The sequence below is a fragment of the Bacillus sp. JS genome (assembly GCF_000259365.1).
GTDB classification, from domain to species: domain Bacteria; phylum Bacillota; class Bacilli; order Bacillales; family Bacillaceae; genus Bacillus; species Bacillus stercoris.
On the sequence record NC_017743.1, the window covers coordinates 1,810,957 to 1,868,627 of the forward strand.

Sequence of the window (57,671 nt, forward strand, 5' to 3'; positions counted from 1 at the left end):
ATGAGCCTGGACATGTGTTTATCGGTATTTCCGCAAATGGGAAAGAAGAGGTTCATGAGTTTCACTTTGCGGGCTCCAGAACGGGAATCAGAAAACGCGGCGCCAAATATGGCTGCCATTTAATCTTAAAGCTTTTAGAACAAAAATAATATTATCAGCACATTATCCTCCTAAGAAAACATGATTTCTCTGATACATTATGATATTTTGATAGGAATCACGCCAAGAAAAAATCCGAATATGCGTTCGCTTTTTTCTTGGCAAATCCCTTCAAACAGGGTATAGTATATGTAGTGGTAACATAAAGGAGGAAAAAATAGAATGAGTGATCGTCAGGCAGCCTTAGATATGGCTCTTAAACAAATAGAAAAACAGTTCGGCAAAGGTTCCATTATGAAACTGGGAGAAAAGACAGATACAAGAATTTCTACTGTCCCAAGTGGCTCCCTCGCTCTTGATACGGCATTGGGAATTGGCGGATATCCGCGCGGACGGATTATTGAAGTATACGGTCCTGAAAGCTCAGGTAAAACAACTGTGGCGCTTCATGCAATTGCTGAAGTACAGCAGCAGGGCGGACAAGCCGCGTTTATCGATGCGGAGCATGCGTTAGATCCGGTATACGCGCAAAAGCTTGGTGTTAACATTGAAGAGCTTTTACTGTCTCAGCCTGACACAGGCGAGCAGGCGCTTGAAATTGCGGAAGCATTGGTTCGAAGCGGAGCAGTTGACATTGTTGTTGTCGACTCTGTAGCTGCTCTCGTTCCGAAAGCGGAAATTGAAGGGGACATGGGGGATTCGCATGTCGGTCTACAAGCACGCTTAATGTCTCAAGCGCTTCGTAAGCTTTCAGGGGCCATTAACAAATCGAAGACAATCGCGATTTTCATTAACCAAATTCGTGAAAAAGTCGGCGTTATGTTCGGGAACCCGGAAACAACTCCTGGCGGCCGTGCACTGAAATTTTATTCTTCCGTGCGTCTAGAAGTGCGCCGTGCTGAACAGCTGAAACAAGGCAATGACGTAATGGGGAACAAAACGAAAATCAAAGTCGTGAAAAACAAGGTGGCTCCGCCGTTCCGTACAGCCGAGGTTGACATTATGTACGGAGAAGGCATTTCAAAAGAAGGAGAAATCATTGATCTAGGAACTGAACTTGATATCGTGCAAAAAAGCGGTTCATGGTACTCTTATGAAGAAGAGCGTCTTGGCCAAGGCCGTGAAAATGCAAAACAATTCCTGAAAGAAAATAAAGATATCATGCTGATGATCCAGGAGCAGATTCGCGAACATTACGGCTTGGATAATAACGGAGTAGTGCAGCAGCAAGTTGAAGAGACACAAGAAGAACTCGAATTTGAAGAATAAAAATAAAATAAGTTTCAAATGATACAAAAGGCTGAGTGAAAAACTCAGCCTTTTTTGTATTTTGCAAAAAAATGATAAAAATATTGCTTTTCTTGACAACTTTTTTAGGGCTTTATTCGTCTAACAAAACGTGTGCAAAATGGAATTTATTTCGGGAGGAAAAAATGAATGACGAGCCCAACCCGCAGAAGAACTGCGAAACGCAGACGGAGAAAACTAAATAAAAGAGGAAAACTTTTGCTTGGTCTTTTAGCAGTGATGGTTTGCATTACGATTTGGAATGCGCTTCATCGAAATAGTGAAGAAAACGAGCCATCTCAAGAAACTGCAGCGGTTTCAAATACCGATCAGAAAAAAGAGGTTAAAAAGAAAACTGCCAAAAAATCAGAGGAACAAATCAAAACAGTAGACCGAAATCAAAACATCAGCAATTATTTAAAAGAGATCGGTTTCAGCGGAACCGCTATGATTGTCAGAAATGGAGAAATCGTAACAAATAAAGGTTTTGGCTATGCAGACCGTGAACATCACATTCAAAATAATCCATTGACGTCTTTTTACGTCGGTTCGTCACAAAAAGCGCTGATTGCAACCGCTATTTTGCAGCTTGAGGAAAAGGGGAAACTTCAGACAAGTGATCCGGTAAGTACATATTTACCTCATTTTCCTAACGGACAAACGATTACTTTGAAGAATCTGCTTACACATACATCGGGGATAAACGGACATATTGAAGGAAACGGCGCCATTACCCCGGACGATTTAATAAAAGACATAGAACTTCAGGGAATCAAACGTCAGCCGGGCGTATGGGACTACAAGGATTCCAACTATTCTGTTCTCGCTTATATCATTGCTGAAGTAAGCGGTGAGCCGTATGAACAGTACATAAAAAAACACATTTTTAAACCGGCGGGAATGACGCATGCAGGCTTTTACAAAACATATGAAAAAGAACCTTATCCTGCCGTCGGGTATAAGATGAAGGGCAGCAAAACGGTTACACCGTATATACCTGATCTATCTCAGCTTTATGGAGCCGGCGATATTTATATGAGCGCTATAGATATGTACAAATTTGACCAAGCGCTCATAGACGGAAAACTGTATTCACAAAAAAGCTATGAAAAGATGTTTACGCCAGGAAGCAGCTCCACATACGGCATGGGATTTTATGTTGCTCCCGGAAGCTATTCAAACCATGGTGTTATGCCGGGCTTCAACATCTTGAACAGCTTTAGTAAATCTGGGCAAACCATTGTTATTTTGTTCTCTAACATTCAAAATAACGCTAAATTGGGCCAAGTGAACAATAAAATATATCAGCTTCTGAATCAAGAATGATCCGTGATCTTCTTTTGGATAAATTGCATTCGGCACGGGAAAAGACGTCGGGTCTGCAAACGTTAAGATGGCAAGCTTGACAAGTATTTCCGACACATTTACAATGAAGTTGTAACATTTGTTTTTTTAACATGATTGTTAAACCATTTAAACTTGACAAGGGCGATGAACATACTCATTCCCTGTGAAGGTTCTGTATGTTGAGAAAACTAGACAATGTACATGCCGACACTTATTTAAGCAACAACCAAGTTCATAGCAAGAGGAGGTGAAAGTATGACCCCAATTATGATGGTTCTCATCTCCATTTTGCTGATTCTACTCGGTTTAGTTGTTGGCTACTTTGTTCGTAAAACCATTGCCGAAGCGAAAATTGCGGGCGCACGCGGTGCAGCCGAGCAAATTCTTGAAGATGCAAAGCGTGATGCTGAAGCACTGAAAAAAGAAGCTCTGCTTGAAGCAAAGGATGAAATCCACAAACTTCGAATAGATGCTGAACAGGAAGTTCGTGAAAGACGAAATGAGCTTCAAAAACAAGAAAACCGTTTACTCCAAAAGGAGGAAAACCTTGATCGCAAACATGAGGGAATTGATAAACGGGAAGCGATGTTGGAGAAGAAAGATCATTCTCTGAATGAACGACAACAACATATTGAAGAGATGGAAAGCAAAGTGGATGAGATGATTCGTATGCAGCAGTCAGAGTTGGAACGAATTTCGAGTCTGACTCGTGATGAAGCAAAGCAAATCATTCTTGAGCGGGTTGAAAACGAGCTTTCACATGACATCGCCATCATGACAAAAGAAACTGAAAACCGTGCGAAAGAAGAGGCGGATAAGAAAGCGAAAAACATTCTTTCACTCGCCTTACAGCGCTGCGCAGCGGACCACGTTGCCGAAACAACGGTATCAGTTGTCAATCTTCCAAATGATGAGATGAAAGGACGTATCATCGGACGGGAAGGGCGTAACATTCGTACGCTTGAAACGCTGACAGGAATTGACCTGATTATTGATGATACACCTGAAGCTGTCATTCTTTCCGGATTTGATCCGATCAGACGTGAGACAGCCAGAATTGCTCTTGATAAACTCGTTCAGGATGGCCGAATTCATCCGGCACGGATTGAAGAAATGGTTGAAAAATCTCGTCGCGAGGTCGATGACTATATTCGTGAGATGGGTGAACAGACGACATTTGAGGTTGGCGTTCACGGCCTCCACCCAGATCTCATCAAGATCCTCGGCCGCTTAAAGTTCCGTACAAGCTACGGTCAAAATGTGCTTAAGCATTCCATGGAAGTCGCATTCTTGGCCGGTCTAATGGCATCGGAGCTTGGTGAAGACGCAAAGCTTGCCAAACGTGCGGGTCTTCTTCACGACATCGGGAAAGCAATTGACCATGAAGTAGAAGGAAGCCACGTTGAAATCGGGGTAGAGCTTGCGACCAAATATAAAGAGCACCCAGTCGTGATTAACAGTATTGCATCACACCACGGGGATGAGGAGCCGACTTCCATTATCGCTGTGCTGGTCGCTGCAGCAGATGCGCTTTCCGCTGCAAGGCCTGGTGCGAGAAGTGAGACGCTCGAGAATTATATTCGAAGACTTGAAAAACTCGAAGAAATTTCTGAGTCCTACGAAGGTGTTGAAAAATCATTTGCCATTCAGGCTGGACGCGAAGTGCGCATTATGGTGAAGCCGGATTCAATTAATGATCTTGAAGCTCATCGACTGGCGCGAGATATCCGCAAGCGAATTGAGGACGAGCTCGATTATCCAGGTCATATTAAGGTGACTGTAATCAGAGAAACTCGTGCCGTAGAGTATGCAAAATAAAGTGATGCGCTAAGCATCACTTTATTTTTTTGACGGCTAAGGAATTTTCAAGAAGAAAGGATTTACAAAATGAGAATTTTATTTATCGGAGATGTTGTCGGTTCACCGGGCCGTGACATGGTCAAAGAATATGTACCAAAGTTAAAAACAAAATATAAGCCTCACTTTACCATTATTAATGGTGAAAACGCCGCACACGGAAAAGGCCTGACGGAAAAAATTTATCACAGCTTAATCCAGTCCGGTGCAGATGCAATCACAATGGGGAACCACACATGGGACAAAAAAGAAATTTTTGATTTTATAGATGACGTTCCGAATTTGGTTCGCCCGGCAAACTTTCCTGAAGGAACACCGGGGAAAGGGATCACATATGTGAAAGCAAACGGCAAAGAACTTGCGGTTATTAATTTGCAGGGACGTACGTTTTTACCGCCTCTTGATGACCCGTTTTTAAAAGCGGATGAATTGATTGCTGAAGCTGCGAAAAGAACACCGTACATTTTTATCGACTTTCATGCCGAAGCGACAAGTGAAAAGCTCGCGCTTGGCTGGTACACGGATGGACGGGCATCAGCTGTTGTAGGAACTCATACACACGTGCAAACAGCGGATAACCGCATTTTGCCGAAGGGAACGGCATATATTACTGATGTAGGAATGACTGGCCCATATGACGGTATACTGGGAATGGACAGAGAGACGATTATTAAACGATTCAAAACGAACCTTCCAGTCCGGTTTACTGTCGCTGAAGGGAAAACAACGCTCAGCGGAGTTATCATTGACATAGATGATCAAACGAAAAAAGCCGTGAAAATCGAGCGTGTTTTAATCAATGATGATCACATGTTCTTTGAATAATTGAACATAGGTTATTTTATAAAAATATTAAAAAGAAAAGCAGGAATATAGCAACTCCTTAGTGAATATAGTAAAAATGGAAGGTAGCCCGCTATTTTTGAAAAGCATTGTGGGGATGGCTTTTTGGATAGCAACATCTAATAATGATTGTTCTAATGAACACTCACTTATCCATTGTAAAACTAAGGGGGAGCAGAAATGGAAATCTTAAAAGTTTCAGCAAAATCGAGTCCAAATTCAGTGGCAGGTGCGCTTGCAGGCGTGTTGAGAGAGCGAGGAGCCGCCGAGATTCAAGCGATCGGAGCGGGTGCATTAAACCAGGCTGTAAAAGCTGTGGCGATTGCCAGGGGATTTGTGGCGCCAAGCGGCGTTGATTTGATTTGTATTCCGGCTTTTACAGATATTCAAATCGATGGGGAAGAAAGAACAGCGATTAAATTAATCGTGGAGCCTCGCTAAAAACAAATAAAGCATTCTCAACCTGTTTGCGTAATGCAAACAGGTTGTTTTTCATTTATTGTGATATTTTCTCCCGATAGTATTTTTAGCACATAAATGAGCGAATATACAAAATCAGAAATGAGCTAAAACGTTTCAAAAAAAATTTCCGCCCATTTTTCAAGACAGATACTTTTGTCCTTCTGGAAAAGACAGTGCTGTTTACGCTTATTCCATATCATGGTACAATCCGAATATAACAAGAATTTTTCAAGGAGGATTGTACATGCAGAGTGGAAAGATGAAAGCTCTAATGAAAAAGGACGGGGCGTTCGGTGCTGTGCTGACTGAAGTTCCCATTCCTGAGATTGATAAACATGAAGTCCTCATAAAAGTGAAAGCCGCTTCCATATGCGGCACGGATGTCCACATTTATAATTGGGATCAATGGGCACGTCAGAGAATCAAAACACCCTATGTTTTCGGCCATGAGTTCAGCGGCATCGTAGAGGACGTGGGAGAGAATGTCAGCAGTGTAAAAGTGGGAGAGTATGTGTCTGCGGAAACACACATTGTTTGTGGTGAATGTGTCCCTTGCCTAACAGGAAAATCTCATGTGTGTACCAATACTGCTATAATCGGAGTGGACACGGCAGGCTGTTTTGCGGAGTATGTAAAAGTTCCAGCTGATAACATTTGGAGAAATCCCGCTGATATGGACCCGTCAATTGCTTCCATTCAAGAGCCTTTAGGAAATGCAGTTCATACCGTACTTGAGAGCCAGCCTGCAGGAGGAACGACTGCAGTCATTGGATGCGGGCCGATTGGTCTTATGGCTGTTGCGGTTGCAAAAGCAGCAGGAGCTTCTCAGGTGATAGCGATTGATAAGAATGAATACAGGCTGAGGCTTGCAAAACAAATGGGAGCGACTTGTACTGTTTCTATTGAAAAAGAAGACCCGCTCAAAATTGTAAGCGCTTTAACGAGTGGGGAAGGAGCAGATCTTGTTTGTGAGATGTCGGGCCATCCCTCAGCGATTGCCCAAGGTCTTGCGATGGCTGCGAATGGCGGAAGGTTTCATATTCTCAGCTTGCCGGAACATCCGGTGACAATTGATTTGACGAATAAAGTGGTATTTAAAGGGCTTACCATCCAAGGAATCACAGGAAGAAAAATGTTTTCAACATGGCGCCAGGTGTCTCAGTTGATCAGTTCAAACGTGATCGATCTTGCACCTGTTATTACCCATCAGTTTCCGTTAGAGGAGTTTGAAAAAGGTTTCGAACTGATGAGAAGCGGGCAGTGCGGAAAAGTAATTTTAATTCCATAAAGGGGGATAAACATGACGAAGGAATTTGAGTTTTTAAAAGCAGAGCTTGATAGTATGAAAGAAAACCATACATGGCAAGACATAAAACAGCTTGAATCTATGCAGGGCCCATCTGTCACAGTGAATCACCAAAAAGTCATTCAGCTATCTTCTAATAATTACCTCGGATTCACTTCACATCCTAGACTCATCAACGCCGCACAGGAGGCCGTTCAGCAGTATGGAGCCGGCACCGGATCAGTGAGAACGATTGCGGGTACATTTACCATGCATCAAGAGCTTGAGAAAAAGCTGGCAGCCTTTAAAAAAACGGAGGCGGCACTTGTATTCCAATCAGGCTTCACAACAAACCAAGGCGTACTTTCAAGTATTCTATCAAAAGAGGACATTGTCATCTCAGATGAATTGAACCATGCCTCTATTATTGACGGAATTCGACTGACAAAGGCGGATAAAAAGGTGTATCAGCACGTCAATATGAGTGATTTAGAGCGGGTGCTGAGAAAGTCAATGAATTATCGGATGCGTCTGATTGTGACAGACGGCGTATTTTCCATGGATGGCAACATAGCTCCTCTGCCTGATATTGTAGAGCTCGCTGAGAAATATGACGCATTTGTGATGGTGGATGACGCCCATGCATCCGGAGTACTTGGCGAAAACGGCAGGGGAACGGTGAATCACTTCGGTCTTGACGGCAGAGTTCATATTCAGGTCGGAACATTAAGCAAGGCAATCGGAGTGCTCGGCGGCTACGCTGCAGGTTCAAAGGTGCTGATCGATTATTTGCGCCATAAAGGCCGTCCATTTTTATTCAGCACATCTCATCCGCCGGCTGTCACTGCAGCTTGTATGGAAGCGATTGATGTCTTGCTTGAAGAGCCGGAGCATATGGAGCGCTTGTGGGAGAATACTGCCTATTTTAAAGCAATGCTTGTGAAAATGGGCCTGACTCTCACGAAGAGTGAAACGCCGATTCTTCCTATTTTAATAGGTGATGAAGGTGTGGCAAAGCAATTTTCAGATCAGCTCCTTTCTCACGGTGTTTTTGCTCAAAGTATCGTTTTCCCGACTGTAGCAAAGGGAAAAGCCAGAATTCGCACGATTATAACAGCAGAGCACACTAAAGATGAACTGGATCAGGCGCTTGATGTCATCGAAAAGACGGCAAAGGAGCTCCAGCTATTGTAACAAGAGGAAGAGTTTACTCTTTTGATTCCTTATTGATTATTATTCTCAATGAGTGTACAATGATAGGTTGCCAGTTGTGCAGAGCTTCAATAACCTTTATACTGAAGGGTGGAAGTTTGGTTTGAAAGGAGAAAATATGACATGAATGAAAAACAAAAATTAGAGAGCGGACAAGTTAATCCATCGGACAAAAAATCCGAGAAGGATTACAGCAAGTACTTTGAAGCTGTTTACATTCCGCCTTCTTTAAAAGACGCGAAAAAACGAGGCAAGGAAGCCGTTACTTATCATAATGACTTTAAAATTTCTGAACAATTTAAAGGATTGGGAGACGGAAGAAAGTTCTATATCCGTACGTACGGCTGCCAAATGAATGAACACGATACAGAGGTTATGGCAGGGATCTTTATGGCGCTCGGTTACGAAGCGACAAACTCTGTTGACGATGCCAATGTCATTTTGTTAAATACATGTGCAATCCGTGAAAATGCTGAAAACAAGGTGTTTGGTGAGCTCGGGCACTTAAAAGCACTGAAAAAAAACAATCCCGATCTGATTTTAGGCGTGTGCGGCTGTATGTCCCAAGAGGAATCAGTCGTGAACCGTATTTTGAAAAAACATCCGTTTGTCGATATGATTTTCGGAACGCATAACATTCATCGCCTGCCGGAGCTTTTGTCAGAAGCATACCTTTCAAAAGAAATGGTTGTAGAAGTTTGGTCTAAGGAAGGGGACGTTATTGAAAACCTTCCAAAAGTCCGAAATGGAAAAATTAAGGGCTGGGTCAATATCATGTACGGCTGTGACAAATTCTGTACGTATTGCATTGTGCCTTACACACGCGGAAAAGAAAGAAGCCGCCGCCCTGAGGATATCATTCAGGAAGTGAGAAGGCTCGCAAGTGAAGGCTATAAGGAAATTACTCTGTTAGGCCAAAACGTAAACGCGTATGGAAAAGACTTTGAAGATATGACGTACGGACTTGGTGATTTGATGGATGAACTGAGAAAAATCGATATTCCGAGAATCCGCTTTACAACAAGTCATCCGCGCGACTTTGACGATCGCCTCATTGAAGTGCTGGCGAAAGGCGGAAATCTGCTTGATCACATTCATCTTCCGGTTCAATCAGGAAGCTCAGAAGTTCTGAAGCTGATGGCCCGCAAATATGACAGAGAGCGTTACATGGAGCTGGTTCGAAAAATTAAAGAAGCAATGCCGAACGCTTCTTTGACAACGGACATTATCGTCGGATTTCCGAACGAAACGGACGAACAGTTTGAAGAAACGCTTTCTCTATATCGTGAGGTGGAGTTTGACAGCGCCTATACGTTCATTTACTCTCCGCGTGAGGGCACTCCGGCTGCTAAGATGAAAGATAATGTACCGATGCGTGTGAAAAAAGAGCGCCTGCAGCGTCTAAACGCACTGGTGAATGAAATTTCTGCTAAAAAAATGAAGGAATACGAAGGCAAGGTTGTCGAAGTATTAGTTGAGGGTGAAAGCAAAAATAACCCTGATATTCTTGCCGGCTATACTGAAAAAAGCAAGCTTGTCAATTTCAAAGGGCCGAAGGAAGCCATCGGCAAAATCGTCCGCGTGAAAATCCAGCAAGCGAAAACATGGTCGCTTGATGGAGAAATGGTAGGAGAAGCAATCGAGGTGAAATAAGATGACGCTCTACTCAAAAAAAGACATTGTGCAGCAGGCACGGAACCTTGCAAAAATGATCTCTGAAACAGAAGAGGTTGATTTTTTCAAACGAGCTGAAGCGCAAATCAATGAGAATGACAAAGTGTCTGCAATCGTTAATCAGATTAAAGCCTTGCAAAAGCAGGCTGTCAATCTGAAGCATTATGAAAAGCATGAAGCGCTCAAACAAGTAGAAGCAAAAATTGACGCGCTGCAAGAAGAGCTTGAAGGGATTCCTGTTATCCAGGAATTCAGAGACTCGCAGATGGAGGTAAATGACCTACTGCAGCTCGTTGCACACACCATTTCCAACCAAGTCACAAATGAAATCATCACGTCAACCGGAGGCGACCTGCTGAAAGGGGAAACCGGTTCAAAGGTGAAGCATTCAAATAACAGCTGTTCTCTCTAAACACGGTGCCTTTACAGGCCCGTGTTTTTTTATCATTTATTTGGTATAAATGAACTAAATAATCTATGTACTAAATATTCAATTAGTTTTTCTATGCTCAGTCGCGAGTAAACTTTATCGCACTTATAAGTAAAGTTTCTAGGCACACCTGCATACAATGGAACAGAAACTTTGTATTTTTATATTTTATTTATAAAAATGCACACTAGACAAATGCCCAGCATAAGATAACACGAAGAAGAACAAGGAGGCATGCCGGAATGTCTGAATACAGGGAAATTATTACGAAGGCAGTAGTAGCGAAAGGCCGAAAATTCACCCAATGCACCAACACCATCTCCCCTGAGAAAAAACCTAGCAGCATTTTGGGTGGTTGGATTATTAACCACAAGTATGATGCGGAAAAAATTGGAAAAACGGTAGAAATTGAAGGGTATTATGATATAAACGTATGGTACTCTTACGCGGACAATACAAAGACAGAGGTTGTCACAGAACGGGTAAAATACGTAGATGTCATTAAACTCAGATACAGAGACAATAATTACTTAGATGATGAGCATGAAGTAATTGCCAAAGTGCTTCAGCAGCCAAACTGCCTTGAAGTGACTATTTCGCCGAATGGAAATAAAATCGTTGTGCAGGCAGAAAGAGAATTTTTGGCGGAAGTGGTAGGAGAAACAAAGGTAGTTGTTGAGGTCAATCCTGACTGGGAAGAGGAAGACGAGGAAGATTGGGAAGATGAGCTTGATGAAGAGCTTGAAGACATCAACCCGGAATTTTTAGTGGGAGATCCTGAAGAATAAAAAAGGGACTAGGGGAGACAGTACCCCCAAGTCTCTTTTTTATATTGATATATCATTCTTTTATCACTTTTTGTTTATGTTATAATGAAGGTTGGAAAATAGATACGTTGATACATAGTGAGGGATTAAACAATGGCCGGATATACGCCTATGATACAGCAATATTTAAAAATTAAGGCAGAGCACCAGGATGCCTTTTTATTTTTTCGACTGGGTGATTTTTACGAAATGTTTTTTGAGGACGCTAAAAAAGCGTCACAAGAGCTGGAAATTACGTTAACGAGCAGAGACGGCGGTGGGGCAGAAAAAATACCGATGTGCGGTGTGCCGTATCATTCTGCTTCCGCGTATATTGAACAGCTTATTAAAAAAGGATACAAAGTGGCGATCTGTGAACAGACGGAAGATCCGAAGGCCGCAAAGGGTGTTGTAAAAAGAGAAGTGGTTCAGCTTATTACGCCCGGAACTGTAATGGACGGAAAAGGCATCCATGAATCGGAAAATAACTTTATCGCATCTGTTTCATTCTGCTCGAATGGATACGGGCTTGCGCTTTCCGATTTAACAACGGGAGAAAATTTGACTGTTTTGATTGAACGGCTTGAAGACGTCATATCAGAAATTTATTCCGTCGGCGCCCGGGAGATCGTGGTTTCAGGAAGCCTGGATGCCGATACAGTCGGACAGCTAAAAGAGCGGTGCGGTGCAACAATTTCAATTGAAGACGGAGAAATAGACGAACACGTCACGATCATTGAGCACTTAAATAATGAAGATGTAACAAAAACATTTATGCGCTTATATGCGTATCTGAAAAGAACCCAAAAGCGCAGCCTTGATCATCTTCAGCCCGTGCAGGTGTATGAGCTTGAGGAAGCGATGAAAATCGACTTGTACTCAAAGCGTAACCTAGAGCTGACCGAAACGATCCGTTCGAAAAATAAAAAAGGCTCCCTTTTGTGGCTGCTGGATGAAACAAAAACGGCAATGGGAGGCCGGCTTCTTAAACAATGGATTGACCGGCCGCTTATCAGAGTCAATCAAATCGAAGAGCGCCAAGAAATGGTGGAAACATTGATGTCCCATTTCTTTGAACGGGAAGATCTGCGTGAACGGTTAAAAGAAGTATATGATTTAGAACGTCTTGCCGGCCGCGTGGCATTCGGAAATGTCAATGCCCGGGATTTGATTCAGCTTAAGGAATCGTTAAAGCAAGTGCCTGGCATCAAACAGCTGGTTTCTTCACTTGCTCATGACAAGGCCAAGGAACGTGCAGAGCGTATTGACCCTTGTGGAGATGTACTTGAACTGCTGGAAGAAGCGCTGTACGAAAATCCTCCTTTATCGTTAAAAGAAGGGAACCTGATAAAAGACGGTTACAATCAAAAGCTTGATGAATACCGTGATGCAAGCAGAAACGGAAAAGACTGGATTGCCCGCCTGGAACAGCAGGAGCGCGAATACACAGGCATTCGCTCTTTAAAGGTCGGCTTTAATAAGGTTTTCGGTTATTACATTGAGGTGACAAAAGCAAATTTGCATTTGCTTGAGGAAGGGCGTTATGAGCGGAAGCAGACGTTAACGAATGCAGAGCGCTACATTACACCAGAATTAAAAGAAAAAGAAGCGCTCATTTTAGAAGCGGAAAATAACATCTGTGAGCTGGAGTACGAGCTGTTTACCGAGCTGCGCGAGAAAGTGAAGCAGTATATTCCGCGGCTTCAGCAGCTTGCAAAACAGATGAGCGAGCTGGACGCGCTGCAATGCTTTGCGACAATCAGTGAAAATCGTCACTACACGAAGCCGGAGTTCTCTAAAGATGAAGTCGAAGTGATTGAAGGCAGACACCCGGTTGTTGAAAAAGTCATGGACAGCCAGGAATATGTCCCGAACAACTGTATGATGGGCGATAACAGACAAATGCTTCTCATTACAGGTCCAAACATGTCAGGGAAAAGCACGTATATGAGACAAATCGCGCTCATTTCCATAATGGCGCAAATCGGCTGCTTTGTACCCGCGAAAAAAGCGGTGCTTCCGATCTTTGATCAAATTTTTACGCGAATCGGCGCTGCAGATGATTTGATTTCCGGACAAAGTACATTTATGGTAGAAATGCTTGAAGCGAAAAATGCGATTGTCAATGCGACGAAAAACAGCCTCATTCTGTTTGATGAAATTGGGCGGGGCACGTCCACTTATGACGGCATGGCGCTGGCACAGGCGATTATTGAGTATGTTCACGATCATATCGGCGCCAAGACGCTGTTCAGCACACACTATCACGAGCTGACCGTTCTGGAGGACAAGCTGCCTCAGCTGAAAAACGTTCATGTTCGCGCTGAAGAATATAACGGAACGGTTGTCTTTCTTCATCAAATTAAAGAAGGTGCCGCTGATAAAAGCTATGGTATCCATGTAGCTCAGCTTGCTGAGCTGCCTGAAGATCTGATTGCGCGGGCTCAAGATATTTTAAAAGAGCTGGAGCAGTCAGGAAACAAACCAGAGGTGCCCGTGCAGAAACCTCAGGTGGAGAAACCCCAAGTAAAAGAAGAACCGGCACAGCTGTCCTTTTTTGACGAAGCGGAAAAGCCGGCTGAAACACCAAAGCTTTCAAAAAAAGAAAAGCAGGTGCTCGATGCCTTCAAATCACTTAATATACTGGATATGACACCGCTTGAAGCGATGAATGAAATGTACAAGCTGCAAAAGAAATTACATTAAAACGGGGTGATGAATGTGGCAAAAGTCATCCAGCTGTCAGATGAGCTTTCAAATAAAATAGCGGCGGGCGAGGTTGTGGAACGGCCCGCCTCAGTCGTCAAGGAATTGGTGGAAAATGCGATCGACGCTGACAGCACAGTCATTGAAATCGATATTGAGGAAGCAGGACTTGCATCCATTCGGGTTTTGGATAACGGCGAAGGAATGGAGAATGAAGATTGCAAGCGTGCTTTCCGCCGCCACGCAACAAGTAAAATAAAAGATGAAAATGATTTATTCAGGGTAAGAACGCTTGGTTTTAGGGGAGAAGCCCTGCCGAGTATCGCGTCAGTCTCTCATCTGGAGATTACGACAAGCACTGGTGAAGGAGCTGGGACGAAGCTCGTCCTTCAAGGAGGAAACATCATTTCCGAATCGCGGTCCTCAAGCAGGAAGGGAACTGAAATTGTCGTTTCCAACTTGTTTTTTAACACACCGGCCCGTTTGAAGTATATGAAAACCGTTCATACAGAGCTTGGAAACATTACAGACGTGGTTAATCGTATTGCTCTGGCGCATCCAGAGGTATCGATCCGCCTGCGCCATCATGGGAAAAACCTGCTTCAAACGAATGGAAACGGAGATGTACGCCATGTCCTGGCAGCGATTTACGGCACTGCTGTCGCCAAAAAAATGCTTCCGCTGCATGTAAGCTCTTTGGATTTTGAAGTGAAGGGATATATCGCTCTCCCAGAGATTACACGGGCGTCGAGAAACTATATGTCGTCTGTGGTCAATGGTCGTTACATTAAAAATTTTCCGCTCGTCAAAGCGGTTCATGAAGGATATCATACGCTTTTGCCGATCGGACGCCATCCCATTACCTTTATAGAAATTACGATGGACCCGATTTTAGTCGATGTCAACGTGCATCCATCGAAGCTTGAGGTCCGGCTCAGCAAGGAAACAGAGCTTCATGACTTAATACGTGACGGAATTAAAGATGTATTTAAACAGCAGCAGCTGATTCCGAGTGCCCAGCTCCCGAAAAAATCAGCACCTGCCATCAAAAATGAGCAGCAGTTTATAACCTTTGATGAAAAACCTGCGGAAAAAAAAGTTCCTGAAAAATCGACTGCGCCATCTTATTCACCAATGAAGCTCAGCTCAGTCGTGAAAGAGCCGGCTGATGCGGAGGAAGAATTGCCTCCTCTCCATATTGATGCTCCACCTATCGATGATGAGGAACAAACCCTTGAGGTGTCCAGTGTTTCAGAAGAACAGCCTGAAACATATGAGCAGGAATACCATGAGGAACAGCCGCCGCCAACGTCTGAGCGGGTTCCGATTATGTACCCGATCGGCCAGATGCACGGGACTTATATATTGGCACAAAATGAGAATGGCTTGTATATTATCGACCAGCACGCCGCCCAAGAACGTATTAAATACGAGTACTTCCGTGAAAAGGTGGGGGAGGTTGAGCCTGAGGTCCAGGATATGATTGTACCGCTGACGTTCCACTACTCCACAAACGAGGCTTTGATTATCGAACAGCACAAACAAGAGCTCGAAAGTGTTGGTGTCTTTTTAGAGTCATTCGGCTCTAACAGTTACATCGTCCGCTGCCACCCGGCCTGGTTTCCAAAGGGAGAAGAAGCCGAGCTCATAGAAGAAATCATTCAGCAGGTGCTCGACTCCAAAAATATTGATATTAAAAAACTCCGTGAGGAAGCCGCGATTATGATGAGCTGCAAAGGCTCCATCAAAGCAAATCGCCACCTCAGAAACGACGAAATCAAAGCGCTTCTGGACGACCTCCGAAGCACATCAGACCCATTTACATGCCCGCACGGCCGCCCGATCATCATACACCATTCCACTTATGAGATGGAAAAGATGTTCAAACGCGTGATGTAGCGGGGGGGTGGTGAAGGGGAAAAGACCTTTTGCCCGTATTTTGTCCCTACATGTTTCAAGCATTGAGATATTCTTCGGAATTGATCAATGCTTTTTTTATTGTGTTTTTTCAGTGATATGAATTTAAACATTTGAAGTCATCTTGACTGTAGAAAATAAAGACTTACGTCAGCATAGGGAAGTCATTACATGGATTATGACAGAAGAGGATCGTTTGGAGTATATAAAAAACATCCAATCATCCCATTTATCCCGATGTATAATATTGGTAAATGAGACGAAAGTAACGAATGGTGCTATTGATTAAAGTATTAGGCTTTGAAGGAGCGGGAAGATTGAAAAGTAAATGAATGGTTTTCCCCATTTAAACAACCTTATATCACGTGTATATTGGATTGTAGGGGAGGGATATCATGGTCAAGATCATATTGGCATTTGTTTATCTATTTGGCTTCGTTGTGTTGAGCAATTGGGCTTTCGACGGAATATTTTCCGAGAGCTATTTCTCGCCAATCGGTTTCCTTTGGTCTATTTTATTTACATTTTTCATAGGGGTTTATACCGGCTTGCCTTTAATCTACAAAAAGTTTTCTCAATCAAGCCGTTTGACTTTGAAAAGTAAAAAGCCGATTTATTTCACTATCGGTACAGCCGTTATTCTCTTTGGGCTTTATTTTCTCAAAAACGAAATCGTCCCCTATTTTATGCTATGTGGCTATTTTTTAACTCTGGCATCAGGTATAGCCCTGACCATCTTATTACAGCCCAAAACCAACAACTGTAAAACAGTATAACCAACAAGAACTAATGAAAGCCCGTCTCATAAGGTGGGCTTTATATAATCAATATTTGCTTTTTATCTCCATCTCCAATTTATTTCGTTGTCATCCTCGTAAATACCCGGCAATGAAATTCCTATTCTTTTTTGCTTGTCATCAACAATAAACCAATTATCATCGTCTATTAATTCATCGTCAAACTTTTCAATTGCAGAGGGATCATCTTCGTCCACCACGGCTCTAAAGAAGTCTTTGAATTTTTCCATCTTCTCATTAGGAATGATTTTCCTAATAAATTGAGGAGCGGCACTGCTAATGAGCGGGGACGCTTTAAATTTTTGCTACTAATAAAACTATGTACTAAATTTTCAATTGCGAAAGTAATTTCGTGATTAAGGAGAGTAAGTTTCTCAAATAGTTCGACAAATTCTGCATATTGTTCCTTTATCCTCTCCTTTTACCGATAATAAGGTAGGGGGAGAGATAAGATGAATTTTGAGACTAAATATCTGATCAGATGGGGTATACCGGGATGGGTTTTTTTACTGATGAGTTTATGGCCATTTGTTATATTTTCTAAAGGCGTACCTATTAATGATCCAGTGAAAAGTATTAGCTTTATTTTTAGTACAGCGGTTATTGGCGTAGTAATTGGCTACCTCATCTATCAAGTTTATTTTGCTTATGATTGGTTGTTAGGTCTCTCGGAGAGGGAGTTTATAAATGGTGACGAACTGTCTCTTAGGCCATGGGGAAAGTGCTATCATTTCAACAAACGAAGTGAATATAGAAAATACAAGGCCAAACAATACTACAAGTTGGAATTCGAATGGCAAAATGAATTATCGAAAATTACTGACGAAAACAAGCGTACCTATATTGCGACGCGGTTTTCACATTTATTATCAACAACTCATAGTTTAGGAGCTCTATGCTGGTCGTTATTTATATCTTTATTTGTAAATTTGTTTCACCTGAGTTACTCAATTACTTATGTGAGAACATTGCTTTATACTGGATCAATTGTTTTAAATTGCATTTTAATTTTGCTTATTTTATTACCTTCTATCGCCAATCAAAAGTATTACTCGCGTAATGTTAATGCTTTTAGAATGCACTTTTTAAATGAATTTAAAAAATAGGGCGCTTTTTAAAGGTGCTTTTTTATATTCTCTGTAAACTGCTTCCGGTATAAATCTCAAGATAGACTATTGGCGGTTAACGGCTTTAGTGCGGTGGCAGTTTAGAGTTTGTTTCGGCAATCACATGGCAAAACGCCATAAAAACTTCTTATGGCGTCTGCCGTACAGGGAGGTGAGTCAAAAAGACTTTGGATACTCTTAGATTAGTAAAGGAATGAAGCACCAACAATGATCAACAAGATGAACAACACTACGATCAATACGAAGCTGCTTCCGCCGGAATATCCGCCGCCAGAGTATCCACCAGAATATCCACCGTAGAATCCCATGATGTCACCTCCTTTAGTCGAGATAGAATAAGGTATGCGAAACAATAACTTTCGACATAGTTTTAAGTCTAAAAAAGAAGAAATGAATATTTTGTCTAAAGGTGTACCAGTGGATTTCAGCAGACTATTAACAGTTGTACCTCACCTTCATCTTCATCCACAGCAGTTGCGATTGAACCAACCTTATTAAAATACATCTCTACATCAACCCCTGATGAAGTTTTGCGATATCAATGCTTCTTATGTATCCATTGGAGTGTGAAACGGTTGTAAACGTGTGATCCATCATACTTCACGGATATATCCATCTACATAACAAAATTTACATTTACAGGAAATTCAAAATGATGTATATTTTGGGTGAGGGGGTGGAAACACATGGCATGTGGTCCAAAGATCATTATCTTTTTAGATGAACTTGATGATCCGAATGTAAGAATCATTCTAGAATGCAGAATTTAAAATACTACATTGTGTTTGCTCCCTGTTCGTGTGAGCAGGGAGTTTTTTTCGTTTATATAACTGGTGATGTCCAAATATAAGGTGTTATGAATTCTCCATATCTGCCATCGGCATTTTTAAGCGGCTTCTCTATTTGGCTGGTTATCAAAAGCAAGTTCAATGAAAGCCATCAAAGCTGATATCACAACAAGCAAGACATCTGGAATATAAATAGACTGCATAAAGTAATCTGCAAAACAGATCGTTATAAGATTGCTGATAAAATACAGTATAAAAGCAAAAAGTGCAGTCTTTTTCAAAGAAAGTGATTTTTCCAAAATGATAGAGATTATCTTTGTGAGTGGGTCTATGATTACGCCTACAGCAAAGCAGGCTAAAATAAATAAAGCTAATGTTTGATTTGAAGCGTATGTGATGCCAAGTATGGAGAATAATCCTTTCATCCCGAAGAAAAAGCCGCCGAAGATGACTGCAAGTGCAATAGCCACGATAAAAATGACAGATATAATTCCGATTAATTTTGATTTCAGGTTAAAATCCTTAGAGTGCTCGTTCTGTTCTTTTTGGCACAAGGATGACACTCCCTTCACCTGCTTACTCATACAAACCTTTATCCTTAAATGAACCCAAAATATCTATAAGTCTGTTTCTGACGAAAGTAGTATAACATATTTTAACAAAACCAAAAAAGGCCCTTTCCGCTGGGGAAGGGCCTTTTTCACCATGTTAATTTCTGAGATTCGCCGAAGTTTTCTCTTTTTTTGGCCAAATAAAATAGCTGGCTGTAATGAGAAAGTCAATGCCTATAATGACAGTCCACAGTTTAAGAATGCCGCTCAATGCCTCGGTTCGGGCAGAGTCGTTGATAAAATAAATCATCCCTGCCAATAGTCCCGCACCAATTAAGTAGGCCAGCACATGTCTTAGCCAGCCTTTCGCACCGTGCTTGGCATGATCCATTCCAAAACGTTTCAGAGGTTTTGCGCCTTTTTTTGTCACATAATATTGAAATTTCTCATCTGCCCATTGAATCATTTGTTTCCCATAAGCGATCGATATACCGATGTAAACAGCTGCAATTCCATGTGCTGCGGTCGCTGAGGCTCCGCGGTAAAGGTCCACACCAGTTGCCGCTAATAAGATCAAATCGATAACTGGAGTTAAGGCAAGGAATAGCAGTCCTAATGTATGTCGTTTGAATAGGTAGCGTACAGCAAGCCCCAAAACAATGACAACCCAAAACGCAATTTCACAGAAAACAATCATCCATGCGATACCGTTCAATCCATTCCCCTCTTTTCAATACAGTTGTATTATTTAAATAATATGTTACCACCTTTATTTTTGCAACACAACTGTATTATAAAAATTGCCCTCTCATTTTTTTCTTGTTACAATAAAGCTATGCCAAAACAAATTGACCATGAGAAAAGAAGAAAACAAATTGCAGAAGCGACGTGGCGCGTTATTTTAGAACGGGGGATGGAGGGAGCATCAGCCAGGAACATTGCAAAGGAAGCAGGATTGTCATTAGGTGCGCTGCGCCATTATTTCACTACACAGGATGAACTGCTTGCGTTTGCAATGAAACTTGTTCAAGAAAAGGTGAGGGCCCGAATTAAAGACATTGCCATGAAGGATTTGCTCCCTAAGGAAAAAGTGTTGCACATTTTGCTTGAAATTGTCCCAACGAATGAAGAAACGATAAGAGAGATGGAGGTTTGGTTTGCTTTTACTGCTTACGCCAGACATAAAAAGGATATGTTTGATGCGAATCACGACGGGATTTTCAGCGGCATGCAGAATCTGATTGCTTATTTAGATGAATCCGGTTTACTAAAGCAGAATGCTGATAAAAACATTGAGGCTGAGAGGCTTTACGCGCTTGTTGACGGCTTGGCTTTACATGCGATGCTTGACCCTGTGCGAGTGAATAAAGACAGAATCAAGCGGGTCATTATGCAGCATGTAGAGTCAATTTGCGTGGAAGATACACGCGAGACACAAAAACGACATCTCTAAGGAACTAGTGCAAAAAGCGATTCTTGTTGGACATGCTTCAAAAAGAATCGCTTTTTTCATATGCAAAGAACAAGGATCTCTGAAAAAAATGGAAAACAATCATACTGTTTGATAAAGTGGAATGAAAGATGGAGGGTGAACACCGGTCCATCATTTAAGAACTTTACATGATAGGGATGGTATAAATGAATCTTACTTATAAGGTGCATCCAATTAAAACAAGGTATCAGGGCTGGACGAATTATTGCTATATCATTGAAGATATTGTAAGCAGATCTGCAATTGTTGTTGACCCCTCATGGGAATTGAGTAAAATAACAACTGCACTTTCTGAACTAAAAGCTGAATTAAAGGCAGTCGCATTGACACATTCTCATTATGATCATGTAAACCTAGTAGACCCGCTGACGAAGATGTTTAACGCTCAAGTTTATATGTCGAAAAAAGAAATTGATTATTATCAATTCCGATGCAGAAATTTAATTAGCCTAGAGGATCATCAGACGATCAGCATAGGGAACACAAGTGCACAATGCCTTCTCACACCGGGGCATACAGCCGGCGGAATGTGTTATTTGTTTTCTGAAAGTATTTTTACCGGAGATACGGTGTTTACGGAAGGGTGCGGCATATGTGAGGATGATGGCAGTTCTGCGGGAGAGATGTTTGATAGCATTCAAAGAATAAAATCGGAGGTTTCATCTCATGTACGGGTGTATCCTGGTCACTCTTTTGGCAAATCGCCCGGCCATTCAATAAAGGATCTTTATCAGCATAATATTTACTTTCAAATTGATAAGAAGGAATACTTTGTGAAATTTCGCACCCGTAAAAATCAAAAAGGCATTTTTGATTTTAAATAATCTTTTTGAATCTATTATCCTATTTTTCTTCGAATATCTAAATGCTTTTTATTTTTCAAAATGATTACATAGGAGGGTGTTATTTATTTTGAAAACTTATTAGGAAGAAAATGAAGCGCATTATCTTGATATGTCGCCCTATACGTGATGCAGGTCCTTTTTCTTATATTCTGTTATAACTCCTGATCCTTTATTCCTCAATTGAAAGAAGCAGAAAAACAATTGGGTTAACTGTAGGAAAAATTAACTTGACGGATAATATTTACAGAGGTTACCATCAACTTGAACATGCTACTATTTATCCGGTCATCACTATTTTTTATAAAAACATACAAAAGTGAAACACATCTACTATCGGAAGGGTGGCTTTGAGAGAATGATCACATATGTTTTTCCGGGGCAGGGTTCGCAGAAACAAGGAATGGGCAGCGGCTTATTCGATGAATTTAAAGAACTGACGGATCAGGCAGATGAGATCTTAGGCTATTCAATCAAACGTCTTTGCCTGGAAAATCCTTATTCCAATTTAAATAAAACGCAATTTACTCAGCCGGCGTTATATGTGGTAAACGCACTAAGCTATCTGAAAAAAATCAAGGAAAAAGAAGTTAAGCCTGACTTTGTCGCCGGGCACAGCTTGGGTGAATACAATGCGTTATTTGCAGCTGAAGCCTTTGACTTTGAGACAGGTTTACAGCTTGTCAGAAAAAGAGGCGAGCTGATGAGTCTGGTAAGCAACGGCGGTATGGCAGCTGTTATGGGACTAAATGAAGAGCAGGTTGCAAAGGCTCTGAAAGAACATCATTTATATGATGTTGATATTGCTAATGTGAACGCCCCATATCAAATTGTAATTTCAGGGAAAAAAGATGAGATTGAAAAAGCCGCATCTCTTTTTGATACGTTGACTGAAGTTACAATGGTACTCCCCTTAAACGTAAGCGGCGCGTTTCATTCCAGGTACATGAATAAAGCAAAAGAAGAATTCGAGGAGTTCCTTCATGCCTTTCATTTTTCGCCCCCGTCTATCCCGGTTATTTCAAATGTGTATGCCAAACCGTATACATCCGAATTCATGAAGCAGACGCTGGCCGATCAAATTAATCATTCAGTGAAATGGACTGAGAGCATAAGCTACTTAATGAATAAAGGCCATATGGAGTTTGAGGAGATAGGTCCAGGAAATGTTTTAACCGGGTTAATACATCGCATAAAGAAAGAAGCGGAACCAATGCCCCGTTAAAAACGTTTGTTCCTATGGCCTTGTACCTCATTAATTAGAGCTAAAGACAGAATTCCTTTCCTTTAAGGTAGAAAGTTTTAAAGAGTCAATCGTTCGTTTGACACTGTTTCTAATTGAATAACTTTATATACTGTTACATAAAGAGGCTGAAAAAAGTTAGACATTTGAACTATGTCAGCCAGATTTCCAAACCATCGCTCTCACATCTAGATGGTCCCTTTTTAACTGCACCCACCAATCATAGAGTCGATGTTCTTTGCTGATCCTGTCATTAGGTTACATCAATTTTGAGATATCAACATACATCTACGATCACTTCATAAATGAACCGCATCCAGAGCACTAATAGCATTCCTTCCAAAGTTGAATCTCCTTTACTTTTTTCATATAAGACTTTTTTATTTATTTTCTTTCAATCGCTGCTATGTGTCTTTACAGCATATATAGAACTGAAAAATCAAAAAAGCCGTCATAAATATAAAAAAAGAAGGTTATACACATGAATGAACCGCTTGTTTTTATGTTTTCCGGACAAGGTTCCCAATACTATCACATGGGAAAAGAACTATTTAAGGAAAACGCCGTGTTTCGCCAATCGATGCTTGAAATGGATGCCATTGCAGCACGGCGAATCGGCACATCTATTGTTGAAGAAATCTACTATCCAGATAAACGGGTGTCAGATCCGTTTGATCGTATTCTTTTTTCCCATCCAGCTATTTTTATGGTTGAGTATTCCTTATATAAAGTTTTGGAAGACAGGGGAATTTATCCTGATTACGTATTGGGATCGAGCCTGGGAGAATTCGCATCAGCGGCAGTTTCTGGTTTGTCAGACGCAGAGGATATACTGGATTGCATAATTGAACAGGCTATTGTCATCCAAAATTCCTGCGATAAAGGTAAAATGCTGGCCATTCTTGACAAACCGCAATTGCTGAAAGATTATCCGCAACTGTTTAGAAATAGTGAACTTATTTCTATCAATTATGATTCGCACTTCGTCATTTCTGGTGAAGAAAATCATATAAAGCAGATTATGGAGGCTTTAAAAGAGAAACAGATTCTTTGCCAGCTGCTTCCTGTATCCTATGCTTTTCATTCTTCGCTTATCGATCCGGCAGAGAGTGCCTATGAAGAATTTTTAAGATCAAAATCTTTTAAAAAACCGTTCATACCGATTGTATCGAGCTTAACGGGAAGCTGCCTTCACGTAATCGACAAGCATTTCTTTTGGAATGTGGTCAGAAAACCAATGATGTTTCGTGAAGCGATTCGATATTTGGAAAGCAAGCATACATGCAAGTTTATCGATTTAGGGCCATCCGGCACCTTAGCTGCATTTGTGAAACAGCTGATTCCGGGTGATTCAGCTGACCGCTGCTGCTCAATCATAACACCATTTCATCAGGAGCTGAAAAATCTGAATACGGTTGAGGGTTTCCGTACACCAGAAAGGAAGTTTACAAGATGATTACATATGTCTTTCCAGGGCAAGGCTCCCAGCAAAAGGGAATGGGACAAGGGTTATTTGAACAATATCAGCATTTGACTGATCAAGCAGATCAAATATTGGGCTATTCAATAGAGAAGCTATGTACAGAGAAATCCTATTTGGATGTAAACCATACTGAATACACGCAGCCTGCTTTATACGTTGTAAATGCACTCAGTTATTTGAAGCGAGTGGAGGAAACCGGCAGAAAACCTGATTTTGCGGCAGGACACAGCTTAGGAGAATACAATGCGTTGTTGGCTGCCGGTGCATTTGATTTTGAAACCGGATTAAGACTTGTCAAAAAAAGAGGAGAATTGATGGGACGCATTACAGGAGGCGGAATGGCAGCTGTGATCGGCCTGAATAAGGAACAAGTTACAGCCGTTTTAGAAGAGCACCGCCTTCATGACATTGATGTGGCAAATGAAAATACGCCTCGGCAAATTGTAATTTCCGGCCCGAAAAAAGAGATTGAAAAAGCTCGGGCTGTTTTTGAAAACACCAAGGATGTAAAGCTGGTTCATCCATTAAATGTGAGCGGAGCTTTTCATTCCAGATATATGAATCAAGCAAAACAGGTCTTTAAGCAATATATTGACTCATTCCAGTTTGCACCTTTGGCGATCCCGGTTATCTCCAATGTCTATGCAGAGCCATACCATCAGGAACGGTTAAAAGATACATTATCTGAACAAATGGACAACACAGTGAAATGGACGGACAGCATTCGTTTTCTGATGGGAAGAGGAGAAATGGAGTTTGAAGAGATTGGGCCTGGTACTGTATTAACCGGTCTCATTCATCGGATTAAAAATGAAGCTGAACCATTGACATATATACCGAAAAAGAATCTCGCGATCAACGTGCATCTAAAGGAAAAAACCAATGTTCAAGCCGGCATTACGGCAGAATCTTTAGGAAGTGCTGAATTTAAACAGGATTATCATCTTACATACGCTTATCTTGCAGGAGGAATGTACCGCGGAATTGCTTCGAAAGAAATGGTAGTAAAGCTCTCAAGAGCGGGAATGATGGGGTTCTTTGGCACAGGCGGTCTGAGTCTGAATGAGGTTGAAGATGCGATCCGTGCTATACAAGGTGAATTAGGGAAAGGACAAGCCTACGGCATCAATCTGGTACACAATATGAAACATACTGAATCAGAGGAAAAAATGATCGATCTTTTATTGAGGAATCAAGTGAGCGTTGTGGAGGCTTCAGCATTTTTAAGTGTCACTCCTGCATTAGTAAGGTACCGCGCAAAAGGAGTGAAACGAAATGAAAATGGTGAGGTTATATGCTCAAATCGTCTCATAGCAAAAATATCACGTCCGGAAGTTGCAGAGTCATTTCTGAGCCCTGCGCCTGAGAATATGCTGCAAAAGCTTTTAGGAGAAAATAAAATCACCATGAATGAAGCAGAGTTGCTGCGGTGCATTCCGATGGCTGACGATATTTGTGTGGAAGCTGATTCAGGAGGACACACAGATGGCGGTGTGGCATACAGCCTGATGCCGGCGATGACATCTTTAAGAGATGACATGATGAAAAAATATCAATATCGGAAAAAAATAAGAGTTGGTGCAGCTGGAGGGATTGGAACACCTGAGGCAGCGATGGCGGCTTTTATGCTTGGGGCAGATTTTATTCTAACAGGTTCAATCAATCAATGTACGGTTGAGGCGGCAACAAGTGATAAAGTAAAGGATTTGCTTCAGCAGATGAATGTACAAGATACAGCCTATGCGCCTGCTGGCGATATGTTTGAATCGGGCAGTAAAGTGCAAGTGCTAAAAAAAGGCGTGTTCTTTCCCGCACGTGCAAACAAGTTATATGAACTGTACCAGCGGTATGGTTCTATACGTGAGCTGGATGCAAAGATGCTGGCCCAGCTTGAGGAGAAATACTTTAAACGCAGTATAGAAGACATATATAAAGATATTGCATTGCATTATCCCGCGGCAGACATTGAGAAGGCTGAACAAAACCCGAAGCATAAAATGGCTTTGATTTTCCGATGGTACTTCAGATACAGCTCAAAATTGGCAATCAGCGGAAGCGAACATTCGAAGGTCGATTATCAAATTCACTGCGGTCCCGCGCTGGGAGCCTTTAATCAATGGGTCAAAGGATCGCAATTAGAAAATTGGCGAAACCGTCATGTCGATGAAATCGCGAAAAAATTAATGACAGAAACGGCAGTATTGCTTCATGAACGGATGCAATCGATGTATCAGCCGTCGCATGAAACAGACAATATAAGGATAAAAGTTTGAATATTATGAAAATATACCTATAAAAATCATTAAAATGATCCATTGAAGGAGAGAGCGCGTTATGGATAAACAGAGAATCTTTGAAGTATTAATCACCAATATTTGCGAGGTGCTTCCTGAATTAGACGGACACAGATTTGAGCCTGAAGATCAGTTAGTTGAGCTAGGGGCTGACTCTGTAGACAGAGCTGAAATTATCACAATGGTGCTAGAGGATTTATCGTTAAAAATTCCTCGCATTGAGCTATCCGGAGTGAAAAACATCGGTGAATTAGCTGAGGTGCTTTATGACAAAGTGCAATCTGCCTGAGGTTGTAGTGACCGGTGTAGGCGTCACGGCCTCCATCGGTCAAGGGAAGGAGGATTTTGCTTCCTCGCTGCTGTCCGGCAGACATGCCTTTGATGTCATGAAGCGTTCAGGCAGACAAAAAGACAGCCGGTTTATCGGAGCTGAAATCGCGTCATTGTCTTATCCCGACCGGCTTTCTAAAAAAATATTGCGGAAAGCATCATTTTCCAGCCGCGCTGCATTGGTAACTCTCACGGAGGCTTGGGAGGAGGCTGAATTGGACGATGCAGATTCCTCACGTATCGGACTGGTAGTTGGCGGGTCAAATTTCCAGCAGAGAGAAACCTTAGAGGTTTATGAAAGCTATCAAGCCCGCTCTGGTTTTATTTCGCCGGCGTATGGCCTGTCTTTCATGGATAGCGATCTTTGCGGGATATGTACAGATCAGTTTGGCATCACAGGATTGGCATATACGGTGGGAGGAGCCTCGGCCAGCGGCCAGTTAGCAGTCATTCATGCGATTCAGCAAGTCCTGTCAGGCGAAGTTGATACTTGCATAGCACTTGGTGCTTTAATGGATCTTTCTTATATGGAATGTGAGGCGCTAAGGGCTTTAGGCGCTATGGGAACGGACAAATATGCTGATGAACCTGAAAAAGCGTGCCGGCCCTTCGATCAAAACAGAGACGGGTTTATTTATGGAGAATCGTGCGGTGCATTGGTAATAGAACGAAGGGAGACGGCTTTACAAAGAGGTGTTAAACCTTATGCAGCATTGCCTGGCTGGTCAATTAAACTGGACGGAAACCGGAACCCTGATCCTTCATTAGAAGGAGAGATTCATGTCATCCAGAAGGCGCTGGGGCGTGCCGGCCTTTCACCAGAAGATATTGATTATATTAATCCTCATGGTACAGGTTCTTTTATTGGAGATGAAACAGAATTAAAGGCGCTCCGTGCATGCGGGCTTTCCCATGCTTATATCAATGCAACAAAATCGATAACCGGACACGGGCTTAGTGCGGCGGGCATCGTAGAGATTATTTCTGTTTTGCTGCAAATGAAAAAATCTGCCCTGCATCCGAGCCGGAATTTGGATCATCCAATCGATGATTCCTTTCATTGGGTAAATGAGAAATCGATTTCATACCGCATCAAAAATGCGCTGAGCTTAAGCATGGGGTTTGGTGGAATGAACACTGCGGTTTGTATACAAAACATTGAGAAATGTGGAGGCGAATCATAAATGGTTTCAGCCGGAATAGAAGCGATGAATGTCTTTGGCGGAACGGCATACCTTGATGTCATGGAGCTGGCCAAATACAGACGCTTAGACACTGCCAGATTTGAAAACTTATTAATGAAAGAAAAAGCGGTAGCACTGCCTTATGAAGATCCCGTGACCTTCGGAGTCAATGCAGCTAAGCCGATAATTGATGCTTTATCTGAAGCAGAGAAGGACCGGATTGAATTATTAATCACTTGCTCTGAATCCGGGATTGACTTTGGAAAATCGTTAAGTACATATATCCACGAGCATTTAGGCCTCAACCGCAACTGCCGTTTGTTTGAGATTAAACAGGCATGTTATTCAGGAACGGCTGGATTTCAGATGGCGGTAAATTTTATATTATCCCAGACTTCCCCGGGGGCCAAAGCACTGGTTATCGCCAGTGATATTTCACGTTTTTTAATTGCAGAGGGCGGAGACGCATTAAGCGAAGATTGGTCTTATGCGGAACCAAGCGCCGGGGCGGGAGCGGTGGCCGTTTTAGTTGGCGAAAATCCCGAGGTGTTTCAAATAGATCCCGGAGCAAATGGGTATTACGGCTATGAAGTCATGGACACGTGCCGCCCCATTCCCGACAGTGAAGCGGGTGATTCTGATCTCTCTTTAATGTCATATCTGGATTGCTGCGAACAGACCTTTCTGGAATATCAAAAACGTGTACCGGGAGCCAATTATCAGGACACGTTTCAATATCTTGCTTACCATACGCCCTTTGGCGGGATGGTGAAAGGTGCGCACCGGACAATGATGCGTAAGGTGGCGAAGATGAAAACAGCTGGGATTGAGACGGATTTTTTAAATCGGGTAAAACCAGGTTTAAATTACTGTCAACGGGTTGGAAATATTATGGGGGCAGCCTTGTTTCTGGCATTGGCCAGCACGATCGACCAAGGGAGATTTGATTCGCCTAAACGAATTGGCTGTTTTTCCTACGGATCCGGCTGCTGTTCCGAGTTTTACAGCGGAATTACAACTCCGGAAGGCCAGAAGCGTCAGCGAACATTTGACATTGAGAAGCATTTGGATCGCCGATATCAGCTCTCTATGGAAGAGTATGAGCTGCTGTTTAAGGGGAGCGGGATGGTGCGGTTTGGGACGCGTAATGTAAAGCTGGACTTTGAGATGATACCGGGCATCATGAAGTCTACTCAAGAGAAGCCGCGCTTGTTTTTAGAAGAAATTTCTGAGTTTCATCGGAAGTACAGGTGGATCACGTGACCTATCAAACGATAAAGGTCCGCTTTCAAGCGTCGGTTTGCTATCTTACCTTTCACCGCCCTGAAGCGAATAATACGATTAATGACACGCTGATAGAAGAATGCCTGCAAGTGTTAAACCAATGTGAAACATCATCAGTTACAGTTGTCGTTTTAGAGGGGCTTCCCGAGGTGTTTTGTTTCGGAGCGGATTTTCAAGATATCTATCAGGAAATGAAAAGGGGCAGAAAACAGGCAAGCTCTCAAGAGCCTCTCTATGATTTGTGGCTGAAATTACAGACCGGTCCTTACGTCACGATATCTCATGTCAGGGGAAAAGTGAATGCAGGCGGTCTTGGATTCGTTTCTGCCACTGATATTGCCATTGCTGATCAGACGGCGTCATTCAGTCTCTCTGAGCTGCTATTTGGCCTGTACCCTGCGTGTGTTTTACCGTTTTTGATCCGCCGTATCGGCTGGCAGAAAGCGCATTACATGACACTTATGACAAAGCCGATTTCCGTTCAGGAAGCCAGTGAATGGGGGTTAATAGATGCTTTTGATGCTCAAAGTGACGTGCTGCTGAGAAAGCATTTATTGCGTTTGCGGAGGCTGAATAAAAAAGGAATCGCACATTATAAACAGTTTATGAGCTCACTCGATCATCAAGTCAGCCGTTCGAAAGCCACCGCTTTAACTGCAAATCAACAGATGTTTTCTGATCCCCAAAACCAAATGAGAATCATCAGGTATGTTGAAACAGGACAATTCCCATGGGAGGATCAGTAACCGTTTAAAAATGACAATCAGAACCGTTAGGAGGACATCATGACGCATTCCGTTGTGGAGCTTATTGAAATTGAACACGCCATTATTCAGGTAAAAATGCATGATCGTGCTCATAAAAACGCGTTTTCACAAGAACTTACAGACGGTTTAATTCAAGCGTTTGAATACATACGGCAGCACCCAAAATATAAAGCGGTCATTTTGACAGGATATGATAATTATTTTGCTTCAGGAGGAACGCAAGAAGGACTGCTTCGAATTCAGCAGGGGGTGACCAAGTTCACTGATGACAATCTTTATTCTCTGGCGCTGGATTGCGAGATTCCAGTTATTGCGGCAATGCAGGGCCATGGAATTGGAGGCGGTTTTGTCATGGGGCTCTTTGCTGATTTTGTCATTCTGAGCAGAGAAAGCGTGTATACGGCTAATTTTATGAAATACGGATTTACGCCCGGAATGGGCGCTACCTTTATCGTTCCTAAAAAACTGGGATTCAGCCTGGCCCAGGAAATATTATTGAATGCGGGAAGCTACCGCGGAGCTGAGCTTGAAAAAAGAGGGGTTCCCTTTAAAGTGCTGCCCCGTGCAGAAGTGTTGGATTATGCAGTGGAGCTGGCGCAAGAACTGGCGGAAAAGCCAAGAAACTCATTGGTTACCCTGAAAGACCATCTGGTTGCCCCGCTTCGTGATCAGCTGCCGCGCGTCATTGAACAGGAATTGATGATGCATGAGAAAACATTTCATCATGAAGAAGTCAAAACAAGGATCAAAGGTTTATACGGGAATTAACTGAAAATCTATAAAAATTTCGCAGGTGAAATGGAGGCAGCGCGATGAGAAATAATGATAATATCCGCCTATTAGCTAATCCTTCTGTCAGTCATGGTGAGCCTTTACATATATCTGAAGAGCAGCCGTCAACAATACCTGAAGTTTTATACAGAACGGCTGCGGAGCTTGGAGATACAAAGGGAATCATTTATTTGCAGCCGGACGGAACTGAAGTTTACCAATCCTATAGACGATTATGGGATGATGGATTGCGCATTGTGAAGGGACTTCGCCAATCAGGTTTGAAAGCAAAACAAAACGTGATTTTGCAGCTTGGTGATAATTCACAGCTTCTCCCTGCGTTCTGGGGGTGTGTGTTAACAGGGATTGTTCCGGCTCCATTAGCCGTTCCGCCAACGTATGCTGAATCGAGCAGCGGCACTCAAAAGCTGAAAGACGCATGGACGCTTCTCAACAAGCCGGCGGTCATTACAGACCGGGGGATGTACCAGGAAATGCTTGATTGGGCAAAAGAACAAGGGCTTGAAGGGTTCAGGGCGATTGCTGTGGAGGATCTGCTCAGCGCTGAAGCGGACACAGATTGGCATCAAGCCAGTCCCGAAGACTTAGCGCTTTTATTGCTGACTTCAGGCAGTACGGGAACACCTAAAGCAGTGATGCTTAATCATCGTAACATTATGAGCATGGTGAAAGGGATTATTCAAATGCAAGGCTTCACCAGAGAGGATATTACGTTTAACTGGATGCCGTTTGACCATGTCGGAGGCATCGGAATGCTGCATTTGCGAGATGTTTATCTTGGCTGTCAGGAAATTAACGTCTCAAGCGAAACGATCTTAATGGAGCCGTTGAAATGGCTGGATTGGATTGATCATTACCGAGCTTCTGTTACGTGGGCGCCGAATTTTGCGTTTGGTCTTGTCACTGATTTTGCAGAAGAAATAAAAAATAGGAAATGGGATCTATCTTCAATGCGGTACATGCTAAATGGCGGTGAAGCAATGGTAGCCAAGGTAGGGCGCAGAATACTTGAGCTTTTAGAACCTCATGGACTGCCTGCTGACGCCATCCGACCTGCATGGGGAATGTCCGAAACTTCATCAGGCGTTATTTTTTCTCATGAGTTTACCCGGGCTGGAACAAGTGATGATGATCATTTTGTTGAAATAGGCTCTCCAATCCCTGGCTTCTCTATGAGAATTGTGAATGACCATAATGAATTGGTTGAAGAGGGCGAGATCGGCCGTTTTCAAGTTTCGGGTCTTTCTGTTACTAGCGGTTATTACAAGCGGCCTGATTTGAATGAGAGTGTGTTTACAGAAGACGGCTGGTTTGAAACCGGAGATCTTGGTTTTTTGCGAAACGGGCGCTTAACGATAACAGGCCGTACGAAAGATGCAATTATCATTAATGGCATTAATTATTACAGTCATGCGATTGAGTCTGCAGTTGAAGAGTTACCTCAAATTGAAACTTCTTATACTGCTGCCTGCGCTGTCCGTTTGGGCCAGAATTCAACAGATCAGCTGGCTATCTTCTTTGTTACTTCCGCAAAATTAAATGATGAGCAGATGTCTCAGCTTCTTAGAAACATACAATCCCATGTCTCGCAGGTGATCGGAGTCACTCCAGAATATTTGCTGCCTGTACAAAAAGAAGAGATACCAAAAACGGCTATCGGAAAAATCCAGCGCACCCAGCTGAAAACTTCATTTGAAAATGGAGAATTCGACCACTTGCTTCATAAACCCAACCAAATGAAAAATGCGGTCCAGGACGGGGAGATGCAGCAAGCAGACCATGTGAAAAGAGTAAGGGAAGAAATACAGGAGCATCTGCTCACCTGTTTGACTGAGGAACTGCACGTTTCCCGCGATTGGGCGGAGCCAAATGCAAATATCCAAAGTCTTGGTGTGAATTCTATCAAGATGATGAAGCTCATTCGATCGATCGAGAAACACTATCAAATCAAACTTACAGCCAGAGAGATACATCAATATCCTACAATTGAACGCTTAGCCAGCTATATATCTGAACATGAAGGCATCAGCAGTTTGTCTGCTGACAAAAAGGGCACTGACACATATAAAACGGAACCGGAAAGGAGTCAGGCAATTTTTCAGCCCCTCTCTGAGGTTCAAAAAGGATTATGGACATTGCAAAAAATGTCACCCGAAAAAAGTGCATATCACGTACCGCTCTGTTTTCGATTTTCATCAGGGCTTCACCTTAAAACATTACAGCAGGCTTTCGACTCTGTATTGAATCAGCATCCAATCTTAAAGCACGTCATCCAAGAGAAAGACGGAGTGCCATTTCTGAAAAATGAGCCAGCGCTTTCAATTGAAATCAAGACAGAAAACATCTCAAGTATGAAAGAGTCTGATATTCCTGCTTTTCTTAGAAAGAAAGTAAAGGAACCGTATGTAAAGGAAAACAGCCCGTTAGTGCGTGTCATGAGCTTTTCCAGATCTGAACAAGAGCATTTTCTATTAGTTGTCATTCACCATTTGATTTTTGACGGAGTTTCGTCTGTCACATTGATGCGCAGTCTGTTTGATACCTATCAGCTTCTTTTACAAGGACAGCAGCCGGATACAGCTGTTTCTCCTGTCATTTATCAAGATTTTGCGGCATGGGAGAAAAACATGCTTGCCGGCAAAGACGGTGTAAAGCATCGTACGTATTGGCAAAAACAGCTATCGGGAACGTTGCCGAATCTTAAATTGCCTAAGGTCAGCGCAAGTTCAGGCGATTCTGAGTTTGAAGAGGATACATACACCCGGCAGCTGTCCAGCGGCTTCATGAATCAGGTAAGGACGTTTGCGAAAGAGCATTCTGTAAATGTTACGACGGTATTCTTAAGCTGCTATATGATGCTGCTTGGCCGTTACACCGGGCAAAAGGAACAGATCGTCGGCATGCCGGCCATGGTGAGGCCGGAGGAAAGATTTGATGATGCCATTGGACATTTTCTCAATATGCTGCCGATTCGGAGTGAGCTGAACCCGGCAGACACTTTTTCTGGCTTTATTTCAAAATTGCAATTAACGATATTGGATGGGCTTGATCATGCAGCTTATCCTTTTCCAAAAATGGTGAGGGATCTGCATATTCCTCGGAGTCAAGCAGGTTCACCGGTATTTCAAACTGCTTTTTTCTATCAGAATTTTCTTCAATCCGGAAGCTATCAAAGCATGTTGAGCCGCTATGCTGACTTCTTTTCTGTCGATTTCGTTGATTGTATTCATCAAGAGGGCGAATATGAACTAGTTTTTGAGCTGTGGGAAACAGAAGAAAAAATGGAGCTGAACATCAAGTACAATACAGCTCTGTTTGATGCGGCTTCGATATCCGCCATGTTCGACCAGTTTGTTTATGTAACAGAGCAGGCGATGTTGAATCCTTCTCAGCCTTTAAAAGAGTACGCTTTATTACCTGAGGCAGAGAAGCAGATGATTCTTAAAACATGGAACGCCACTGACAAAACGTATCCATATACATGTTTTCATGAGTTGTTTGAGCAGCAGGCGAAAAAGACGCCTGATAGAGCAGCTGTCAGCTATGAAGGCCGAACCTTGACGTATCGGGAGCTTGATGAAAGAAGCACACAGCTCGCCATTTATTTGCAGGCGCATGGAGTGGGTCCGGACCGTCTGGCGGGAATCTATGTGGATCGATCGCTAGAGATGCTAGTGGGATTATTAGCGATTCTTAAGTCCGGGGGAGCATATGTGCCGCTAGACCCGTCCTATCCGGCTGAACGATTGGAATACATGCTAAAGGACAGTGAAGTTTTCATTACACTGACGACAGCAGAATTAGTAAATACTTTGAGTTGGAACGGTGTCGAAACTGTTCTTTTAGATCAAGATTGGGGTGAGATTGCTCAAACAGCCTCAGATCGAAAAGTGCTTACACGAACTGTCACACCGGAAAACTTGGCATATGTCATTTATACGTCTGGCAGTACAGGAAAACCAAAAGGTGTCATGATACCGCATAAAGCTTTAACAAACTTTCTCGTTTCGATGGGGGAAACACCAGGTCTTACGCCAGAGGATAAAATGCTTGCTGTTACAACCTACTGTTTTGATATCGCCGCTCTGGAATTATTTTTGCCTTTAATAAAAGGCGCACACTGCTATATTTGTCAAACGGAGCATACAAAAGACGTTGAAAAACTGAAACGGGACATCCGAATGATCAAACCAACAGTGATGCAGGCAACCCCCGCTACGTGGAAGATGCTCTTTTATTCAGGCTGGGAAAATGAAGAGAGCGTGAAAATTTTATGCGGAGGCGAAGCATTGCCTGAGACATTAAAACGATATTTCTTGCATACGGGCAGCGAAGCCTGGAATATGTTCGGGCCAACCGAAACAACAATCTGGTCAGCGGTTCAGCGCATTCACGATGAATGCTCTCATGCCACGATAGGAAGACCGATCGCCAATACACAAATTTATATTACGGATTCTCAGCTCGCGCCAGTTCCGGCTGGTGTCCCGGGTGAGCTGTGCATTGCAGGAGACGGTGTGGCGAAGGGCTACTACAAAAAGGAAGAATTAACGGATTCGAGATTCATTGACAATCCTTTTGAGCCGGGGTCTAAGCTTTATAGAACGGGAGACATGGCCCGCTGGCTTCCGGGAGGACGAATTGAATATATAGGCCGCATCGATAATCAGGTGAAAATCCGCGGATTCCGTATTGAACTTGGTGATATTGAAAGCAGGCTTAGTGAGCATCCCGGCATTCTGGAATGCGTTGTGGTTGCAGGTATGGATAACCTAGCAGCCTATTATACAGCTAAACATGCAAATGCTTCTATTACAGCGAGAGAGCTGCGTCATTTTGTAAAAAACGCTTTGCCTGCCTATATGGTGCCTTCTTATTTTATTCAGCTTGATCATATGCCGTTAACTCCGAACGGAAAGATAGATAGAAACAGCCTTAAGACTATCGATGTAACAGGGGAACCGCTAATGGAAAGGCAGCCCTCACGTAAGAACATTCAGGATACTGTTTTGGCCATTTGGCAGGAAGTGCTGAAAACGAGTGAGATTGAATGGGAAGACGGATTTTTCGATGTGGGCGGGGATTCGCTTCTCGCGGTCACTGTGGCTGACCGCATCAAACATGAACTATCCTGTGAGTTTTCTGTCACAGACCTGTTTGAGTTTTCATCGATCAAAAATATCAGCCAGTACATCACTGAACAGCGCATGAGCGATACAAACGACCATGTGCCGACAGAGCCAGCAGCTCATATTGCCCATTCTACCGATATGAGTGATCTCCCAGACTACTATGAGAATAGTGTGGCGATTATTGGCATATCGTGTGAATTTCCAGGGGCAAAAAATCATGCTGAATTTTGGGAGAACCTCAGAGACGGCAAGGAAAGCATTACGTTTTTCAGTAAAGAAGAGCTTCAGCGCTCTGGCATTTCAAAGGAAATAGCGGAGAATGCCGACTATGTTCCGGCTAAATCTTTCATTGAGGGGAAAGACAGATTTGATCCAAGCTTCTTTCAAATCTCCCCTAAAGATGCTGAATTTATGGACCCTCAGCTTCGGATGCTGCTGACTCATTCATGGAAAGCAATAGAAGATGCCGGTTATGCTGCGAGACATATTCCGCAAACCAGTGTTTTTATGTCGGCAAGCAATAATTCTTATCGCGCGCTGCTGCCGTCAGATACAACAGAGAGCCTGGAGACGCCGGACGGCTATGTTTCGTGGGTGCTTGCACAGAGCGGGACGATTCCGACAATGATTTCTCATAAGCTCGGACTGAGAGGGCCAAGCTTTTTCGTCCATGCCAACTGCTCATCATCTCTGATTGGCTTGCATTCTGCCTATAAAAGCCTGCTGTCGGGTGAATCTGATTATGCTTTAGTTGGCGGTGCAACGCTGCATACCGAGTCAAATATTGGATATGTGCATCAGCCTGGGCTGAACTTTTCAAGTGACGGACATATTAAAGCTTTTGACGCTTCAGCTGATGGAATGATAGGCGGTGAGGGAGTTGCTGTTGTATTGCTAAAAAAAGCTGCTGCAGCTGTAAAAGACGGGGATCATATCTATGCCTTGCTAAGAGGCATAGGTGTAAATAACGATGGCGCTGACAAAGTCGGTTTTTATGCTCCAAGTGTCAAAGGGCAGGCTGACGTCGTGCAAAAGGTCATGAATCAAACGAAGATACAGCCTGAATCAATCTGTTATGTGGAAGCACACGGGACCGGAACAAAGCTGGGCGACCCAATCGAGCTGGCGGCTTTAACGAACGTTTACAGGCAATATACAGATAAAACACAATTTTGCGGCATTGGATCAGTGAAAACCAATATCGGACATTTAGATACAGCCGCCGGTCTCGCGGGCTGCATTAAGGTCGTGATGAGTCTTTATCATCAAGAGCTTGCACCGAGTATCAATTATAAGGAGCCGAATCCAAATACAGACTTAGCCAGCTCCCCTTTCTACGTCGTCGATCAAAAGAAAACGTTAAGCCGTGAGATCAAAACGCATAGGGCTGCACTTAGCTCGTTCGGACTTGGCGGGACAAATACCCATGCCATTTTTGAACAATTCAAAAGGGATTCAAATCAGAAAAAGATAGACAAGTCCTGCATTATCCCGATCTCGGCGAAAAATAAAGAGAGGCTGCAAGAGTATGCAGAAGATATTTTGGCCTATTTGGAAAGAAGAGGGCTTGAGAACAGCCAGCTGCCTGATTTGGCGTATACCCTTCAGGTGGGGCGGGAAGCGATGGAGCATCGCGTTGCCTTTATAGCTGAGCATGTAAATGGGTTAAAACAGAAGCTCGCAGATTTTATTAATGGAAAAACAGCGATTGAAGGCTGTTTTCACGGAAGTAAGAACAATGCAAGAGAGGTTTCATGGCTGACGGAGGATGAGGACAGTGCTGAACTTATCCGCAAGTGGATGGCCAAAGGAAAAGTAAACAAGCTTGCGGACATGTGGAGCAAGGGAGCGCATATGGATTGGATGCAGCTTTACAAAGGTGAGCGCCCATACAGAATGAGTCTGCCGACATATCCATTTGCAAAGGAACGATACTGGCCGTCACAGGATGACCGCAAACCGGTGGCGCAGAGATCCGGAAATCAGACAGGGATCGGCTCTATTCATCCGTTGCTTCATCAGAATACATCCGATTTTTCTGAACAGAAATTCAGTTCGGTTTTCACTGGTGACGAATTCTTCCTGAGAGACCATGTGGTAAGAGGAAAGCCGGTGCTTCCTGGTGTTGCGTACCTTGAAATGGCGTACGCGGCTATAAACCAGGCGGCAGGAAGTGAAATTGCCCAAGATGTCAGAATCAGATTGAATCATACAGTCTGGGTTCAGCCTGTTGTGGTTGATAAACATTCAGCTCAAGTCGATATCAGTCTCTTTCCTGAAGAAGATGGAAAAATCACTTTTGATATTTACAGTACACAGGAAGACGGGGACGACCCTGTTATTCATAGTCAAGGCAGCGCGGAGCTGGTATTTGGAGCCGAAACGCCGGTCGCTGACCTCGCCGAAATGTCACGCCGCTGCGGTAAAGGAGAGATGTCACCCGATCAATTTTACGAAGAAGGCAGGAGCAGAGGAATGTTCCATGGTCCGGCCTTCCAAGGAATTAAGAATGTGAATATAGGAAACAGAGAGGTTTTGTCGCAGCTGCAGCTTCCAGAAACCGTTTCTGGAACGAATGAACAGTTTGCGCTGCACCCAAGTATCATGGACTCCGCCTTGCAGACGGCAACGATATGCATCATGCAGGAATTAGCGGATCAAAAGCTGATTTTGCCATTTGCGCTTGAAGAGCTTGAGGTGATCAAAGGCTGTTCGTCTTCTATGTGGGCTTATGCTCGATTAAGTGACAACGACCACTCCGGGGGGGGTGTCCAGAAAGCGGATATCGATGTCATTGACGAGAGTGGAAACGTATGTGTCAGGATCAAAGGATTCTCAACAAGAGTATTAGAAGGAGAGGTTCATACTTCAAAGCCTTCAACACGGCACGAACGCTTAATGCTAGAGCCGGTGTGGGAAAAACAGAATGGAGAACGAGAGGACGAAGATCCTTCGTACACGGAGCATATCATTGTTCTCTTCGAAACTGAACGAAGTGTCACAGACAGCATTGCCTCCCACATGAAAGATGCCCGTGTGATTACTCTGAACGAAGCTGAAGGACATATTGCTGAACGTTATCAATGTTACACGCAGAATCTATTTGAACTCCTGCGAAGCAAGCTCCGTGAGCTTTCTGCAGGCCGCATCATCATTCAAGCGATCGTTCCGTTAGAAAAAGAGAAGCAATTGTTTGCCGGCGTTTCCGGTCTGCTTAAAACAGCAGAAATAGAGTTTAGCAAACTGACTGCTCAGGTTATCGAAATTGAGAAACCTGAAGAAATAAAAGACCTTCATCTCATGCTGAAAGACGATAGCCGGAGACCATTTGAAAAACAAATTCGATATAAAGCTGGAAACCGTTTTGTGAAAGGCTGGCGGGAAATGGCGATTCCTTCAGCTGATACGCCCCATATGCCGTGGAGAGACGAAGGCGTTTATCTTATCACAGGCGGAGCAGGCAGCTTAGGCCTTCTGTTTGCAAAGGAAATTGCCAATCGAACTGGCCGATCGACGATTGTGCTCACGGGACGGTCTGTTTTAAGTGAAGATAAGGAAAACGAGCTGGAGGCTCTTCGAAGCATCGGAGCGGAGGTTGTCTATCGAGAGGCTGATGTAAGTGATCGGCAGGCTGTTCATCATCTTTTTGAGGAAATCAAAGAAAGGTATGGCACTCTCAATGGAATCATTCACGGTGCAGGCAGCATTAAAGATCAATTCATCATTCATAAAACGAATGAAGAGCTTCAAGAAGTGCTGCAGCCAAAAGTGAGCGGGTTATTCCATATGGACGAATGCAGCAAGGATTTCCAATTAGACTTTTTCGTTTTATTCTCATCCGTTTCGGGATGTTTAGGGAACGCTGGACAAGCCGATTATGCAGCAGCCAATACGTTTATGGATGCCTTTGCCGCGTACCGCCGTTCTCTTGCGGCATCTAAAAAGCGATCCGGCTCCACCATTTCCTTCAACTGGCCGTTGTGGGAAGAAGGCGGTATGCAAGTCGGCGCTGAAGATGAAAAGAGAATGCTGAAAACGACGGGAATGGTCCCGATGCCGACAGATAGTGGCTTGAAAGCATTTTATCAAGGGATGGCATCTGATAAGCCGCAAGTTTTTGTGATGGAAGGACAGCTTCAAAAAATGAAACAAAAACTGCTTTCTGCAGGAACGAAAGCCAAGCGGAACGATCAGAGAAAGACGGATCAGGATCACGGACAAGCTCGACAATTGGAAGCAGCCTTAATCCAAATGGTTGGCGTGATTTTGAAAGTGAACACTGACGATATCGATGTCCACACAGAGCTAAGTGAGTACGGATTTGATTCGGTTACATTCACTGTCTTTACAAACAAGATCAACGAAGAATTTCAGTTAGAGCTAACGCCGACCATTTTCTTTGAATATGGCAGTGTCCAGAGCCTGGCTGAATATGTAGTTGCTGCGTATCAGGGCGAATGGGATCAAGATGCTACTTTTAAAGGCGTAGAGGAAAGAACAAACTCATTGCACAGTTTAAACAGCCTGGAGGCATCATTAAGCAGCATGGTCAGTGCGATTTTAAAAGTAAATCGCGAAGATATTGATGTCAATACAGAGCTAAGTGAATACGGATTTGATTCGGTTACATTCACTGTCTTTACAAACAAGATCAACGAAGAATTTGAGTTGGAGCTAACGCCGACCATTTTCTTTGAATATGGAAGCATCCAAAGCCTAGCTGAGTATTTGACTGCTGAATATGAGGACACCCTAGTTCAGGAGCGAGAAAAACCAAAGGGGCAGGAAGAGAGAAAAACAATATCCCCTGAAGCGCCGAAAATCACATCGCGTAGAAAGCGCCGCTTTACACAGCCAGATATTGCAAAAGCAGAAAGAAACAAAAAGCAGGCTGCCGATTTTGAGCCGGTTGCAATTGTCGGCATCAGCGGCCGATTCCCTGGCGCTATGGATATAGATGAATTTTGGAAAAATCTTGAGGAAGGCAAAGACAGCATTACAGAAGTCCCGAAAGAACGCTGGGATTGGCGGGAGCATTATGGAAACCCAGACACTGACGTCAATAAAACCGACATCAAATGGGGCGGATTTATTGATGGTATCGCAGAGTTTGATCCATTGTTTTTTGGTATTTCGCCGCGAGAAGCTGATTATGTAGACCCTCAGCAGCGCTTGTTAATGACATACGTATGGAAGGCACTGGAAGATGCGGGTTGCTCGCCGCAAAACCTTTCGGGTACAGGGACCGGTATCTTTATCGGTACGGGAAACACCGGTTATAAAGATCTATTTCATAGAGCGAATCTTCCAATTGAAGGCCATGCTGCTACAGGTCATATGATTCCTTCGGTTGGCCCGAATAGAATGAGTTATTTTTTGAATATCCACGGTCCGAGCGAACCAGTCGAGACGGCTTGTTCCAGCTCTCTTGTAGCCATTCACCGTGCTGTGACTGCGATGCAAAACGGTGATTGTGAGATGGCGATCGCTGGAGGCGTGAATACGATCTTGACAGAAGAGGCGCATATCAGCTATAGCAAGGCTGGCATGCTTAGCAAAGACGGCAGGTGTAAAACCTTTTCCGCCGATGCGAATGGTTATGTCAGAGGCGAAGGGGTCGGAATGGTCATGCTGAAAAAGCTGGCAGATGCCGAGCGCGACGGAAATCACATTTACGGTGTTATACGGGGGACGGCGGAAAATCACGGCGGAAGAGCCAATACCCTGACATCGCCTAATCCGAAAGCACAAGCTGATCTGTTGGTGCGTGCATATCGACAAGCAGGCATAGACCCAAACACTGTCACATATATCGAAGCACATGGAACAGGGACTGAATTGGGCGATCCCATTGAAATAAACGGACTGAAAGCCGCGTTTAAGGAACTAACCAACGAGAGACAGCTGGATGTTATTGATCACCGTTGCGGCATTGGCTCAGTTAAAAGCAATATCGGTCATTTAGAGCTAGCAGCAGGTATATCCGGTTTGATCAAAGTGCTTCTTCAAATGAAGCATAAAACGTTAGTGAAAAGCCTGCATTGTGAGACGCTTAATCCTTATCTTCAGCTGACTGACAGCCCGTTTTACATCGTTCAGGAAAAACAGGAATGGAAGGCTGTCACAGATCGTGACGGAAACGAGCTTCCGCGCCGTGCGGGAATCAGTTCATTTGGGATTGGCGGAGTAAACGCTCATATTGTGATTGAAGAATATATGCCAAAAGCCAATTCAGAACACACGGCTACAGAACAGCCAAACGTGATTGTGCTATCGGCTAAAAATAAAAACAGGCTGATAGATCGTGCTTCGCAATTGCTTGAAGCGATCCGCGATAAAAAATATACAGAGCAGGATTTACACCGCATCGCTTACACCCTGCAAGTTGGACGCGAAGAAATGGATGAGCGTCTTGCGTGTGTTGCGGGGACGATGCAGGAACTTGAAGAGAAACTGCAGGCGTTTGTTGACGGTAAGGAAGAAACAGAAGGGTTCTTCAGGGGACAGTCTCATCGAAATAAAGAGACCCAGGCTATTTTTACAGCGGATGAGGATATGGCGTTGGCAATTGAAGCTTGGATCAGAAAAAGAAAATACGCCAAACTTGCTGATTTATGGGTCAAAGGCGTCACCGTTCGGTGGAACACATTATACGGAGAGACCAAACCGCGCCTGATCAGCCTCCCTTCATATCCGTTTGCGAAGGATTACTATTGGGTGCCGGCAAAGGAACATTCAGAAAGGGACAAGAAAGAACTGGTGAATGCAAGTGAAGACCGCGTCCCATGCTTTTTGACAAAACAATGGAGATTGAGTCCAATTGGCTCAACGGTGCCGGGAACAAGAATGGTTGCTATCCTGAGCAATCGAGAGACAGCAGATTTAGCAGCAGAAGTGTCTTCGTATTTTCCAAATCATCTCTTATTAGATGTGAGCCGGATAGACAATAATCAGTCAGACATCGATTGGAAAGAGTTTGACGGTATAGTGGATGTCATTGGCTGCGGCGAGCATGATGAAGACCGGCTGGATTGGATTGAATGGGTGCAAAAACTGGTTGAATTCGGGCATAAAGAAGGACTCAGGCTGCTTTGTGTGACAAAGGGGCTCGAATCGTTTCAAAACGCATCCGTCCGGATGGCTGGCGCCGCACGAGCTGGGTTATATCGGATGCTTCAAAGCGAATACAGCCACCTTACTTCAAGGCATATGGATGCAGAGGGAATTATTGATCATCACCGTCTCGCGAAGCAGATCGCTGATGAGTTTTATTCAGATTCTCATGATACGGAGGTTTGCTACAGGGATGGTTTACGGTATCAAGCTTTTCTAAAAGCTCATCCAGAAACAGGTAAGGAAGCGGAACAGAACGCGGCCTTCCCGAAAGATCATGTGCTTCTCATTACAGGCGGCACACGAGGCATTGGGCTATTATGCGCCCGACATTTTGCGGAGCACTATGGAGTGAAAAAGCTGGTGCTGACCGGACGAGAGGAGCTTCCTCCGCGAGAGGAATGGGCTCGTTTTGACACCTCGAACACATCAGTGGCCCAGAAAATCCAGGCAGTGAGGGAACTGGAAGCACAAGGTGTGCAGGTGCAAATGCTGTCCCTTGCTTTATCTGATGATGCTCAGGTCGGGCAAACGCTGCAACATATCAGGCAAACCTTAGGGACGATCGGCGGTGTCATTCATTGTGCAGGTCTGACGGATATGGATACGCTGGCATTTATCAGAAAAACTGCCGATGATATTCAGCGGGTCCTGGAACCTAAAGTGTCAGGTCTTACAACGTTATATCGCCATGTGTGTAACGAGCCATTACAGTTTTTTGTCGCATTTTCTTCTGTTTCAGCTATTATTCCCGAGCTTTCGGCGGGGCAGGCTGACTATGCGATGGCCAATAGCTATATGGATTATTTTGCAGAAGCACATCAGACACATGTGCCGATCATCAGTGTTCAATGGCCGAACTGGAAAGAAACCGGTATGGGTGAAGTGACAAATCAAGCGTATCGGGCAAGCGGCTTATTGAGCATTACGAATTCAGAAGGATTACGTTTTCTCGATCAAATCTTAGCGAGAATGTACGGGCCGGTTGTTCTCCCTGCGATGGCGAATCAAACAAACTGGGAGCCGGAACTGCTGATGACGAGGAGAAAACGGCATGAGGGTGGTTTGCAGGAAGCTGCTTTACAGAGCACGTCAGCAAGAGACATTGAAGATGTCGATGCAGTTTCCAAAAATGATGGATTATTATCTGAAACACAGTCCTGGCTTGTTGACTTGTTTGCCGAAGAGCTGAGAATAGATCGTGAAGACTTCGAGGTTGACGGGTTATTTCAGGATTATGGCGTGGATTCGATCATTTTGGCGCAGGTGCTCCAGCGTATAAACCGCACATTAGAAGCAGCGCTCGATCCGTCAATTCTATATGAATACCCGACAGTTCAAAGGTTCGCAGATTGGCTGATTGGTTCTTATTCCGAAATGCTGTCCGCTCTATTTGGAGGCAGGGTATCGGATGCATCAGCCCCTTTGGAGAACAAAATAGAGGCGGAGGTACCTGTTCCTGTGGAGGATCGAGCTCCTGCCACTCAGATTCAGGCGCCAGCGATTTTGTCACCGGGCTCTCATGCAGAAGATATTGCTGTTGTCGGACTCTCCTGCCGTTTCCCTGGAGCAGATACACTGGAAACCTATTGGTCGTTACTATCTGAGGGGCGTTCGTCAATCGGCCCGGTTCCGGAAGAGCGCTGGGGCCGCAAGACGCCATATTATGCCGGCATGATTGATGACGTCAGGTATTTTGATCCGGATTTCTTTTTGCTTCATGAAGAAGACGTAAGGGCGATGGACCCGCAAGCACTGCTTGTATTGGAAGAATGTCTGAAACTCTTGTATCACGCCGGTTATACACCTGAGGAAATAAAGGGCAAGCCTGTAGGCGTTTATATTGGAGGCAGAAGCCAGCACAAACCTGATGAAGAGAGCCTTGATCATGCTAAGAATCCGATCGTGACAGTCGGCCAAAATTATTTAGCGGCAAATATTTCACAATTTTTTGATGTCCGCGGCCCGAGTGTTGTAGTTGATACTGCATGCTCATCAGCTTTGGTCGGCATGAATATGGCCATTCAGGCGCTGCGTGGCGGAGAAATTCAATCCGCCATAGTCGGCGGTGTCAGCTTGCTGAACTCTGATGCCTCTCACAGTCTGTTTGATCGGCGCGGCATTTTAAGCAAGCATTCATCCTTCCATGTGTTTGATGAGCGTGCTGATGGAGTTGTGTTAGGTGAAGGCGTCGGAATGGTCATGCTAAAAACCGTAAAACAGGCGCTGGAAGACGGAGATACCATATATGCTGTTGTGAAAGCGGCCTCGGTCAATAATGACGGAAGAACGGCGGGGCCTGCAACACCTAATCTGGAGGCGCAAAAGGAAGTCATGAAAGATGCGCTTTCCAAAAGCGGAAAAAAACCAGAGGACATCAGCTATCTCGAGGCAAACGGGTCAGGTTCAATCGTCACCGATCTCCTTGAGCTAAAAGCGATCCAATCCGTGTACCGTTCCAGTCACTCATCGCCTCTTTCTCTCGGTTCAATCAAGCCGAACATCGGGCATCCGCTATGTGCTGAAGGGATTGCCAGCTTTATTAAGGTTGTGCTGATGCTGAAAGAGCGCCGCTTTGTCCCATTTTTATCAGGTGAAAAAGAGATGGCGCATTTCGATCAACAGAAAGCGAACATCACGTTCAGCCGAGCCCAGGAAAAATGGACAGATTCACGGCCTGCGGCGGCCATTAACTGCTTTGCCGATGGGGGGACGAATGCCCATGTCATCGTAGAGGCGTGGGGAAAAGAGGAAAAACACGCGATCAAGCGGAGTCCAATATCGCCTCCACAATTAAAGAAACGAATGCTTTCGCCAGGCGAGCCAAAGCTGGAAGCGGAGACTTCGAAAATGACTGCGGCAAACATATGGGATACTTATGAGGTGGAGGTCTAACGTGAAAAAGATAACGAAACAACTCACATTATCGTTAAAAAATCCGTTTATTTATCACCATGTGGTTTACGGACAAAATGTCCTGCCGGGATTGGCTTATATCGATATAATCTACCAGATATTTAGAGAATACGGCTTCTCCTGCTCAGAGCTTCAGCTGCGCAATTTATCCATCTATCAGCCATTAACGGCTGAACAGGATGCAGTAATTGTTCTTACTATCCAATGCGCGGAGAAAAAAGAAGGACAGTGGCAAATCACAGCCAAGGGAATTGAAAAACGTGATGGGAAAGAAGCTTCAGAAGAAAAGCTCTATATGAAGGCTGACATGTACGCAGACTCCCCAGCCATATTTGAAGAAACACTGGATCTCAGTCAAATCAAAGCATCTGCACAGAACGTTGTTCAGCTTGATGATGTATATGAACAATGCAGACGTCAGGAATTGGTGCACAGCGAATATATGAAAGCAAGTGGCTGCATCTATGAAGAGGAAGACGGCGTCCTTCTTGAGCTTTCTCTCGGTTCGGAAGCCATGCTTCACGCAGAAGGATTTATGTTTCACCCGACTCTCATAGACGGGAGCGGGGTGGGTGCCAATCATTTGCTCACATCTTTGCTTAAAGGAGAACAGAGGTTGTATTTGCCTCTGTTCTATGAATCCTTTTCCGCTTCTGCACTTTTGCAGTCGGATTGCATGACGAGAATTAAGCGCTCCTCCGTCCGGCGGGAAAAAGAGCTGATTTATGTAACACTTGAATTTTTTAATGCATCGGGAGAAAAAGTGGCTGAGTTGAAAAACTTTACAAGCAAATTGGTGCGAGAAGCGGAGCTGATTAGCGGAAAACATCAAGATGCACAGGAGACCCAGATGACAAGAGCGGACACTGCTGAGCGTGATAAACTTGCTGACGCGGTATCTTCTTCCATAGATTCCTATAGCGGGGCTGAACAGTTCGTAAGTCAATTAATCGCAGAGAAAATCAATAAGCCGATAGAACAAGTTGAAAAACAGGTCGGTTATTACCAAATGGGACTGAATTCATCGGGCTTGCTTGAGGTGGTAGAAACGATCAGTGATAAGATCGGTGAGAGCCTTTCGCCGACTCTTCTGTTTGAGCATACCACCATAGCTGAGCTGTCAGCGTTTCTTGCCGAGGAATATGCTGAGCATTTTAGTGCCGCTGGTTCCCTTGGCCAGAATGAAAGAGCACGCGTTTCCGACACAATAAACGATCGTAAGACTGTTGAAGAATCTCGTGCTGTACCTATCGAGGCAGCAGGCGACATTGCGATAATCGGCTTGGCGGGCAGGTATCCGAAGGCAGCCAATATTCATGAATTTTGGAAAAATCTGAAAGAGGGGAAGGACTGCATTAGTGAGATCCCTGAATCGCGCTGGGATTGGCGGCGCTTTGAAGGAATCACATCTCCTTCGGGTAAGGACATTTCCAAATGGGGCGGATTTATTGATGATCCCGAATGCTTCGATCCCCAATTTTTCAGAATCACGCCGAGAGAAGCAGAGACAATGGACCCTCAGGAGCGGCTGTTTTTAGAGACATGCTGGGAAACGATTGAGGATGCGGGCTATACGCCAAAGACGTTAGCCAAGCCTAAAGGACGAAACAAAAGGCAGCATGTAGGCGTTTTTGCCGGCGTCATGCACAAGGATTATACATTAGTTGGAGCTGAAGAAGCATCAGCAGAAAATGTGTTTCCTCTCTCGCTCAACTATGCGCAAATCGCCAACCGTGTTTCTTACTTTTGCAATTTTCACGGTCCGAGTATGGCGGTCGATACGGTATGTTCATCTTCTCTGACCGCAGTGCACTTGGCGTTGGAAAGCATACGCCACGGTGAGTGCGATGTCGCGTTAGCGGGCGGAGTGAACCTGTCTTTGCACCCGAATAAATATATGACATACGGGGTCTGGGATATGTTTTCCACTGACGGACACTGCCGTACGTTTGGAAAGGGTGGGGACGGTTATGTGCCGGCCGAAGGTATAGGCGCGGTTTTATTAAAGCCTTTGCGACAAGCGGAGGAAGACGGAGATCGCATTTATGCAGTTATTAAAGGAAGTGCTGTGAATCATGTGGGCACTGTCAGCGGCATTTCAGTGCCGAGCCCTGTTTCTCAAGCTGATCTGATTGAGATATGCTTGGAGAAAACGGGAATTGACCCGCGGACGATCAGTTATGTGGAAGCTCATGGAACGGGCACGTCCTTAGGAGATCCAATCGAAATACAGGGATTAGTGAAGGCGTTCCGCCAATATACGCAGGATCGGCAGTTTTGTTCAATCGGTTCTGTAAAGTCAAACATCGGGCACGCCGAATCCGCCGCGGGGATCAGCGGTTTAAGCAAGGTTGCCCTTCAGCTTCATCACCAAACACTTGTGCCTTCTTTGCATTCCGAAGAACTGAATCCGTACGTTGATTTTGAAAAGTCTCCATTTTATGTACAGCATGAAACAGAAACGTGGAAGCAGCCTGTTATCAAGGAGAATGGGGAAGACGTCCCTTATCCGCGGCGGGCGGGGATCAGTTCTTTTGGCGCAACAGGTTCAAACGCACATATTATTCTTGAGGAATATATTCCTCAAACAGCGGAGCAGGACGTTTCTTTGTCCTCAGATTCTGACATGTCCGCAGTAATTCCGCTTTCTGCGCGTAATCAAGAACGTCTTCGTGTATATGCAAAACGTCTCTTGGATTTTCTTCATGATGGGATTCTGATTAGAGATTTGGCGTATACATTGCAGGTAGGCCGTGAACCGATGGAAGAACGAGTTTCTTTCTTAGCATCCGGAATTCAAGAATTGAGCGACCAATTGAAGGCTTTTATAGAAGGACGAGATACCATTCAGCATTCCTGGAAGGGCCGCGTGTCACGAGGAAGCGAATCATCGCTTTCTGCCGAATCGGTACATAAATTGCTGGAGCAAAGAAAGCTCGATCAGATTGCGGAGCAGTGGGCGAAAGGATCCGGTGTTGACTGGAATCTGCTTTACGACGGAAACAAACCAAAGCGGATCAGCCTGCCGACTTACCCATTTGAGAGGGTGAGTTATTGGGTGCCGAAAGCGGAGAAAAAGACTGATCGTTTAAAGGAGAAGCGACACATCCTGCATCCTCTCCTGCATCAAAATGTGTCCGACATATCGGGTGTCCGCTTTCGTTCAACGTTTACAGGACGTGAATTTTTCTTGACGGATCATGTCATAAAGGGCGAACGCGTTTTACCTGGCGCGGCATTATTGGAGATGGTTCGGGCAGCTGTGGAAAGGGCAGCTGCGGATCAGTTCCCGGCAGGGTTCCAGCTCCGGAACATCGTCTGGGTTCGGCCGTTTGCCTTCACGGAACAGCAGCAAGACATAGACATACGTCTATATCCTGAGGACAATGGGGAGATTGCATTTGAAATCTGCCGGGCCCCTGAAAACACAGAGAGCTCTCCGATTATATACGGGCAAGGAAGTGCAGTGCTTGGTGAGACGGGTGAAAATCCGGTCATCAACATTGAAGAACTGAAGGCAGACTATCATGAGCGGACTCTGTCACCTTTTGATTGCTACGAGGCTTATAGAGAAATGGGGATTCACTATGGTGACAGCCACAGAGCGATCGACAGCCTATATGCCGGTAAAAACGGAGTTCTAGTGAAATTGACGATGCCTCCTGTAGTTTCTGATACAGAAGACCATTATATTCTGCATCCGAGCATGATAGATTCGGCATTTCAAGCATCTATCGGTTTGAGGCTGGGAGAAGATACTTTAGGAGACAGAAAGGCAATGTTGCCTTTTGCAATACAGGATGTCCAAATCTTCAAAGGCTGCGAGGCATCTATGTGGGCGCGGATCACATATAGCGAGGGAAGTACAGCTGGGGCTCGTATGCAGAAGCTCGATATCGATTTATGCAATGAAGAGGGGCAGGTTTGCGTGCGGTTGAAAGGCTATTCTGCAAGAGTGTTAGAAACAGATGATGAAGATTCTTCTGAAGCGACTGACACGCTATTGTTCGAACACATTTGGGAAGAACGTGCTGCAGAGAAGCAAGAGTTCATAGAGTACGACACGTATAAAGTCGTTGTCTGTGATGTTGGAGAACAAATGGAAAGCATCCGAAATCATCTTGACTGTACAGTTCTGCAGCATGATGCTGAGGCAATTGATGAACGGTTTGAAGGTTATGCCATACAGTTATTTGAAGAAATCAAACAGCTGATGCACTCAAATACAGGGGGACATACATTCATTCAAGTGGCGGTGCCTGCGTTGGAAGAGCCTCAGCTATTAAGCGGCTTAACGGGACTGCTCAAAACGGCTGAACTGGAAAATCCAAAACTGACAGGGCAGTTGATTGAAATAGAAACCGGGATGCCAGCTGGTGACCTATTCAAAATATTGGAGGAAAACAGACGCTGTCCGCGTGACACGCATATCCGCCACTGGCAAGGAAAGCGATTTGTCAGCAGGTGGAAAGAAGCGTCTGGTGTGCACCTAAGTACTGACATGCCATGGAAGGATAAAGGCGTGTATCTGATCACAGGCGGTGCAGGGGGTCTTGGATTTATCTTTGCAACTGAAATCGCAAACCAAACGACTGGCGCGGTTGTGATCCTGACAGGGCGCTCTCCGCTTGATGATAGAAAACAGAAAAAGCTTCAAGCCTTACAGAAACTTGGCATCCAAGCGGTTTACAGACAAGCAGATCTGACCGAGAAACAAGCGGTTGATACTTTATTAAAAGAGATCCAAAACGTTTATGGCGACTTAGACGGCGTCATTCATAGCGCCGGTTTAATAAAAGATAATTTCATTATGAAGAAAAAGAAAGAAGAGGTTCAAACCGTTCTCGCTCCAAAGGTAGCCGGACTGATTCATCTTGACGAAGCAACGAAAAATGTTCCGCTCGATTTCTTTATTCTTTTTTCCTCCGGTGCCGGAGCGGTAGGAAGCGCGGGACAGGCTGATTACGCAATGGCCAATGCATTTATGAATGCATTCAGCGAATATCGAAATGGCCAAGCGGAACTTCACAAACGTTACGGAAAGACTCTTTCAGTGTGCTGGCCGCTGTGGAAAGACGGGGGCATGAAAATTGATGCGGACACTGCAAGAATGCTGAAAAGCGAAACAGGCATGGTGGCCATGGAAACAGATCGTGGGATTCAGGCGCTATATCATTGCTGGTCGTCTGGAAAGCCGCAAGTGTTAGTTGCTTCCGGTGTTACTGATCGGATTTGTGCATTTCTACATGAAACGGGACATGGCATGGGCCAATCTCACAATATCCAAAAAGCAAGTCTCAATCAGGAGGCAGAAAAAGCAGGCATGATCGGGGAAGCCGATGAAGAGATACTGAGAGAAAAAGCCGAGAACTATTTTAAACAGGTGCTTTCTTCGGTGATCAAGCTGCCAGCCGGCCAGATTGATGCTAAAGCTCCTCTCGAAGATTACGGGATCGATTCTATCATGATCATGCATGTAACGGGTCAATTAGAAAAAGGATTCGGTTCTTTGTCCAAGACGTTGTTCTTTGAATATCAGGATATTCGGTCATTAACACGGTATTTTATTGATTCCCACAGAGAAAAATTGCTGGACATCTTGGGAATTGAAACAAGAAAAGCTTCTGTTGAAAGACAACCAGAACCTGAAAAACAAGAAATTTCAGTTACCCCAAGAAAGTCTGGATTTCTTCCTTTGCAAGGCAAAGAGCAGGAGCAGTTAAGAGAAAAGGAAACGGAAGAAATCGCGATCATCGGTATCTCTGGCCGCTATCCACAGGCAGACAATATTGATGAATTGTGGGAAAACCTGAGAAACGGTCGAGACTGTATTACTGAAATTCCGGAAGATCGCTGGGATCACAGTCTTTATTATGATGAAGATAAAGACAAGCCTGGAAAAACCTACAGCAAGTGGGGAGGCTTCCTAAAGGATGTAGACAAGTTTGATCCGCAGTTCTTCCATATATCGCCGCGTGAGGCCAAATTAATGGACCCGCAAGAGCGTTTATTTTTGCAGTGCGTGTATGAAACGATGGAAGACGCAGGCTATACAAGAGAACACCTCGGCCGTAAGCGTGATGCTGAGCTTGGCGGAAGCGTCGGTGTTTACGTCGGTGTCATGTACGAAGAATATCAGCTGTACGGGGCACAAGAGCAGGTGCGGGGACGGTCTTTGGCTTTAACAGGAAATCCATCATCCATCGCGAACCGGGTATCTTATTATTTTGATTTTCACGGGCCGAGTATTGCTTTAGACACCATGTGTTCTTCTTCTTTAACGGCTATCCACTTGGCATGCCAAAGCTTACAGCGCAGAGAGTGTGAGGCGGCATTCGCGGGCGGCGTGAATGTGTCAATTCACCCAAATAAATATTTGATGCTTGGGCAGAACAAATTTATGTCCAGCAAAGGCCGGTGTGAAAGCTTCGGGCAGGGCGGAGATGGCTATGTGCCGGGAGAAGGCGTTGGAGCCGTGCTTTTGAAGCCATTGTCTAAAGCCATTGAAGATGGTGATCACATTTATGGAATCATTAAGGGGACTGCCATCAACCACGGCGGAAAAACAAACGGGTACTCAGTTCCCAACCCGAATGCCCAAGCAGATGTCATCAAAAAGGCGTTTGTGGAAGCGGAGATTGACCCGCGGGCAGTCAGTTACATCGAAGCCCACGGCACCGGAACCTCTCTCGGTGATCCTATTGAAATCACAGGGCTGTCCAAAGTGTTTACGCAAGAAACCGATGATAAACAATTTTGTGCAATAGGGTCAGCCAAATCAAATATCGGGCATTGTGAGAGCGCGGCAGGTATCGCAGGAGTAACGAAGGTATTGCTTCAAATGAAATACAGGCAGCTTGCGCCATCCCTGCATTCAAACGTGCTGAATCCGAATATTGACTTCCTTAACTCACCGTTTCAAGTACAGCAAGAGCTAGAAGAGTGGAAGAGGCCGATCATCAGTGTCAATGACAAAGACATCGAATTACCGAGAATCGCAGGAATCTCTTCATTTGGTGCCGGGGGTGTGAACGCCCATATTTTAATAGAAGAGTATGCTCCGGAATTTGTGGAGGAACGTTCCCAAGCGAGGAAGCAGCCAGCTGTCATTGTGCTCTCAGCAAAAAATGAGGAAAGACTTCAAAAACGCGCGGAAGATTTGCTGGATGCCATTCGGAAACAAAAATATGTTCAAGCAGATTTGCACCGAATTGCCTATACGTTGCAAGTCGGAAGGGAAGCGATGAACGAACGGCTGGCGTTCGTTGTGGAAACGATGCAGGAGCTTGAAGAAAAACTGAATGAATGTATCTCGGGAACAGAAAATCGTGAATATGTCTATCGCGGACAAGTAAAGCGCAACAAAGAAGCCATTGCTGCTTTTGCTGCTGATGAAGATATGTCAAAAACAATTGAGGCATGGCTGCAGAAAGGAAAATACGCGAAGGTTTTAGACCTGTGGGTAAGAGGTTTGCGAATCGACTGGAGCACGCTTTATCAGGACCAAAAACCGCGGCGCATCAGTTTACCCGTCTATCCTTTCGCAAGAGATCGCTATTGGATAGACGTAAATGCAAAGGCTGAGGAAAAAAGAACGGTAGAGACATTCGCTCCGGTACAGCCCGTTATTTCAAAGCTGTCTGTAGCCAGAGAAGCCAGCGGCAAGCCTGCCAATATAACGCTACAGCCTTTAACAGCAGACCAGGGTAAACCGCAGCCTTCAGCAGTCCAGCTTCCTCCAGATACAGAAATAGAGACCATTACAGCGGAATCCTTGTGCGATGAACTGACAGCGAGCTTAGCGGAAGTGCTGTACATGGACCAAAACGAGATTGATCCAGATGAAGCATTCATAGATATCGGAATGGACTCGATTACCGGGCTCGAATGGATAAAAGCAATAAATAAACAGTATGGCACATCGTTAAATGTCACAAAGGTATATGATTATCCGACAACACGTGAATTCGCTGTTTACTTAGCACGTGAGTTAAGTCCACACGCTAGGGAGAAAAAACAAACGGAGACGTACCCGCCAATCAGACAAAAAGCAGCTGTGCCTGCTGCTAAACCGGCTAATATATCATTGCAGCCGTTAGAACATCAGCCAGTGCAAGAAGAACCTGAAGAAACGGTTCAATATGCAGCGGCAGAAATATCTGTATCAAGACAATATACGGAAGCAATTGAAACGCTGCATGAAAAATTGAAGGAAAGCATAGCAGACGTGTTATACATGGAGCCATACGAGGTGGATATTGACGAAGCGTTCATAGATATCGGAATGGACTCGATTACCGGACTCGAATGGATAAAAGCGGTGAACAAGCAGTACGGAACGTCTTTCACAGTGACCACTGTATATGATTATCCAACGATACGTGATTTTGCCGAAATGCTAAAGTCTGAGCTTGGAACTCATCATGATAGAAAGATAGAGCATACTGTCCCGACCGAAGCAACGCAGCAAAAACCAGCAGCGCCATCTATTCCAAATCCGGCAGAGCGACCGCTACAGTCTGTTCAACATCCTATAAAGAAAGAACTTGAGAAGGAACAAGTCTCTGTTCGTCAAGACCGCCCGGAGGATGCGATCGCGATTGTCGGGATGTCGGGAAGATACCCGGGTGCTCGTAATGTAAGAGAGTATTGGGATAACCTGGTTCATGCGAGGAATGCCATTCGGGACATTCCAACATCACGGTGGGATGTTGACAAATACTATGATCCTGCCCTCAACAAGAAAGGGAAAGTCTACTGCAAATCAATGGGGATGCTTGATGATATTGAACATTTTGATCCATTGTTTTTTAATATTCCGCCGTCAGAAGCTGAACTGATGGACCCGCAGCACCGAATCTTTTTGCAGGAAGGCTATAAAGCCTTTGAGGACGCTGGGTATAATGCCAGAACTTTAAATGAGAAAAAATGCGGCGTATATCTCGGCATTATGAGCAATGAATACGGGGTCATGCTGAATCGGCAGTCAAGAACAAATGCCACCGGAAACAGCTTTGCGATCGCAGCGGCGCGTATTCCGTATTTTCTAAATTTAAAAGGGCCTGCGATTCCGATTGATACCGCATGTTCATCTTCATTGGTCGGCACTCATTTAGCGCGCCAGGCACTTATAAACAAAGAAATTGATATGGCGCTGGTCGGTGGTGTCAGCTTATATCTGACGCCGGAATCTTACATCAGTATGTGTGAGGCCGGCATGCTTTCACCTGATGGACAATGTAAAGCTTTTGACAATGGCGCGAATGGTTTTGTGCCCGGCGAGGGTGCGGGTGCGCTTGTTCTGAAAAGGCTGAAAGATGCAGAAGCGGACCGTGACCATATTTATGGCATCATCATTGGCTCGGGTATTAATCAGGACGGGAAAACAAACGGAATCACAGCACCGAGTGCGAAAAGCCAAATGGACCTGGAAAGAGGCATATATGAAACATACGGCATACATCCTGAGAGTATCAGTTATGTCGAGATGCACGGAACAGGAACAAAACAAGGCGATCCAATTGAGTTAGAAGCCCTGTCTGCCGTATTTCAAGAAAAAACAGACAAAAAGCAGTTTTGCGCAATCGGTTCCGTCAAAAGCAATATTGGCCATACATCGGCGGCTGCAGGAGTAGCCGGGGTTCAAAAAGTGTTATTGTGCATGAATCATAAAACACTTGTGCCAACATTGAACTTCAAGACACCGAATGAGCATTTTCAATTTGAGCATTCTCCTTTATACGTAAATACGGAGCTCAAGCCTTGGGAAACGGCTGATGGAAAACCACGGAGAGCATGTGTGAGCTCTTTCGGATATAGCGGAACGAATGCCCATATCGTAATAGAGGAATACCAGCCTGAAAAGAGGAACGATCGATTAACAAAGCAGCACCGCTCAGAATTATTTGTACTTTCAGCGAAAAAAGAGAAGCAATTGAAGGCCTATGCGGAATCAATGAAAGATTTCGTAACCGCCAATGAAGATATCAATTTGGAGGATATGGCATACACACTTCAGACGGGCCGGGAAGCAATGGATTACCGGCTGGCATTTTTGGCGGATTCGAGAGAAATGCTGATCAAAGCTTTAGATGATTATTTTGCTGAAATGCAGAACAACAGTATATTTGCTGCTCACGTGAAAACGAAAAAGAGCGAAATCAAACTGTTTGAAACGGATCACGATGCCAAAGCGTTGCTGCAAACATGGATAGAGAAAAAAAGGCTGGAGAAAGTAGCGGAACTATGGGTGAAAGGGCTGCAGATAGATTGGAATGAGCTTTATGGAGAATACACGCCTCGGCGAATCAGCCTGCCTGCTTATCCGTTCGCGGAAGAGTATTACTGGCTGCCAACTCAAGAAGGTGAACTCGAAACCATTGCTACAGCACTCCCTCATTCCGAACTGATGCCAAAGCGCTGCTTTCTGCGTAAACAGTGGCAGCCTTGTCCGATTGAACCGGCAGAAATGACGAATCAAACCGTCGCCATTTTGGCAAATGAGGAGACAATGGCATTAGCGGAAGAGCTTTCGACGTATTTCTCGAAATACCGTCTATTTGACAGTCAAGAGCTGGATCGGGTGTCTGCTACGGACTATGAACACGTTGCTGGAGCAATCGATCTGATCGGATGCGGAACGAGCCACGAGAAGTCTTTGGGCTGGATAAACTGGCTCCAAAAGCTGATCGAGCAAGGACGTACAAGCAAGCATCATTTGACGATCTTAGGTGTAACAAAGGGGCTGGAGGCTTATGCAAATGACGCTGTTCATTTGTCTGGTGCTTCGCGGGCCGGTTTATACCGCATGCTTCAAAGCGAGTACAGCCACCTTACTTCAAGACATGCAGATATGGAGTGCGAAGCCTCTCTTGAGGAGCTGGCCAGACTGATTGCAGCAGAGTTTTATGCCAAAAGCACAGAAGCAGAAGTCTGTTATCGAAACGGACAGCGATATCGCGCATATTTGGCAGAGCAGCCAGGAGAAGCCGCTCATAGTCATAAGCAAGTATCGTTTTCAACAGACAAAGTTCTGCTCATTACAGGCGGGACAAGAGGCCTAGGCTTGCTGTGTGCGCGGCATTTTGTAAAAACATACGGCGTTAAGCGGCTGGTGCTTATCGGCCGTGAAGAGCTTCCGCCGCGAGACCAGTGGAATTCGGTGAACATTGTCTCGCTTGCCGAGAAAATAAAAGCCGTTCAAGAGCTAGAAGACATGGGTGCGCAAGTTCAGGTGCTTTCTCTGGATCTGGGAGACAGGGTTACTGTCGAACAGAGCCTGAAGACAATACACGAAACAATGGGGGCGATTGGCGGAGTCATCCATTGTGCCGGGATGGTGAACAAACAAAACCCGGCTTTTATCAGAAAATCACTAAAAGAGATCGAACAGGTGCTTGAACCGAAAGTCGAAGGTCTGCAAACGTTGTTTGACCTGCTTTATGATGAACCATTGGCGTTTTTTGCTTTGTTTTCCTCAGTTTCAGCGGCGATTCCTGCCCTAGCAGCAGGACAAGCTGATTACGCGATGGCAAATGCTTTTATGGATTATTTTGCAGAGGCTCATCGAGATAAATGTCCCATTGTAAGCATTCAGTGGCCTAACTGGAAG

Annotated in this window: 31 protein-coding genes and 1 pseudogene (2 of these 32 only partly in view); 28 read left to right on the forward strand and 4 right to left on the reverse strand. The window is 44.3% G+C overall.

Going from position 1 to position 57,671, the window contains the following annotated elements; genetic code table 11:
- The 14 genes from MY9_RS09260 to MY9_RS09325 form a co-directional block, all read left to right on the forward strand.
- A protein-coding gene (locus MY9_RS09260) for a competence/damage-inducible protein A (RefSeq protein WP_014664020.1) crosses the window boundary here: on the forward strand, positions 1 to 149 show its final stretch. It extends 1,102 nt beyond the left edge of the window; the window shows 149 of its 1,251 coding nt (coding positions 1,103-1,251); its start codon lies off the left edge, out of view; it ends in the stop codon at positions 147 to 149.
- A 172-nt stretch (positions 150 to 321) separates the two neighbouring features.
- The gene (recA, locus tag MY9_RS09265; RefSeq protein WP_014664021.1) at positions 322 to 1,368 is read left to right on the forward strand and encodes a recombinase RecA; all 1,047 of its coding nucleotides are present in this window, start codon (positions 322 to 324) and stop codon (positions 1,366 to 1,368) included.
- Positions 1,369 to 1,536: 168 nt separating this feature from the next.
- A complete protein-coding gene (locus tag MY9_RS09270; protein ID WP_014664022.1) occupies positions 1,537 to 2,712 on the forward strand; it encodes a serine hydrolase domain-containing protein in 1,176 nt (391 codons plus the stop codon).
- Between the two features lie 276 nt (positions 2,713 to 2,988).
- On the forward strand, positions 2,989 to 4,551 hold the full coding sequence (gene rny / locus MY9_RS09275) for a ribonuclease Y (RefSeq protein ID WP_003221010.1): 1,563 nt from the start codon (positions 2,989 to 2,991) through the stop codon (positions 4,549 to 4,551).
- Between the two features lie 69 nt (positions 4,552 to 4,620).
- Positions 4,621 to 5,415, forward strand: a complete 795-nt coding sequence (gene ymdB / locus MY9_RS09280) for a 2',3'-cyclic-nucleotide 2'-phosphodiesterase (RefSeq protein ID WP_014664023.1) — start codon at positions 4,621 to 4,623, stop codon at positions 5,413 to 5,415.
- 198 nt (positions 5,416 to 5,613) lie between these two features.
- Positions 5,614 to 5,874, forward strand: coding sequence for a stage V sporulation protein SpoVS (spoVS, locus tag MY9_RS09285; protein ID WP_003154135.1), 261 nt, complete (start codon positions 5,614 to 5,616; stop codon positions 5,872 to 5,874).
- Positions 5,875 to 6,139: 265 nt separating this feature from the next.
- The gene (gene tdh / locus MY9_RS09290) at positions 6,140 to 7,183 is read left to right on the forward strand and encodes an L-threonine 3-dehydrogenase (RefSeq protein WP_014664024.1); all 1,044 of its coding nucleotides are present in this window, start codon (positions 6,140 to 6,142) and stop codon (positions 7,181 to 7,183) included.
- A 12-nt stretch (positions 7,184 to 7,195) separates the two neighbouring features.
- Positions 7,196 to 8,374: a glycine C-acetyltransferase gene (locus MY9_RS09295; RefSeq protein WP_014664025.1), complete on the forward strand. Its 1,179-nt coding sequence runs from the start codon at positions 7,196 to 7,198 to the stop codon at positions 8,372 to 8,374.
- Positions 8,375 to 8,515: 141 nt separating this feature from the next.
- Positions 8,516 to 10,045 (forward strand): tRNA (N6-isopentenyl adenosine(37)-C2)-methylthiotransferase MiaB, encoded by a 1,530-nt coding sequence (miaB, locus tag MY9_RS09300; RefSeq protein ID WP_014664026.1) that lies wholly within the window; start codon positions 8,516 to 8,518, stop codon positions 10,043 to 10,045.
- Position 10,046: 1 nt separating this feature from the next.
- Positions 10,047 to 10,478, forward strand: a complete 432-nt coding sequence (ricA, locus tag MY9_RS09305) for a regulatory iron-sulfur-containing complex subunit RicA (RefSeq protein WP_014664027.1) — start codon at positions 10,047 to 10,049, stop codon at positions 10,476 to 10,478.
- Between the two features lie 260 nt (positions 10,479 to 10,738).
- Complete coding sequence (gene cotE / locus MY9_RS09310) at positions 10,739 to 11,284, forward strand: outer spore coat protein CotE (RefSeq protein WP_003221022.1); 546 nt, start codon at positions 10,739 to 10,741, stop codon at positions 11,282 to 11,284.
- A 132-nt stretch (positions 11,285 to 11,416) separates the two neighbouring features.
- Positions 11,417 to 14,008 (forward strand): DNA mismatch repair protein MutS, encoded by a 2,592-nt coding sequence (gene mutS, locus MY9_RS09315; protein ID WP_014664028.1) that lies wholly within the window; start codon positions 11,417 to 11,419, stop codon positions 14,006 to 14,008.
- Between the two features lie 15 nt (positions 14,009 to 14,023).
- Entirely contained in the window at positions 14,024 to 15,907 is a 1,884-nt protein-coding gene (mutL, locus tag MY9_RS09320; RefSeq protein ID WP_014664029.1) for a DNA mismatch repair endonuclease MutL, read from the forward strand.
- A 413-nt stretch (positions 15,908 to 16,320) separates the two neighbouring features.
- Entirely contained in the window at positions 16,321 to 16,701 is a 381-nt protein-coding gene (locus tag MY9_RS09325; protein ID WP_014664030.1) for a hypothetical protein, read from the forward strand.
- A gap of 62 nt (positions 16,702 to 16,763) precedes the next feature.
- On the opposite strand, the gene MY9_RS09330 is transcribed toward MY9_RS09325, so the two are convergent.
- Positions 16,764 to 16,952 (reverse strand): hypothetical protein, encoded by a 189-nt coding sequence (locus MY9_RS09330; RefSeq protein WP_014664031.1) that lies wholly within the window; start codon positions 16,950 to 16,952, stop codon positions 16,764 to 16,766.
- Positions 16,953 to 17,174: 222 nt separating this feature from the next.
- On the opposite strand from MY9_RS09330, the gene MY9_RS09335 reads away from it, so the two are divergent.
- Positions 17,175 to 17,828: a hypothetical protein gene (locus MY9_RS09335; protein ID WP_014664032.1), complete on the forward strand. Its 654-nt coding sequence runs from the start codon at positions 17,175 to 17,177 to the stop codon at positions 17,826 to 17,828.
- Between the two features lie 203 nt (positions 17,829 to 18,031).
- Here MY9_RS09335 and MY9_RS09340 read toward each other — a convergent pair whose 3' ends face one another.
- The 3 genes from MY9_RS09340 to MY9_RS09355 form a co-directional block, all read right to left on the reverse strand.
- Entirely contained in the window at positions 18,032 to 18,157 is a 126-nt protein-coding gene (locus MY9_RS09340) for a YjcZ family sporulation protein (protein WP_014664033.1), read from the reverse strand.
- Between the two features lie 578 nt (positions 18,158 to 18,735).
- On the reverse strand, positions 18,736 to 19,191 hold the full coding sequence (locus tag MY9_RS09345; RefSeq protein ID WP_014664034.1) for a regulatory YrvL family protein: 456 nt from the start codon (positions 19,189 to 19,191) through the stop codon (positions 18,736 to 18,738).
- A gap of 154 nt (positions 19,192 to 19,345) precedes the next feature.
- Complete coding sequence (locus MY9_RS09355; protein WP_041521340.1) at positions 19,346 to 19,903, reverse strand: hypothetical protein; 558 nt, start codon at positions 19,901 to 19,903, stop codon at positions 19,346 to 19,348.
- A 120-nt stretch (positions 19,904 to 20,023) separates the two neighbouring features.
- Between MY9_RS09355 and MY9_RS09360 the strand changes: the two genes are divergently transcribed.
- The 13 genes and pseudogenes from MY9_RS09360 to MY9_RS09420 all read left to right on the forward strand — a co-directional run.
- On the forward strand, positions 20,024 to 20,641 hold the full coding sequence (locus tag MY9_RS09360) for a TetR/AcrR family transcriptional regulator (RefSeq protein WP_014664036.1): 618 nt from the start codon (positions 20,024 to 20,026) through the stop codon (positions 20,639 to 20,641).
- 185 nt (positions 20,642 to 20,826) lie between these two features.
- The gene (locus MY9_RS09365) at positions 20,827 to 21,504 is read left to right on the forward strand and encodes an MBL fold metallo-hydrolase (RefSeq protein WP_014664037.1); all 678 of its coding nucleotides are present in this window, start codon (positions 20,827 to 20,829) and stop codon (positions 21,502 to 21,504) included.
- A gap of 182 nt (positions 21,505 to 21,686) precedes the next feature.
- Positions 21,687 to 21,884, forward strand: a pseudogene (locus MY9_RS22115) (hypothetical protein).
- Positions 21,881 to 22,747, forward strand: a complete 867-nt coding sequence (gene fabD, locus MY9_RS09375; RefSeq protein WP_014664038.1) for an ACP S-malonyltransferase — start codon at positions 21,881 to 21,883, stop codon at positions 22,745 to 22,747. The pseudogene MY9_RS22115 and the gene fabD (MY9_RS09375) overlap by 4 nt, the downstream one beginning before the upstream one ends.
- A 499-nt stretch (positions 22,748 to 23,246) precedes the next feature.
- A complete protein-coding gene (locus MY9_RS09380; protein ID WP_014664039.1) occupies positions 23,247 to 24,221 on the forward strand; it encodes an acyltransferase domain-containing protein in 975 nt (324 codons plus the stop codon).
- Positions 24,218 to 26,521, forward strand: coding sequence for an ACP S-malonyltransferase (gene fabD / locus MY9_RS09385; protein WP_014664040.1), 2,304 nt, complete (start codon positions 24,218 to 24,220; stop codon positions 26,519 to 26,521). Before MY9_RS09380 ends, fabD (MY9_RS09385) begins: the two co-directional genes overlap by 4 nt.
- A gap of 61 nt (positions 26,522 to 26,582) precedes the next feature.
- Positions 26,583 to 26,831, forward strand: a complete 249-nt coding sequence (locus MY9_RS09390; RefSeq protein ID WP_003231809.1) for an acyl carrier protein — start codon at positions 26,583 to 26,585, stop codon at positions 26,829 to 26,831.
- Positions 26,809 to 28,056, forward strand: a complete 1,248-nt coding sequence (gene pksF, locus MY9_RS09395) for a polyketide biosynthesis malonyl-ACP decarboxylase PksF (RefSeq protein WP_014664041.1) — start codon at positions 26,809 to 26,811, stop codon at positions 28,054 to 28,056. Before MY9_RS09390 ends, pksF begins: the two co-directional genes overlap by 23 nt.
- Positions 28,057 to 29,319 carry a polyketide biosynthesis 3-hydroxy-3-methylglutaryl-ACP synthase PksG gene (pksG, locus tag MY9_RS09400; RefSeq protein ID WP_014664042.1) on the forward strand — a complete coding sequence of 421 codons (1,263 nt, stop codon included), beginning with the start codon at positions 28,057 to 28,059 and terminating at the stop codon, positions 29,317 to 29,319. It begins immediately after the preceding gene.
- Positions 29,307 to 30,086 (forward strand): enoyl-CoA hydratase/isomerase, encoded by a 780-nt coding sequence (locus MY9_RS09405; RefSeq protein ID WP_081483620.1) that lies wholly within the window; start codon positions 29,307 to 29,309, stop codon positions 30,084 to 30,086. Before pksG ends, MY9_RS09405 begins: the two co-directional genes overlap by 13 nt.
- 39 nt (positions 30,087 to 30,125) lie before the next feature.
- A complete protein-coding gene (locus MY9_RS09410; protein ID WP_014664044.1) occupies positions 30,126 to 30,875 on the forward strand; it encodes a polyketide synthase in 750 nt (249 codons plus the stop codon).
- 44 nt (positions 30,876 to 30,919) lie between these two features.
- On the forward strand, positions 30,920 to 46,039 hold the full coding sequence (locus MY9_RS09415; RefSeq protein ID WP_014664045.1) for a non-ribosomal peptide synthetase: 15,120 nt from the start codon (positions 30,920 to 30,922) through the stop codon (positions 46,037 to 46,039).
- Positions 46,023 to 57,671, forward strand: the 5' portion of a protein-coding gene (locus tag MY9_RS09420) for a type I polyketide synthase (protein ID WP_014664046.1). 1,974 nt of this gene lie beyond the right edge of the window; 11,649 of the gene's 13,623 nt are visible here — the first part of the coding sequence; its start codon is at positions 46,023 to 46,025; its stop codon lies off the right edge, out of view. The genes MY9_RS09415 and MY9_RS09420 overlap by 17 nt, the downstream gene beginning before the upstream one ends.

What these genes read in the sequence shown, in the direction of transcription:
- recA (WP_014664021.1), top strand. Translation starts at nt 322, where the DNA reads ATGAGTGATCGTCAGGCAGCCTTAGATATGGCTCTTAAACAAATAGAA.
- MY9_RS09270 (WP_014664022.1), top strand. Translation starts at nt 1,537, where the DNA reads ATGACGAGCCCAACCCGCAGAAGAACTGCGAAACGCAGACGGAGAAAA.
- rny (WP_003221010.1), top strand. Translation starts at nt 2,989, where the DNA reads ATGACCCCAATTATGATGGTTCTCATCTCCATTTTGCTGATTCTACTC.
- ymdB (WP_014664023.1), top strand. Translation starts at nt 4,621, where the DNA reads ATGAGAATTTTATTTATCGGAGATGTTGTCGGTTCACCGGGCCGTGAC.
- spoVS (WP_003154135.1), top strand. Translation starts at nt 5,614, where the DNA reads ATGGAAATCTTAAAAGTTTCAGCAAAATCGAGTCCAAATTCAGTGGCA.
- tdh (WP_014664024.1), top strand. Translation starts at nt 6,140, where the DNA reads ATGCAGAGTGGAAAGATGAAAGCTCTAATGAAAAAGGACGGGGCGTTC.
- MY9_RS09295 (WP_014664025.1), top strand. Translation starts at nt 7,196, where the DNA reads ATGACGAAGGAATTTGAGTTTTTAAAAGCAGAGCTTGATAGTATGAAA.
- miaB (WP_014664026.1), top strand. Translation starts at nt 8,516, where the DNA reads ATGAATGAAAAACAAAAATTAGAGAGCGGACAAGTTAATCCATCGGAC.
- ricA (WP_014664027.1), top strand. Translation starts at nt 10,047, where the DNA reads ATGACGCTCTACTCAAAAAAAGACATTGTGCAGCAGGCACGGAACCTT.
- cotE (WP_003221022.1), top strand. Translation starts at nt 10,739, where the DNA reads ATGTCTGAATACAGGGAAATTATTACGAAGGCAGTAGTAGCGAAAGGC.
- mutS (WP_014664028.1), top strand. Translation starts at nt 11,417, where the DNA reads ATGGCCGGATATACGCCTATGATACAGCAATATTTAAAAATTAAGGCA.
- MY9_RS09325 (WP_014664030.1), top strand. Translation starts at nt 16,321, where the DNA reads ATGGTCAAGATCATATTGGCATTTGTTTATCTATTTGGCTTCGTTGTG.
- MY9_RS09330 (WP_014664031.1), bottom strand. Translation starts at nt 16,952, where the DNA reads ATGGAAAAATTCAAAGACTTCTTTAGAGCCGTGGTGGACGAAGATGAT.
- MY9_RS09335 (WP_014664032.1), top strand. Translation starts at nt 17,175, where the DNA reads ATGAATTTTGAGACTAAATATCTGATCAGATGGGGTATACCGGGATGG.
- MY9_RS09340 (WP_014664033.1), bottom strand. Translation starts at nt 18,157, where the DNA reads ATGGGATTCTACGGTGGATATTCTGGTGGATACTCTGGCGGCGGATAT.
- MY9_RS09360 (WP_014664036.1), top strand. Translation starts at nt 20,024, where the DNA reads ATGCCAAAACAAATTGACCATGAGAAAAGAAGAAAACAAATTGCAGAA.
- MY9_RS09365 (WP_014664037.1), top strand. Translation starts at nt 20,827, where the DNA reads ATGAATCTTACTTATAAGGTGCATCCAATTAAAACAAGGTATCAGGGC.
- fabD (WP_014664038.1), top strand. Translation starts at nt 21,881, where the DNA reads ATGATCACATATGTTTTTCCGGGGCAGGGTTCGCAGAAACAAGGAATG.
- MY9_RS09380 (WP_014664039.1), top strand. Translation starts at nt 23,247, where the DNA reads ATGAATGAACCGCTTGTTTTTATGTTTTCCGGACAAGGTTCCCAATAC.
- fabD (WP_014664040.1), top strand. Translation starts at nt 24,218, where the DNA reads ATGATTACATATGTCTTTCCAGGGCAAGGCTCCCAGCAAAAGGGAATG.
- MY9_RS09390 (WP_003231809.1), top strand. Translation starts at nt 26,583, where the DNA reads ATGGATAAACAGAGAATCTTTGAAGTATTAATCACCAATATTTGCGAG.
- pksF (WP_014664041.1), top strand. Translation starts at nt 26,809, where the DNA reads ATGACAAAGTGCAATCTGCCTGAGGTTGTAGTGACCGGTGTAGGCGTC.
- pksG (WP_014664042.1), top strand. Translation starts at nt 28,057, where the DNA reads ATGGTTTCAGCCGGAATAGAAGCGATGAATGTCTTTGGCGGAACGGCA.
- MY9_RS09410 (WP_014664044.1), top strand. Translation starts at nt 30,126, where the DNA reads ATGACGCATTCCGTTGTGGAGCTTATTGAAATTGAACACGCCATTATT.
- MY9_RS09415 (WP_014664045.1), top strand. Translation starts at nt 30,920, where the DNA reads ATGAGAAATAATGATAATATCCGCCTATTAGCTAATCCTTCTGTCAGT.